Source organism: Streptomyces sp. NRRL F-4489, from assembly GCF_001509485.1.
Taxonomy (GTDB): domain Bacteria; phylum Actinomycetota; class Actinomycetes; order Streptomycetales; family Streptomycetaceae; genus Streptomyces.
The window spans coordinates 1-57,422 of record NZ_LLZI01000202.1 but is presented as its reverse complement, the minus strand read 5'-3'; the positions used below and the strand labels follow the sequence as shown (position 1 = coordinate 57,422).

Genomic DNA, 57,422 nt, shown 5'->3' with positions numbered 1-57,422 from the left:
CATGCCGACGGAAGTCCGTGAAGGTCGAGTCCGTTGCGGCACAAGGGTGATTAGCCCGTTTCGTGTTTGATTTGCGGTATATATCTGCCTAACGTGCGAAAAAGCTTGGAAACTTTCGTTCCAGCAATGTCTCCGAAGGGGAAGACGTGAACAAGGCGCAGCTCGTAGAAGCCATTGCCGACAAGCTCGGCGGCCGCCAGAACGCCGCGGACGCGGTGGACGCCGTACTGGACGCAATCGTCCGTGCAGTTGTCGGCGGGGACCGGGTTTCGGTCACCGGATTCGGCTCGTTCGAGAAGGTGGACCGCCCGGCCCGCTACGCCCGCAACCCGCAGACGGGTGAGCGGGTGCGGGTCAAGAAGACCTCGGTGCCCCGTTTCCGCGCCGGTCAGGGCTTCAAGGACCTGGTGAGCGGTTCGAAGAAGCTCCCCAAGGGCGGCGAGGTCGCCGTCAAGAAGGCCCCCAAGGGCAGCCTGACCGGCGGCACCGCCATCAAGAAGGCCGCCGCGAAGAAGGCCACCGCCAAGAAGGCCGCCGCCAAGAAGGCCGCGCCCGCCAAGAAGACCACCGCGGCGAAGAAGGCCGCACCGGCGAAGAAGACCACGGCGGCGGCGAAGAAGGCCGCGCCCGCGAAGAAGACCACGGCCAAGGCCACCGCCAAGAAGGCCGCGCCCGCGAAGAAGACCACCACCGCGAAGAAGGCCACGGCGAAGAAGACCGCCCCCGCCAAGAAGACCACGGCGAAGAAGGCTCCCGCCAAGAAGGCCACGGCGCGCAAGACCACCGCCAAGAAGACCACCGCCCGCAAGCGGTAGGTCCACAGGCGGCGACGCCAGCCACGCGCCGGGCCGGTCTCCCTCCGGGGAGCCCGGCCCGCGGTGCGTCCCGCCCCGGGGCGCCGTCTAGGCTGGCCCCATGCAGGCCACCGCGTACACCTACGACGAGACCACCCGCGCCGGCAGCGTGCTGCTGGACGACGGGACTCCGCTGCCGTTCGACGCGGCGGCCTTCGACGCCGGCGGCCTGCTCCTGCTGCGGCCCGGCCAGCGGGTCCGCATCGAGGTGGCCGGCGAGGGCGAGGCCCGCCGGATCACCCTCGTCACGCTCCAGACGCTCTGACCCGCGGCGCGAGCGCGCCGCCCCGTACACCGCCCGGCGCACCGGGCTCCGGCCCGAGATCCGCCCACCCGGGCAGCCGGCCGGCCTCCCGCGCGGTGTGCGGGCCCACCCCCAGCGCCAGCGCCGCCCGCAGATCCGCGCCGGTGTCCACGTCCCGCCGCACCGACGGCACCTCGGGCACCGTGATCTCGTATGCCCCGGACGCCAGGTGCCGGGCCCGTGAGGCGCCGCCGAAAGCCGGGTCCAATTCCGCACCGGAAGTCGCGGACAGAAGTGTTGTCCCGATATACGCCGCATCCGCGAGAAATGCGCGGGGAAATAGCGACGCGGAATGGAGCACCGCGGCCAGCTCGGCCGGGCGCAGCGCCGGCAGATCGGCGTTCAGCGCGGCCACCGGAGCACCGGGGCGATCCGCCCTTACCACGGCCGCGCCATGGGCCAGCGCCGCATTCAGCCCGTTGGCCGGAGCGTCCGGCACAATGCGCGCCCCCAGCGCCGCGACATGCTCCCCGGCCACCGGATCGTCCGTGACAACCGCCACATCCCGCACGTCATCGCAGGCCAGCGCGGCCGCCACGGTGTCCAGCGCGAATGCCAGCGCCAACCGCGGCCGGAACTCCTCACCGGCCGCCGGGGAGAGCCTGCTCTTGGCCCGCACCAGCGGTTTCAGCGGCACCACCAGGCTCCAGCCCACATCCCCTCCGTCTCTTCGCGTCGGCACCATTCTCACCCGCCGCCGGAGTCTTTCCGGAGTGGCGGGGTTACGGTGTTCTCGACATAGCGGGTACCCGGGGCGACACTTGTGCGGCTGCCGGCTCGCAGCAGCTTCGCAGGTCCCACAAGGAGGGTGTCCCAGTGTCCCGCCGCAGAATCGGCTTCTGGTACCGCTTGGCCGCGGTCATCTGCAAACCGCCGCTCCTGGTTCTGTTCAAGCGGGACTGGCAGGGAATGGAGCACATTCCGGCCGGCGGCGGTTTTATCACCGCGGTCAACCACAACTCGTATCTCGATCCGCTCGCCTATGCGCACTATCAGTACAACACCGGGCGGGTCCCCCGATTCCTCGCCAAGGCCGGACTCTTCAAGAGCGGCTTTGTCGGCATGGTGATGCGCGGAACGGGACAGATCCCGGTGTACCGCGAAACCACCGACGCCGCCACCGCGTTCCGCGCCGCCGTCACCGCCATCGAGAAGGGCGAATGCGTCGCCTTCTACCCCGAGGGCACCCTGACCCGCGACCCCGAGCTGTGGCCCATGCAGGGCAAGACCGGCGCCGCCCGCGTCGCGCTGCTCACCAAGGCGCCGGTCATCCCCGTCGCGCAGTGGGGCGCCCACGAGGCGATGCCGCCGTACGCCAAGGAGAAGAAGCTCCGGCTGCTGCCGCGCAAGACGCTGCGGGTGAAGGCCGGACCGCCGGTCGACCTCAGCGAGTTCTACGGGCAGGAGCCCACGGCCGAGGTGCTGCGCGCCGTCACCGAGAAGATCATGGCGGCCATCACCGCCGAGCTGGCCGGCCTGCGCGGCGAGACCGCGCCGGCCGAACCGTTCGACTACCGCAAGGAAATCGCCCGGGAGCGCCGCGCCGCCCGCGAGGCCGCCCGCGCCGCCGCGGCCGCGCGGACCGCCGGACCGGCCCGGGAAGCGGCCGGATCCGCCGCCCCGGCCGCGCCCGCGCCGCAGGCCCGGAGCACCCCGCAGGCACAGGAGGATGAAGGCAAGTGACGCGCTGCGCCGTCTTCGGCACGGGGTCCTGGGGCACCGCATTCGCGATGGTGCTCGCCGACGCGGGCTGCGAGGTGACCCTGTGGGGGCGCAGAGCCGCCCTCGTCGAGGCCGTCAACACCGGCCGCACCAACCCCGACTACCTCCCGGGCGTCGAGCTGCCCGAGGGCGTACGCGCCACCACCGACCCGGCCGAGGCCGCCCGCGGCGCCGACTTCACCGTCCTCGCCGTACCGTCCCAGACGCTCCGCGCCAACCTCGCCGAATGGGCGCCGCTGCTGCCCGCCGACACCGTCCTGGTCTCCCTGATGAAGGGCGTCGAACTGGGCACGGCCAAGCGGATGAGCGAGGTCATCGAGGAGGTCGCCAAGGTCCCCGCGGAGCGCGTCGCGGTGCTGACCGGCCCCAACCTCGCCAAGGAGGTCGCCGCCCGGCAGCCCGCCGCCGCCGTCGTGGCCTGCGTGGACGAGGACGTCGCCCGGCGCCTCCAGACCGCCTGCCACACCGCGTACTTCCGCCCGTACACCAACACCGACGTGGTCGGCTGCGAACTGGGCGGCGCGGTCAAGAACGTCATCGCGCTCGCGGTCGGCATCGCCACCGGCATGGGCCTGGGCGACAACGCCAAGGCGTCGCTGATCACCCGCGGACTGGCCGAGACCACCCGGCTCGGCCTGGCCATGGGCGCCGACGCGCACACCTTCGCGGGCCTGGCCGGCATGGGCGACCTCGTCGCCACCTGCTCCTCGCCGCTGTCCCGCAACAACACCTTCGGCACCAACCTCGGCCGGGGCATGTCGCTGGCCGAGACCATCGCCGTCACCAAGCAGACCGCCGAGGGCGTCAAGTCCTGCGAGTCCGTGCTGGATCTGGCCCGCCGGCACGGTGTCGACATGCCGCTCACCGAGACCGTGGTGGAGATCGTCCACGAGGGCAAGCCGCCGCTGGTGGCCCTCAAGGAGCTGATGTCGCGCACCGCCAAGCCCGAACGGCACTGACCCGCCGGGCGCGCCGCCACGCCGCCAACGGCCGCGGCGGCGCTGACGCGGCCCCTACCAGCAGGTACCCTCGACCCGATATGAGCAGCGAGACCTCCTCCCACAAGCCCCGCGTCGCCGTCGTGTTCGGCGGCCGCAGCTCCGAGCACGCCATCTCCGTGGTCACCGCCGGAGCCGTGCTGGCCGCCATCGACCGCGACAAGTACGACGTGCTGCCCATCGGCATCACGACCGACGGCCGCTGGGCGCTGACCGCCGACGATCCCGCGCGGATGGCGATCGCGGACCGGAAGCTGCCCAGCGTCGCCGAGCTGACCGAGGGCGGGGAGGGCGCGGTGGTGCTCTCCGCGGACCCCACCAGCCGCGAGGTCGTCTACAGCGAGCCGGGTTCCGTCCCGAAGGTGCTCGGCGAGGTGGACGTCGTCTTCCCCGTCCTGCACGGCCCGTACGGCGAGGACGGCACCCTCCAGGGGCTGCTGGAGCTGGCCGGCGTCCCCTACGTCGGCTCCGGCGTGCTCGCCTCGGCCGTCGGCCAGGACAAGGACTACATGAAGCGGGTGTTCGCCTCCTTCGGGCTGCCGGTCGGCCCGTACGAGGTCATCCGCCCCCGCGAGTGGGAGAAGGACCCCGCCGCGGCCCGCAAGAAGATCGTGGACTTCGCCGGCGAGCACGGCTGGCCGCTGTTCGTGAAGCCCGCCCGGGCCGGCTCGTCCATGGGCATCAGCAAGGTCGACGACCTGGCCGGGCTGGACGCGGCGATCGAGGAGGCCCGGCGCCACGACCCGAAGATCATCGTGGAGTCGCTGCTGCGCGGCCGCGAGATCGAGTGCGGGGTGCTGGAGTTCGAGGACGGCCCGCGGGCCAGCGTGCCGGCCGAGATCCCGCCGGTCACCGCGCACGACTTCTACGACTTCGAGGCCAAGTACATCGACTCGGCCGCCGGCATCGTGCCCGCGCCGCTGACCCCGGAGCAGACCGCGAAGGTCCAGGAACTGGCGGTCGCGGCCTTCGAGGCGGCGTCCTGCGAGGGCCTGGTGCGCGCGGACTTCTTCCTCCAGGACAACGGCGAGTTCGTGATCAACGAGATCAACACGCTGCCCGGCTTCACGCCGATCTCCATGTACCCGCGGATGTGGCAGGAGAGCGGCGTCAGCTACGCGGAACTGGTCGACCGCCTCCTCCAGGCGGCGCTGCGCCGCTCCACGGGGCTGCGGTAGCGGCTGTTGGGGGCGCGGGCTGAGCGGGCCCCTTGGGGGGTGCGCTGAGCGGCCCTTGGGGGGTGGGCGAACGGATCCCCTAGGGGGTCGGCGCCCCCCTTGCGGGCCTCAACGCCGGTGGGGGGGAGCGGTATTCCGGCGGCGGGACGGGGGACCGGGCGGCGGGACTTGGGGCGCGTAAGGGCGTTCCAAGGCGGCGTCCGGGGCGGCGTTGGCTGAGGGCCGGGGTGACGTTCCCGTGGCGGCAGTCGGGGCGGCGTTCCGGGACGGCAGCCGGTACGGCGTTCCGGGACGGCAGTCGGTACGGCGTTCGCGACCGAGCGTCGGTACGGCGTTCGCGACCGAGCGTCGGTACGGCGTTCGCGACCGAGCGGGAGTCGGCCCCGGGGCGGTGCTTCGCAGCCGGTGGAAAGTCGGCCGGCCGTACCGCCGCTCAGCCCGCCCCGCCCGTACGAGCCCGGGCCGGCCCGCGAGGTCCGTTGGGTCAGATCCCCGCCGGGATCGTCGCCCGGATCGACGGGGCGAGGTCGGGGAGGACGTTGACCTCCGGGGCGTACTTCGCGGGGACGGTGACCTCGACGTAGACCTTCCGCAGGACCGTCGTGAAGCGGTAGCCGTCGTCCTGCTTCTCGAAGAGCCACTGGACGCCGTTGACTTCCGCCGAGTCGGGGTTGGGGTTGTAATGTTCACTCCCGTGCCTGAGCACCTCCGGCTTCGGCACCCCGCAGCGCAGCTCCACGGCAGGATCGCCCCATATGGCAGTGAAGTCCGAGACCGGCTCGGCGGTACCCCGCCCGAGCCCGTCCACGGCCCTCGGCAGATCCCGGTGGAGCGCCCGGCACTGGCGCGCGGCCTCCCCCGTGGGCGAGGGCACCGCCACCCGCGGGGCCGAGGAGCAGCCCGCCGCCGCCGACACCGCGGCGAGCAGGGTCAGGGCGGCCGGGAACCGGCGTCGTACGCGTCTCACCCGGCCGAGCATACGGGGGAGCTAGAGATGGACCACCGGGCAGGTGAGCGTCCGCGTGATGCCTTCCACTTGCTGGACCTTGGCGACCACCATGCGGCCCAGCTCGTCGACGGTGTCGGCCTGCGCGCGCACGATCACGTCGTAGGGACCGGTCACGTCCTCGGCCGTCAGGACACCGGGGATCTTGGAGATCACATCGGCCACCGCCGAGGCCCTGCCGACCTCGGTCTGGATCAGGATGTAAGCCTGTACCACGGAACCTCCAGGCGGCTACGAGGATCATGTGGGAAGAAGGGACGCCACGGTACCGCGTCACCGAGCGGAGCGGGGAGACCCGCGCGGTGAACGCGGCGAGTGCGGCCCAGTCGTCAGCCACGTACGGACCGTCCGTACACATGGGAAGGGCAACAGCATGAAGGGCACCGTGGGCGAGCTGGGGGAGTTCGGGCTTATCAGAGAGCTCACCGCCCGGCTCACCTCCACTCCCGCCGTCCGGATCGGACCGGGGGACGACGCCGCGGTGGTCACCGCGCCGGACCGCAGGGTCGTCGCCAGTACGGACATTCTCCTCGAAGGGCGGCATTTCCGCCGCGACTGGTCCACCGCGTACGACGTGGGCCGCAAGGCCGCCGCGCAGAACCTCGCCGATATCGCGGCGATGGGCGCGGTCCCCACCGCGATCCTGCTCGGCCTGGTCGTCCCCGCCGACCTCCCCGCGACCTGGGCGACCGAGCTGATGGACGGGCTGCGCGACGAGTGCCAGGTGGCCGGCGCCGCGGTGGTCGGCGGCGACGTCGTCCGCGGCGACACCATCACCGTCGCCATCACCGCCCTCGGCGACCTGCGCAACCAGGAGCCGGTCACCCGGGCCGGCGCGCAGCCCGGCGACGTGGTCGCGGTGACCGGCTGGCTCGGCTGGTCCGCGGCCGGCCACGCGGTGCTCTCCCGCGGTTTCCGCTCCCCGCGCGCCTTCGTGGAGGCGCACCGCCGGCCCGAACCGCCGTACCACGCGGGACCGGCCGCCGCGGGCCTCGGCGCCACCGCGATGACCGACGTCAGCGACGGCCTGGTCGCCGACCTCGGGCACATCGCCGAGGCCAGCAAGGTCCGTATCGACCTGCGGTCGGCGAGTATCGACATCCCCTCGCAGATGTCCGACATCGGCACCGCGGTCGGCGTGGACCCGATGCAGTGGGTGCTCAACGGCGGTGAGGACCACGCCATCGTGGCCACCTTCCCGCCCGACGTGAAGCTGCCGGCCCGCTGGAAGGTGATCGGCGAGGTCCTCAACCCCTCGGCGCTGCCCCAGGTCACGGTGGACGGCGCCCCGTGGGCGAAGGCCGGCTGGGACCACTTCGGCGACAACGGGGACGCGGAATAGGGGCGGAGAAGGGGACGCCGCGGTTCGTACGCCGGGGACGCCGAACGGGCACCGGTGGTACGCCGAGTAGATTCGCGGCATGCAGATACCTCCCCGCGTGCTGACCGTCGCCGGCTCCGACTCCGGCGGCGGCGCCGGCATCCAGGCCGATCTGAAGACGATGCTGGCGCTGGGCACCCACGGCATGAGCGTGCTCACCGCGGTCACCGCGCAGAACTCCCTGGGCGTGCAGGGCGCCTGGGAACTGCCCGCCGAGGCGGTCCGTGCCCAGTTCCGCAGCGTCGCCGACGACATCGGCGTCCAGGCCGTGAAGACCGGCATGCTGGCCTCGCCGGAGCTGGTCCGGGCCGTCGCGGAACTCCTCGCCGGCCTCGGCCCCGGCACCCCGGTCGTGGTCGACCCGGTCGGCGTCTCCAAGCACGGGGACACCCTGCTCGCTGCCTCCGCCCTGGACGCGGTACGCGCCGAGCTGCTGCCCACCGCGACGGTCGCCACCCCCAACCTCGACGAAGTGGCCCAGCTCACGGGCGTACGGGTGGCGGCGGCGGACGAGATGCCGAAGGCGGCCGAGGCGATCCTGGCGTTCGGGCCGCGCTGGGTGCTGGTCAAGGGCGGCCATCTGCCCGCCGGCGACGCGGTGGACCTGCTCACCGACGGCAGCGAGCGGCACTGGCTGCGCGCCCCCCGCCACGACAACCGGCACACCCACGGCACCGGCTGCACGCTCGCCGCCGCGCTCGCCGCCCGCCTCGCGCACGGGGACACCGTCCCGCAGGCCGCGGCGGCCGCGAAGGAGTACGTCACCGGTGCGATCGCGGCGGGCTTCCGGCTGGGGGCGGGCATCGGCCCGGTGGATCACGGGTGGCGGCTGCGCGGCGGGCGCTGAGCACGAGCGGCCGGGTCCGGCCCCGGGGCGCCCGCTGCCCACGGGCCGGCCCCGACCCCCGGCCCTTCCTGGACAACGGCAGAAGCCGGTCCACCCAATGAGGGTGGACCGGCTTCCCAAGCAACCGGCGGGGCGGCGCTACGGCTAAGGCGTCAGCGCGAAACCTTGCCGGCCTTGATGCACGAGGTGCAGGCGTTCAGCTTCTTCGGCGTGCGCCCGACCACTGCACGCACCGTCTGGATGTTGGGGTTCCAACGACGGTTGGTACGGCGGTGCGAGTGCGAGACACTCTTGCCGAAGCCCGGCCCCTTGCCGCAGACGTCGCAGTTGGCAGCCACGGGTCACTCCAAAGACTTCAGATGCACTTACGGTGAGAACCTGTTCGGGCCGAGTGCATAGCCGTGCCGGCGCCGACAGGAGAGGAATGGCCCGATTCTCATCGGGCAACCGGAGCAGCATACAACGGCCACTCCCGCAGGACGAAACTACCACGCACCTCCCGGCCCCCGCCCCGCCCACCCCCGCCGGCCGCGGCTACTGTGCGGTGCACCCCCGCGACCCAGGAGGACGATGTGCCCCACCCGCTCGACGCCACCGCCGTCCGCACCTGGTGCGGCCTGGCCCTGGAGGCGCTCGGACGGGAACGGGAGCGGATCGACGCGATCAACGTCTACCCGGTCGCCGACGGGGACACCGGCACCAATCTCTACCTGACCCTGGAATCGGCCGCCCGCGCCGTCGAGGCGGCCTTCGACGGGCACGCCTCGGCCGGTACCGCGCCCGCCCTCGCCGACGCCGTGGGCGCCATGGCGCACGGCGCCCTCATCGGGGCGCGCGGCAACTCCGGCACCATCCTGGCCCAGCTGCTGCGCGGGATGTCCCAGGTGCTGGCGGCCGCCCCGCCCGGCGGCAGCGGCGCCGCGGACGCGCTCCGCACCGCCCTGCGGCGGGCCGCCACCGCGGCGTACGAGGCGGTCGCGCACCCGGTGGAGGGCACCGTGCTCACCGTGGCGGCCGCCGCGGCCGGCGCCGCCGAGACCGCGGACGCGAAGGAGGCCGCCGGCGTCGCCCGGGCCGCCCACGACGGCGCGCGCCGGGCGCTGGCGGCGACGCCCGGGCAACTGGCCGTGCTGCGGCGGGCCGGGGTGGTGGACGCCGGGGGCTGCGGGCTGGTCGCGCTGCTGGGGGCGCTCGCCGACGCGCTGTCCGGGGAGACCGCCACCGCCGCCCCCGTCGCCGTACGGGCCGGCGGGGCGCTCCCGGAGGAGGCGGCGGGCTGCCCGGCGGCGGTGTACGAGGCGGTGGACGCCGGCGGCCCGGCGTTCGAGGTGATCTACCTGCTGGAGGCCGGGGACGAGGCGGTGGCCCGGCTGCGGGACCGGCTCGACCGGCTCGGGGACTCGCTGGTGGTGGTCGGCGGCGACGGGCTGTGGCACGTCCACGTCCACGCCGATGACGCCGGGGCCGCGGTGGAGGCCGGGATCGAGGCCGGCCGGCCGTACCGGATCCGGATCACCCACTTCGGCGCCGGGCCGCGCGCCAAGGAGCCCGCGCCGGCCGCCCGGGCCGTGGTCGCGGTGGTCCCCGGCGCCGGGCTCGCCGGACTGTGCGCCCGGGCCGGCGCGGTCCCGGTGACCGTGCGCCCCGGGGAGCCGCCCGCCAGCGGCGAACTGGTCCAGGCGGTCCGGCAGGCCCGCGCCCGCGAGGTGATGCTGCTGCCCAACGATCCGGAGCTGCGGCACACCGCGGCGGCCGCCGCCGAACAGGCCCGTGCCGAGGGCGTACGGGTCGCCCTGATCCCCACCCGCTCCGCCGTCCAGGGCCTGGCGGCGCTCGCCGTGCACGAGCCGGGCCGCAGCTTCGACGAGGACGTGGTGGCCATGACCGCCGCGGCCGGCGCCACCCGCTACGCCGAACTCGCCGTCGCCGAGCACCGGTCGTGGACGATGGCCGGGGTCTGCCAGGCCGGCGACGTGCTCGGCCTGATCGAGGGCGATGTCGCGGTGATCGCCCCGGACCTGGCCGGCGCCGCGACCGCGGTCCTGGACCGGATGCTCTCCGCGGGCGGCGAACTGGTCACCCTCGTCCTCGGCGCCGGCGCCCCCGCCGCCCTCGGCGAACGGCTCACCGCCCACGTCCGCGAGCGCCACCTCGCGGTGGACACCGTCGTCTACGAGGGCGGCGGCCACGCGGCGCCGCTGCTGATCGGCGTGGAATAGCGCGTTCCGGCACGCGGGCGCGGCGGCGGTGGCCCGTTGTCAGTGGCGTGGTGTGCAATGGAACGCGTGGCAGCGCTCGACGAACCCCTGAAGAAGATCCTCGGCGGCACCACCGCGAAGGTGCTCGCCGAGCACCTCGGCCTGGAGACGGCCGGCGATCTGCTGCACCACTACCCGCGGCGCTACGCCGAGCGCGGTGAGCTGACCCGCCTCGCCGACCTGCCGCTGGACGAGCACGTCACGGTCGTCGCGCGGGTCGCCGACGCCCGCGTGCTGAAGTTCAACCAAGGCCGCGGGCAGCGGCTGGAGGTGACCCTCACCGACGGCAGCGGCCGGCTCCAGCTGGTCTTCTTCGGCAAGGGCATCCACAAGCCGCACAAGGACCTGCTGCCCGGCCGCAGCGCGATGTTCGCGGGCAAGGTCTCGGTCTTCAACCGCAAGCTCCAGCTCGCCCACCCCGAATACCAGCTCCTCGACGAGGACGCCGACAGCGGCGTGGTGGACGCCTTCGCCGGCAGGCTCCTGCCGATCTACCCGGCCTGCCAGCAGATGCCGTCCTGGAAGATCGCCAAGGCCGTCGACGCGGTGCTGCCGCGCGCCCAGGACGCCGCGGACCCGCTGCCGCCGGCGCTGCGCGAGGGCCGCGGCCTGGTCCCGCTCACCGAGGCGCTGCTGAAGGTCCACCGCCCCGCCACCAAGGCCGATATCGCCGACGCCCGCGCCCGGCTGAAGTGGGACGAGGCGTTCGTCCTCCAGGTCGCGCTGGCCCGCCGCCGCTTCGCCGAGGCCCAACTCCCCGCCGTCCCGCGCCAGTTGGTCAAGGACGGGATCCTCGACGCGTTCGACGCCCGGCTGCCGTTCACCCTCACCGAGGGCCAGCGCAAGGTCAGCCAGGAGATCTTCGACGACCTGGCGACCGAGCACCCCATGCACCGCCTCCTCCAGGGCGAGGTCGGCTCCGGCAAGGCCCAGCCGCTGGACGCCCTGGTGCTCACCCCGCGCGGCTTCCGCCCGATGGGGGAGATGGCGGTGGGCACCGAGGTGGTGGTCCCCGGCGGCACCACGGCCCCGGTGGACGGCGTCTTCCCGCAGGGCGAGCGGGAGGTGTGGCGGCTGGTCCTCTCCGACGGCAGCACCGTCGAGGCCGACGACGAGCACCTGTGGATCGCCACCTCCCGCGCCACGGGGGAGCGGGTGCTGACCACCCGGGAGCTGCGGGCCGGGCTGCTGGACGAGGATGGCCTGCCCCGCTGGTCGATCGCCCCGGCCGTCCCCGCGGACCTCGACGACGGCGGCCCGCGCCCGGTGGACGCCGCCGCGCTGGGCCGCGCGCTCGGCGCGGGCGGCAGCGGCCCGGCCGGCCGCACCGTGCCCGCCGCCTACCGCAACGCCCCGGTCAAGGACCGCCGGGCGCTGCTGCTGGGCCTGCTGGCGGCCGGCGGCGCATTCACGCCCGGCGACGGGTCGGAGGGTGACGGCGACGGGTCCGCCGGCGGGCGCGGTGTGCTGCGCACCGATCACGCCCCGCTGGCAGCCGACGCCGCCTGGCTGGCCCGCTCCCTGGGCGGCACGGCCCGTACGGCCCCCGCGCCCGGCGGCGGCCAGGAGGTCGCCGTCGCGCTCCCCGGCGCGGACACCACCGGAGACGCCGCCTTCCACCGCGCCGTCACGGCCATCGAGCCCGCCGGCCGCCGCCCCGTCCAGTGCATCAGCGTCGCGCACCCCTCCCGCGCCTACGTCACCGACCACTTCACCGTCACCCACAACACCATGGTCGCGCTGCGCGCCATGCTCGGCGTGGTCGACACCGGCGGCCAGGCCGCGATGCTCGCGCCCACCGAGGTGCTGGCCCAGCAGCACCACCGCTCGATCACCGAGATGATGGGCGAGCTGGCCGAGGGCGGCATGCTCGGCGGCGCCGAGCAGGGCACCAAAGTCGTGCTGCTCACGGGCTCGATGGGCGCCGCCGCCCGCCGCCGGGCGCTGCTGGACCTGGCCACCGGCGAGGCCGGCATCGTCATCGGCACCCACGCCCTGATCGAGGACGTGGTGCAGTTCCACGACCTCGGCCTGGTCGTCGTCGACGAACAGCACCGCTTCGGCGTCGAGCAGCGCGACGCCCTGCGCTCCAAGGGCAAGCAGCCCCCGCACCTCCTCGTCATGACCGCCACCCCGATCCCGCGCACGGTCGCCATGACCGTCTTCGGCGATCTGGAGACCTCCGTCCTGGACCAGCTCCCGGCCGGCCGCTCCCCGATCGCCAGCCATGTGGTGCCCGCCAAGGACAAACCGCACTTCCTCGCCCGCGCCTGGGAGCGGGTCCGCGAGGAGGTCGGCGCCGGCCACCAGGCGTACGTGGTCTGCCCGCGGATCGGCGACGACGAGGACGCCCCGGCCGCCAAGGGCAAGAAGGCCAAGGGCGCGGAGGCGGCGGCCGATTCACCGGAGGACGCCGCCGAGAAGCGCCCGCCGCTGGCGGTGCTGGAGGTCGCCGAGCAGCTGCGCACCGGCCCGCTCGCCGGCCTGCGGGTGGCGGTGCTGCACGGCCGGATGGCGCCCGACGACAAGGACGACACCATGCGCCGGTTCGCCGCCGGCGAGCTGGACGTCCTGGTCGCCACCACCGTCATCGAGGTCGGGGTCAACGTCCCCAACGCCACCGTCATGGTGATCATGGACGCGGACCGCTTCGGCGTCTCCCAGCTGCACCAGCTCCGCGGCCGGGTCGGCCGCGGCTCCGCGCCCGGCCTGTGCCTGCTGGTCAGCGAGATGCCCGAGGCCAGCCCGGCCCGCGCCCGGCTCGCCGCGGTCGCCGCCACCCTCGACGGCTTCGAACTCTCCCGTATCGACCTCGAACAGCGCCGCGAGGGCGACGTCCTGGGCCAGGCCCAGTCCGGCGTCCGCTCCTCGCTGCGGATGCTCGCGGTCATCGAGGACGAGGAGGTCATCGCGGCGGCCCGCGAGGAGGCCACCGCCCTGGTGGCCGCCGATCCGGCCCTGGAGGGCTGCCCCGAGCTGCGCACCGCGCTCTCCGCCCTGCTCGACGACGAACGGGAGCAGTATCTGGACAAGGGCTGACGGCGGGCGCGGGCCCGGCCGCCCGGCCCGCGCAGTGAGAACGATCACGGCCGGCCGGGCCCGCGGCCGGGCGCCCGCCCCCGGGGCCGGACATATCGTGGGAGGGCGGAGCCCGCCGGGGCGGCCGCCCCTCCCCGACCCCGATCGACGTAAGGACGGGCCCATGACCCGCGTGATCGCCGGCACGGCCGGCGGCCGCCGCCTCGCCGTACCCCCGGGCACCGGCACCCGCCCCACCTCCGACCGGGCGCGCGAGGGCATGTTCTCCACCTGGGAGGCGCTGGACGGCCCGCTCACCGGCGCCCGCGTCCTGGACCTCTACGGCGGTTCCGGCGCGGTCGGCCTGGAAGCGCTCTCCCGCGGCGCCGCGCACGTCCTGCTGGTCGAGGCCGACACCCGCGCCGTCCGCACCATCCGGGAGAACGTCCGCACGGTCGGCCTGCCCGGCGCCGAGGTCCGCCCCGGCAAGGCCGAGCAGACCGCCGCCGGCCCGCCCCCCGGCGACCCCTACGACATCGTCTTCCTGGATCCCCCGTACGCCGTCGGCGACGACGAGCTGCGCGAGATCCTGCTCACACTCCGTGGTCAGGGCTGGTTTGCCGACGGGGCACTCGTCACCGTGGAGCGGAGCACCCGGGGCGGCGCCTTCGCCTGGCCGGACGGTTTCGAAGCGATCAAGGCCCGTCGCTACGGCGAGGGGACGCTTTGGTACGGTCGCGCCGCTTCGGCGTCCGCCGAACCGACGTCAGCGACCGTGTCATGAACGGACCGGAGAGCGAGGAGACGAAGTTGCGCCGCGCCGTCTGTCCGGGGTCCTTCGACCCCATCACCAACGGGCATCTGGACATCATCGCCCGGGCCTCCAAGCTGTACGACGTCGTCCATGTCGCCGTCATGATCAACAAGTCCAAGCAGGGCCTGTTCACCGTCGAGGAGCGGATCGACCTGATCCGCCGCGCCACCGCCGAGTACGGCAACGTCGAGGTCGAGTCCTTCCACGGCCTGCTCGTCGACTTCTGCAAGCAGCGCGACATCCCCGCCATCGTCAAGGGCCTGCGCGCGGTCAGCGACTTCGACTACGAACTCCAGATGGCCCAGATGAACAACGGCCTCTCCGGCGTGGAGACCCTCTTCGTCCCCACCAACCCCACCTACAGCTTCCTCTCCTCCAGCCTGGTCAAGGAGGTCGCGGCCTGGGGCGGCGACGTCTCCCACCTCGTCCCGCCGTTCGTCCTGGACGCGCTGACCGAACGGCTCCGCAAGCAGCCCTGACCGGGCCCGCGGTGCGGTGGGACCGGCACCTGCCTGACGGTCCGTCAGCAGGTGTCGGGGCGGGGGCTCCTGGCCGTACAGTCGTCCCGTTCCCTCCCTCCAACCCCAGAGAGTGGCGAGTCCAAGGTGGACGTCCAGAAGAAGCTCGACGAGATCGTCGCAGCCGTCGGCAGCGCCCGGTCCGTGCCCATGTCGGCCTCGTGCGTGGTCAACCGCGCCGAGCTGCTCGCCATGCTGGAGGACGTGCGCACCGCCCTGCCCGGATCGCTGGCCCAGGCCCAGGAACTCCTCGGCGGCCGCGAGCAGATGGTGGAGGAGGCCCGCGCCGAGGCCGAGCGGATCATCGAGTCCGCGCACAGCCGGCGCGGCTCGCTGATCTCCGACACCGAGGTGGTCCGGCAGGCCCAGGAGGAGGCGGACCGCATCCTGGCCGAGGCCCGCCAGGAGGCCGAGGAGATCCGCGCCCAGGCCGACGACTACGTCGACAGCAAACTCGCCAACTTCGAGGTGGTCCTCACCAAGACCATCGGCTCCGTCGACCGCGGCCGCGAGAAGCTGCTCGGCCGAGGCCCCGGCCTGGACGAGCAGGGCTACGAGGACACCGAGGCCCCCGAGCGCAGCGCCGACCCCGAGACCCTGCGCCGCCGCGCGGACGCGTACGTGGACGCCAAGTTCGGCGCCTTCCAGGCCGTCCTCACCAAGACCCTGGAGGCGGTCGGCCGCGGCCGCGACAAGCTCCAGGGCGCCCGCCCGATCGACGAGCTCGCCGAGCACCTCGCCACCCAGGCCGACCCGCTGACCGGCGCCCCGCCGCAGGCCGACGCCGACTACCTCGCCGGCCTGGCGGGCGCCACCGCCGGCCACCCCGCCGCGCCGGCCCCGGTCCCGGCCCCCGAGCCGCAGCCGGAGTACGACCCGCAGCCGGGCTACGAGCCGCAGCAGGACTACTACGCCGGCCAGGCCGCCGCCTACCAGCAGCCCGGGGACGGCTACTCCTACCAGCAGCCCGAGCAGGTCCCGTACACCCCGCACCAGGACGCCTACGGCTACGGCTGGCAGCAGCCCCAGCAGCAGCCGGCCGCCGGGCTCCCGCAGCAGGGCTACGACCCGGCCGGCTACCCCGCCGCGCCCCCGCAGCCCGCCCACGCCCCGGCCGCGCAGCCCGGCGCCCTGGACGAGACCAGCCTCTTCGACACCAGCCTGATCAACCTCGACCAGCTCCGCCAGTACGAGGAGGGCCGCCACTGACGGCGGCCGCCCGGCCCGTGCCGGACGGGGGCGGATTGGGCCTATCGGGGCCCGTCCAGTATTCTGGCTGTTCGGTCGCGTGTATGACCGCGATCACCGCTGCCCGTACGCCGGACTCCCGGCGGTGGACGGCCGCAACCGCAGTACAGAAAGCAGGAAAGCCTTGGGCGCCCGCCTCGACCACCGTTCCCCGCTCGTGTTCGACACACGCGAGCTGGGCCGTCGTCCCGGCACGCTCAAGCGGCTCTCCCGCACCGTCGAGGCCCCCGCGGACCTCGGCAACGAGGTCATCGGAGCGCCCGAGGGCGAGCCGGTCGAGCTCGACCTCCGCCTCGAAGCGGTCATGGACGGGGTGCTGGTCACCGGTACCGCCCGTGCGGCCGTCAAGGGCGAGTGCGTAAGGTGTCTGGAGCCGCTGGAGCGACAGCTCGCAGCGGACTTCCAGGAGATGTTCGCCTACCCCGACGCCGACGCCCGGACCGAGTCCGGCGACGACGCCGAGGACGAGGAGGACACCTACTACCTCGAGGACGATCTGATCGACCTCGAACCCGTGCTGCGCGACGCGGTGGTGCTCGCACTGCCGCTGCAGCCGGTGTGCCGGGAGGACTGCCCGGGCCTGTGCCCCGATTGCGGGGCGCGGCTGGCGGACGACCCGGACCACCACCACGACGCCGTCGACATGCGCTGGGCGGCACTGCAGGAACTCGCCGGGTCCAACCAGGACCGCGAGAAGGACAACGAACCCCGCCCCGCCGGGGATGAACCTCAGGAGAAGTAGCCGTGGCTGTTCCGAAGCGGAAGATGTCGCGCAGCAACACGCGCCACCGCCGGTCGCAGTGGAAGGCTGCGGTCCCCACCCTGGTTGCGTGCGAGCGCTGCCAGGAGCCGAAGCAGCAGCACATCGCGTGCCCGAGCTGCGGCACCTACAACAAGCGCCAGGTCATCGCGGTCTGAGCGGCTGGTGACAGGCACTGTGTCTAGCCCCAAGAAGGCAGAAGACGGCCCCTCGTCACCGCGCAGGCGGGCAGACGGAGCGGCACCGGCGGACACGGCCTCGTCCCTCTCGCTTCTGGAAGGGCGGCTCGGGTACACACTTGAGTCCGCCCTTCTGGTGCGTGCGCTGACGCATCGCTCGTACGCCTACGAGAACGGCGGTCTGCCCACCAACGAGCGGCTCGAATTCCTCGGGGATTCGGTGCTCGGCCTGGTGGTCACCGACACGCTGTACCGCATCCACCCCGACCTGCCGGAAGGCCAGCTGGCCAAGCTGCGGGCCGCGGTGGTCAACTCGCGGGCGCTCGCCGAGGTGGGCCGCGGCCTCGACCTCGGCGCTTTCATCCGCCTCGGACGGGGCGAAGAGGGCACGGGCGGCCGGGACAAGGCCAGCATCCTCGCCGACACCCTGGAAGCGGTGATCGGCGCGGTCTATCTCGACCAGGGCCTCGACGCGGCTGGCGAGCTGGTGCACCGGCTCTTCGACCCGCTCATCGAGAAGTCCTCCAGCCTGGGCGCCGGCCTGGACTGGAAGACCAGCCTCCAGGAGCTCACCGCGACCGAGGGCCTCGGCGTCCCGGAATACCTGGTCACCGAGACCGGCCCGGACCACGAGAAGACCTTTACTGCTGCCGCCCGCGTCGGTGGTGTCTCGTACGGCACCGGCACCGGCCGCAGCAAGAAGGAAGCCGAGCAGCAGGCGGCCGAATCCGCGTGGCGCGCGATCCGCGCCGCGGCGGACGAGGCGGCCGGGACGGCGCCCGAGGGCGGCGATCCGGCTCAGGCTTCCGGCGGCGCCCCGTCGCCGGCCCACTGATCCACCGCCACTGACCCCCTCCGGACGGCTCGTGCCGCTCCGGGCGGGGTCAGCGGCGTATTCCCCACCGTTCCCCAGGACGTACAGGAGCGCCCGTGCCCGAGCTGCCCGAGGTCGAGGTCGTCCGCCGCGGGCTCGCGCGCTGGGTCAGCGGCCGGACCGTCGACACCGTCGAGGTCCGCCATCCGCGCGCCATCCGCCGCCACACCGCGGGCGCCGCGGACTTCGCCGACCGGCTCACCGGGCTGCGGATCGGCCCGGCCCGCCGGCGCGGCAAGTACCTCTGGCTCCCGGTGACCGGCGGCGGCCCGGCCGCGCAGAGCGCCGCCGAGGGCATCGCCCCCGTCGTCACCCCCGACGTCACCCACGGCCTGGCGGTCCTGGCCCACCTCGGCATGAGCGGCCAGCTCCTCGTCCAGCCGCACGACGCGCCCGACGAGAAGCACCTGCGCATCCGGATCCGCTTCGCCGACACCGACGGCACCGAACTCCGCTTCGTCGACCAGCGCACCTTCGGCGGCCTCTCGCTGCACGACACCGTGCCCGGCGACCCCGACCTGCTGCCCGACGTGATCGCGCACATCGCCCGCGACCCCCTCGACCCGGCCTTCGACGACGCCGCCTTCCACGACGCGCTGCGCCGCCGCCGCACCACGATCAAGCGGGCCCTGCTGGACCAGACGCTGATCAGCGGCGTCGGCAACATCTACGCCGACGAGGCGCTGTGGCGCTCCCGGCTCCACTACGACCGGCCGACCGCCACCCTCACCCGCCCCCGCACCGCCGAACTCCTCGGCCACGTCCGGGACGTGATGACCGCCGCGCTGGCCGTCGGCGGCACCAGCTTCGACAGCCTCTACGTCAACGTCAACGGCGAATCCGGCTACTTCGAACGCTCCCTGGACGCCTACGGCCGCGAGGACGAACCCTGCCGCCGCTGCGGCACCCCCATCCGCCGCCGCCCCTGGATGAACCGCTCCAGCTACTTCTGCCCCCGCTGCCAGCGCCCGCCGCGGTCCGGCTGACCGGGGCCGGGGGCCTCGTCAGAAGCCGAAGTCCTGCGTCCACCACGGCCCGCCCGGGCCGAAGTGGGCGCCGACGCCGAGGGTGCGGTACTCGCAGTTGAGGATGTTGGCGCGGTGGCCGGGGCTGTTCATCCAGGAGTCCATCACCGAGCGGGCGTCGGCCTGGCCGCGGGCGATGTTCTCGCCGCCGAGGTCCGGTATGCCCGCGGCGCGGGCGCGGTCCCAGGGGGTGCGGCCGTCCGGGTCGGTATGGCTGAAAAAGCCGCGGCGCGCCATGTCGTCGCTGAAGTGCTGGGCCAGACCGGCCAGTTCACCGCTCGCGGTCACCGGCGAGCAGCCCGCGCGGGCGCGTTCCTGGTTGACCAGCGTGACCACCTCGGCCTCGGCCGCGGACTCGGCGCCGCCGCCGGTGACGGGGCCGGCGGTCGGGGTCGCGGAGGGGCGGGGCGCGGTGGTGGCCGTTCCGCCGGTGGGCGGTGCGGAGGGCCGGCCGCCGGGCGTACGGGTCGGGGACGCGGACGGGTGGGGCGACGACGGGGAGGCGGCGGGGGAGGCGGGCGCGGTGGTGCGGTCCGCGCCCCGGGAGGGGGCGCGCCCGGCGTCCCGGCCGGCCGGGGCCGTCGTCCCGGGTTCCGGCGCGGTGAAGCTCTCCTGCGGTTCGGCGTCCGGCAGCGTCCCGGCGCGGACCCGGCCGGCGCCGTCGCCGCCGGCCACCTCGAACCGGCCGCCGCCGGGCACGAGTCCGGAGACCACCGCCACCGCGCCCATCGCCACCGCGGCGGACGCGCCGAGCAGTCCGGTGCGCACCGGCGCGGCCCGCCGCGTGGCCCGGTGGCCGCGGTGCCCGGCGGGCGCGGGAATTCCCGCCGGTCCGTCAGCAGGCCCCGTCCGCACGGGTTCCGGGGCGTGGGAAGCAGAGCGTCGATGGCGGCCCATCCGCGGTCGTTCCTTCCGTCCAGCGTCACGATGCTTCACCCGAAAGGGTGATCCTTCGCTGTCGGGGGACTGTACGGCATGACGGATGGGGCGGATGTGCTTGCCGGGCAATTGGCCGGTTACCGTGCCCCCATGGAAGACGAGGTGCGGATGACCGCCTGGGTGCGCGGCCGGGTCCAGGGTGTCGGTTTCCGCTGGTTCACCCGTGCGAACGCGCTGCGGATCGGCGGGCTCGCCGGATTCGCGGTCAATCTCGGCGACGGCCGCGTCCAGGTCGTCGCCGAGGGCCCCAAGGACCGCTGCGAGGCGCTGCTGGAGTGGCTGCGGACCGGGGACACGCCCGGGAACGTCGAGGGTGTCACTGAGATTTGGGCCACGCCGCGGGGCGGCTACGACGGCTTCGCGATCCGCTGACCGGGCCGGGCGGAGCCGCCCGGACGGCCCTGTCCGGCCACCGCGGCGGTGCGGGTTCGTGAGCTGCTTACGGGAGATAAGCCCAGGTGGTTGCCAACTCGGCCGACCCGTGCAAGGCTGCCGCTGTACGGATGATCTCCACGCCCGGCGGGCCCTTTCTGGAGAGTTGGCGCCATGCCCTGGCGGCCGCGCACTCTCAGGCGCCCGAGGATACGGGCTGTGATCGTGTTGACCCTCCATCCGTTTGGTGAGACGCTGGAATCCCCGCGCACCCTAGGTGTTTGGCATTGAATACACCGGGATAATGGCAAGCACCGCGGGTGCGAATCCCTCACGACCCAACCGCTTCGGTCGGTCACTCATTGTGGAGGACCATCCATCATGGCAAAGGCGCTTCTCGGTTACGTCGGCGGCTCCGACCCCCGAGTCCTCGCCGAGATGCGACGGCTTCAGCAGCGCGTCCAGGACCTCGAATCCGAACTCATTCGGATGCAGGCCGAGAACGACATGCTCTCCGCTGCCGCGCGTCGCGACGACTCGGTGCTCGACATCGACGTATCCCAGGCGGAGCCCGCGCTCACCTGACCCCTTCCGGGGCCGGACGGGCTGTCCGCCAGCCGTATGAGGCACCGCACGCTTCACGGTCAGCACCGCAAGATCTGCAAGGGACGCTTCGGCGTCCCTTCGTCGTTCTCCCCGTCCCCGGCAATTCCGTGCGGATCTTCCCCGCTTTGAGGATCTTCCCCGCCTTTGCCGTCGCGTGCGGTCTTTCCCGTCGTGGTCTCTTTCGCCGGCCGGGCACCTGGATGCTCTCCGGTCACTTCCGTACCAGGCGATTCCCCAGCCCCTCGGTGACGCCCTTACCGCATGATGTGCCCCTCCCTTTCCCCGGCGAAACCGGAAAGGGAAACGGCGGCGGATACCCGGCGGGCGCACGCCCGCGCCCCGGCCGCCGGAATGGCGCGGAAGGGGCCGCCGGGGCGGCCGGTAGAGTCCAATGGCGTGCACCTGAAGAGTCTGACCCTGCGAGGCTTCAAGTCCTTCGCCTCCGCCACGACGCTCCGCTTCGAACCGGGCATCACCTGCGTCGTCGGCCCCAATGGTTCCGGCAAGTCCAACGTCGTGGACGCGCTGTCCTGGGTGATGGGGGAGCAGGGCGCGAAATCGCTGCGCGGCGGGAAGATGGAGGACGTCATCTTCGCCGGGACCACCGGGCGGCCGCCGCTCGGCCGGGCCGAGGTCTCGCTGACGATCGACAATTCCGACGGTGCGCTGCCCATCGAATACGCCGAAGTCACCCTGACCCGGACCATGTTCCGCAACGGCGGCAGCGAGTACCAGATCAATGGCGACACCTGCCGGCTGCTGGATATCCAGGAACTGCTCTCCGATTCCGGTATCGGCCGGGAGATGCATGTGATCGTCGGCCAGGGCCAGCTCGATTCCGTCCTGCACGCCGATCCGATGGGCCGCCGGGCGTTCATCGAGGAGGCGGCCGGGGTGCTCAAGCACCGCAAGCGCAAGGAGAAGGCGCTGCGGAAGCTGGACGCGATGAAGGCCAATCTCGCCCGCGTCCAGGACCTCACCGACGAACTGCGGCGGCAGCTCAAACCGCTCGGGCGGCAGGCCGCGGTCGCCCGGCGGGCCGCCGTCATCCAGGCCGATCTGCGCGACGCCCGGCTGCGGCTGCTCGCCGACGACCTCGTCGCGCTGCGCCGGGCGCTGGCCGCCGAGATCGCCGACGAGGCGGCGCTGAAGGAGCGCAAGGAGGCCGTGGAGGCGCGGCTGCGCGGCGCCCGGCAGCGCGAGGCGGCGCTCGAGGAGGAGGTGCGCGCCCTCGCCCCGCGGCTGGAGCGGGCCCAGCGGACCTGGTACGAACTCTCCCGGCTGGCCGAGCGGGTGCGCGGCACGGTGTCGCTGGCCGAGGCCCGGGTGCGCAGCGCCACCGCGGCGCCGCCGGAGGAGCGGCGCGGCCGGGACCCGGAGGACCTGGAGCGGGAGGCGGCCCGGATCCGCGAGCAGGAGGCGGAGTTGACCGCCGCGCTGGAGGCGGCGAGCCGGGCGCTGTCCGACACCGTCGAGCACCGGGCCGAGCTGGAGCGGCAGTTGGCCGACGAGGAGCGGCGGCTGCGGGACGCGGCCCGGGCGCTGGCCGACCGGCGCGAGGGGCTGGCCCGGCTCAGCGGCCGGGTGACCGCCGCGCGCGGCCGGGCCGCCTCGGCGCGGGCGGAGATCGAGCGGCTGGCCGAGGCCCGGGACGCGGCGCGGAGCCGGGCGGCCGAGGCCCAGGAGGCGTACGAGCGGCGCAGCGCCGAGGTCGGCGGGCTGGACGTGGACGACGCGGAGCTGACCGGGCGGTACGAGGCGGCGCGGGCGGAGCTGGCGGCGGCGGAGTCCGCGCTGACCGCGGCGCGGGAGGCGCTGGCCGCCGCCGAGCGGGAGCGCGCGGCGACCGCCGCCCGGCACGACGCGCTCGCCCTCGGGCTGCGCCGCAAGGACGGCACCGGCGCGCTGCTGGCCGCCGGGGACCGGCTCGGCGGGCTGCTCGGGCCGGCCGCCGAGCTGCTGACCGTGGCGCCGGGGTACGAGGTGCCGGTGGCGGCCGCGCTGGGGGCGGCGGCGGACGCGGTGGCGGTCACCGGACCGGCCGCCGCGGCCGAGGCGCTACGGCTGCTGCGGAAGGAGGACGCGGGGCGGGCGGCGATGGTGCTGGGCGGCGGCCGGCCGGCCCGGGTGCCGGCGCCGGCGGGGCCGGTGCAGGCCGGGCCGGCGCAGGTGGGGACCGGGCAGGCCGGGCCGGTGGTGCCGGCACCGGCGGGGGCGGAGGTCCGGGAGGCGGTGGCCTCCTCGGCGGGCGCGGAGGCCCGGGAGGCGGTGGCCTCGCCGGTGGCGGCGGAGGTCGCCGGGCGGCCCGCGGCGGAGGCGGTGGCCGGGGGCGGGGGTGCCTGTGGGGCCGGTGGTTCCGGTGAGTTCGGTGGGGCTGGTGAAGGCGGTGAGGCAGCCGGGCCCGGTGGGGCCGGGGAAGCCACCGGTGCGTACGGGACCGGTCCGGGCCGGGCGCCCGGGGCCGCCGGGAGGCTTGTACCGGCGGGTGAACTGGTCGGCGGGCCGCGGGAGTTGACCGCGTCGGTGGCCCGGCTGCTGCGCGATGTGGTGGTGGTCGGCACGCTGGAGGAGGCCGAGGAGCTGGTGGCCGCGCGGCCGGAGCTGACCGCCGTCACCGCGGACGGCGATCTGCTCGGGGCGCATTTCGCGCAGGGCGGTTCGGCGGGGGCGCCGAGCCTGCTGGAGGTCCAGGCGTCGGTCGACGAGGCGGCGGCCGAGCTGACCGCGCTGGCCGCCCGCTGCGAAGAGCTGGCCGGGGCCCGCCGGGACGCGGAGCGGCGCCGTACCGAGTGCGCCGCGCTGGTCGAGGAGCTGGACGGGCGGCGGCGCGCGGCCGACCGGAAGAAGTCCGAGGTCGCCGGGGACCTGGGGCGGCTGGCCGGGCAGGCGCGGGCCGCCGCCGGGGAGGCCGAGCGGGCCGCCGCGGCCGCCGCCCGCGCCGAGGAGGCGCTCGCAGCGGCCACCGAGGAGGCCGAGGAGCTGGCCGCCCGGCTCGCCGCGGCGCAGGAGGACCCGGCCGCGTCCGACGAGGAGCCCGACACCTCCGTCCGCGACCGGCTGGCCGCCGACGGGGCCAACGCCCGGCAGACCGAGATGGAGGCCCGGCTCCAGGCGCGTACGCACGAGGAGCGGGTCAAGGCGCTGGCCGGGCGGGCCGACGCGCTGGACCGGGCCGCACGCGCCGAACGGGAGGCCCGGGCGCGGGCCGAGCGGCGGCGGGCCCGGCTGCGCCACGAGGCGGCGGTGGCCCAGGCGGTGGCCTCCGGCGCGGCGCAGCTGCTGGCGCATATCGAGGTGTCGCTGGTCCGGGCCGAGGAGGAGCGGGCCGCCGCCGAGGCGGCCAAGGCGGAGCGCGAACGGGCGCTGGCGGCCGAGCGCGAGCAGGGCCGGGAGCTGGCGGCCGAGCTGGACAAGCTGACCGACTCGGTGCACCGCGGGGAGGTGCTCGGTGCCGAGAAGCGGCTGCGGATCGAGCAGCTGGAGGCCCGGGCGCTGGAGGAGCTGGGCACCGAACCGGATGTGCTGGTGGCCGAGTACGGGCCCGACCAGCCGGTGCCGCCGTCCCCGCCGGCCGAGGGCGAGGAGCTGCCCGACGACCCGGACCACCCCCGCAACCAGCCGGTGCCGTTCGTCCGGGCCGAGCAGGAGAAGCGACTGCGGGCCGCCGAGCGGGCGTACCAGCAGCTCGGGAAGGTGAACCCGCTCGCGCTGGAGGAGTTCGCGGCGCTGGAGGAGCGCCACCGCTTCCTCAGCGAGCAGCTTGAAGACTTGAAGAAGACCCGGTCGGATCTGCTGCGGGTGGTCAAGGAGGTCGACGAACGGGTCGAGCAGGTCTTCACCGAGGCGTACCGCGACACCGCCCGGGAGTTCGAGGGCGTCTTCGCCCGGCTCTTCCCGGGCGGCGAGGGGCGGCTGGTGCTGACGAACCCGGACGACATGCTGGCCACCGGGGTGGACGTGGAGGCGCGCCCGCCGGGGAAGAAGGTCAAGCGGCTCTCGCTGCTCTCCGGCGGCGAGCGGTCGCTGACCGCGGTGGCGCTGCTGGTGTCGATCTTCAAGGCGCGGCCGAGCCCGTTCTATGTGATGGACGAGGTCGAGGCGGCGCTGGACGACACCAACCTCCAGCGGCTGATCGGGATCATGGCGGAGCTCCAGGAGAGCTCCCAGCTGATCGTGATCACGCACCAGAAGCGGACGATGGAGGTCGCCGACGCGCTCTACGGCGTCTCGATGCAGGGCGACGGCGTCTCGAAGGTGATCAGTCAGCGGCTGCGCTGAGGGGCGCGGGGCGGGACCGTCCGCACCCGGTCCGGAACGGTGTGTCGTCGGGCCGTGAAGCCATCCAAGATCAATTCAGGACTTGAATGAAGGCTGCGTTAGGCGGGTGAGAAATCCGTCAGGTTCGGCCTATTGACTTCGAAACTTAAAGGCATAGTCTCTGCAACGTTGCTTTTACCTTCAAGTGGTGGGTGCCCCCACCGTGTGCCCCACTTGTAAGGGCCAGCCCCCTACGCCCGGCAGCGCAGCCGGGCCACTGGAGTTCACGTTGACCAGCACCGCGCAGCCGACGGTCCCGGAAGGCCACAAGGCCCAGCCCGACCACCTCGGCCATGTCATCTTCATCACCGCGGCTGCCGCGATGGGCGGCTTTCTCTTCGGCTACGACAGCTCCGTGATCAACGGCGCCGTCGAGGCGATCCGCAGCCGCTACGACGTCGGGTCCGCCGTCCTCGCGCAGGTGATCGCCATCGCCCTGATCGGCTGCGCCATCGGCGCCGCCACCGCCGGCCGGATCGCCGACCGGATCGGCCGCATCCGGGTCATGCAGATCGCCGCGGCGCTCTTCACCATCAGCGCCATCGGCTCCGCGCTGCCGTTCGCCCTCTGGGACCTGGCCGTGTGGCGCGTCCTGGGCGGTATCGCCATCGGTATGGCCTCGGTCATCGGCCCGGCCTACATCGCCGAGGTCTCGCCGCCCGCCTACCGCGGCCGGCTCGGCTCCTTCCAGCAGGCGGCCATCGTCGTCGGCATCGCCGTCTCCCAGCTCGTCAACTGGGGCATCCTCAACCTCGCCGACGGCCAGCAGCGCGGCAAGATCGCCGGCCTGGAAGCCTGGCAGTGGATGCTCGGCGTGATGGTCGTCCCGGCCATCCTCTACGGGCTGCTCTCCTTCGCGATCCCCGAGTCGCCGCGCTTCCTGATCTCGGCCGGCCGGACCGACCGCGCCAAGGAGGTGCTCGCCGAGGTCGAGGGCAGCGCGGTGGACCTCGACGCCCGGGTCACCGAGATCCAGGACGCGATGCGCCGTGAGCACAAGTCCACCTTCAAGGACCTGCTCGGCGGCAGGGGCGGCTTCCTGCCGATCGTCTGGGTCGGTATCGGCCTGTCGGTCTTCCAGCAGCTCGTCGGCATCAACGTCGCCTTCTACTACTCCTCGACGCTGTGGCAGTCGGTCGGCATCAACCCGGAGAGCTCGTTCTTCTACAGCTTCACCACCTCGATCATCAACATCGTCGGCACCGTGATCGCGATGCTGCTCGTCGACCGGATCGGCCGCCGCCCGCTGGCCCTCATCGGCTCGGCCGGCATGGCCGTCGCGCTCGCCCTGGAGGCGTGGGCCTTCTCCGCCAAGACCGCGGCCGGCACCCTGCCGGCCACCGAGGGCACCGTGGCCCTGATCGCCGCGCACTGCTTCGTGCTCTTCTTCGCCCTCTCCTGGGGTGTCGTGGTCTGGGTCTTCCTGGGCGAGATGTTCCCGAACAAGATCCGGGCCGCCGCGCTGGGCGTCGCCGCCTGCGCGCAGTGGATCGCCAACTGGGCGATCACGGCGAGCTTCCCGAGCCTGTCCGACTGGAACCTCTCCGGCACCTACGTGATCTACATGATCTTCGCCGTGCTTTCGATCCCCTTCGTGCTCAAGTTCGTGAAGGAGACCAAGGGCAAGGCGTTGGAGGAGATGGGCTAACCCCCCCGCCAGCCCTCTCCTCAGTCCTCACCGCTGCCCCGGCTCACCCGAGCCGGGGCAGCGGTGCTGTGCGGGGACGGACGGGACCGGCTGTCCTACAGGAGCGGGCTGTCCTCGGGTATGAGCAGCCAGCGGCGCGGCGCACCGGCCACCGGCTCGGCGTCCGCCAGGCGCAGGCCGGCCTCCGCCGAGGCGTACGCCAGCTCGTGCGCGCCGTACATGGCGGCCGGCAGGGACCAGCTCCAGAAGCGGTACAGCCAGTGGCCCTCGGGCTCGTCGCCGTACGGCGGGAGGCCGATCTCCTCCATCCGCTCGGTGCGGCCGTCCCGGGAGAGCGTGCCGAAGGTGCCGCCCTTGGGGTTGAAGTACAGCCCGTACGCGGTGGTGCCGGGGGAGAGGGCGTCCAGCGGCGGCTCGGTGCTCAGCAGATACGACAGCGGCTGGACCAGTACGCAGCCGCCGGGCACGCCGGTGACGCCGACCCAGCGGTGCGCCTCCTCGACATCGCACTCATCGGGGCCGTACGAGGCGGCGCGGTCCGGATCCGCCGCGGCCTCCGGCGGGAGCACCGGGACGTCCCGGGGGTCCAGGCCCAGCCGGCGGATCGCCTCCTCCTCGCCGACGCCCGCCACGAACGCCACCGAGAGGCCGTCGGTGTCCACCCCCTCGAACACCGCCGCCCGCTCGTCCGCCTCCCGCTGGGCGGCGCGCTCCCCGGGAGTGAGCGGCACCGCGCCCGGCAGCCCGGCGAACAGCGGGGCCAGCTCCGTGGTCAGCGCCAGCCGGCCGGGGGAGCGGCCGGCGACCCGCGGGCGCCAGGCGTCGGCGCCGGCCCGCAGCAGCAGCGCGGCGGTCTCCCGCGCGCCGTGGCAGACGGCGTGCCACAGGGGGGAGCAGCCCTGGTCGTCCGGCTCGTCCACGGGCGCGCCGGCCTCCAGCAGGGCGGCGACCGCCTCCGGCGAGCCGTACGCGGCGGCGCGGTGCAGCGGCGCCTCCCGGGAGCCGGGCGCGCGGCCGGCCGGATCGGCGCCGCGGGCCAGCCGGGCCCGCACCACGGCGGCGTCCTGCCAGTGCGCGTTGACCATCCCCTCCCAGTCGGCGCGGGCCGGATCGGGGGCGGGCGGGCGCCACACCGCGGCCTCCGGCTCGGCCGGCCGGGCCAGGATCTCGGCCGGCCCGGCGCTGACGGCGAGGAACCCCCGCGATTCCCCGCCGTCCGCCGGAGCGTCCGGAGCCGCGGCGTCCGGCACCGGGGTGTCAAGCCCGGCGGCGTCCGGCCCCGCCGCGCCCGGCGCCACGGCCTCCGTCACCGCCGCGTCCGGCCAGATCTCCCGCGCCTCCCGGGCCGCCGCCCGCAGCGGTCCGGCGTCGAAGACCGTGACCGTCTCGGGCACCTGCTCGTCCGGCCACTCCACCACCAGCTGGGTGGGCCCGGCCGGCGGCAGCTGCGAGAGGTGGAGTTCGAGCGCGTAGTGGAACGCGCCGCCGGTGCCGCCGCTCAGCCGCAGCGTCGGGCCGGACCGCCCGGACGCCGGCCAGGAGGCGCCGTCCAGGGTGGTGACCTTCCGCCCGTCGGCCAGCAGCAGCCCGCAGCGCAGAGCCCCGCCGCCCGGGTGCCCGAACGGCGACGTCCGGCCGCCGGGGCGGATCCGGCGCAGGAAGACCGACAGCCGCATCGTCACCGACCGCGGCCAGACGTCCCAGCCGGTCAGCAGGATCCGCGCCGCCGGGCCCGCGCCGGCCTCGGCGAGCTGCGGGAGCTGGGCCGGGACGAACCAGTGGGAGGGCGCGAACTCCTCGTCCCCGGCGGGGACGTAGGAACCCAACTCCAGGGTCTCGTCGGGGACTTCGGGCGGTGGTTCGGCCGCGGTCAGACCGTCGAAGAAGCTCATGCACCGATCGTGGCACCCACCACTGACAATCGGCCGCGCGCCGCCGCTCGCGGGGGCCGCGGACATGGCGGGTCCCCTCCGCCAGAGCAGGTGGCGAAGGGGACCGTAGCTGACGATACGTCAGTTATGCCGTGGAGGGGAGGGCAACCCGTCGGGATCAGACGGTCTCGACGGCCTTCGGCTCGGCCTCGGCCGCCGGCGCCGGGGCCGCGTTCTCCGGGGCGGCCGGCAGGACCGCGAAGACCACCGCGGCGATCAGGACGGTGGCCGCCCAGCCCAGGCCGTTCTCGCCGATCCAGGTGCCGGCCAGCGGGCCGGAGAACCACTGCACCTTGGTGAAGGACAGCCCGGCCAGCAGCGCCACGCCCCAGGCGGTCAGCGCCTGCCAGCAGAAGCCGCCGCGGTACCAGTACCGGCTGGTGCGGCCGATGGTCATCAGGCTCTCCGCGTGGTAGCGCACGGCCATCTTGCGGCGGCGGAACATGTCCACCCCGTAGACGCCGATCCAGGCGGAGAACGAGACCGCGAGCAGGGTCAGGAAGGCGATGAACTGGCCCACGAAGTCCTTGGCCACCAGCATCATGAACAGGCCGCCGATGAGGCTGATGGCGGCGTTGATGCTGACCGCCAGGGCGCGCGGCAGCTTGACGCCCATGGTCTGCGCGGTGAAGCCGGCGGAGTACATCGACAGGCTGTTGATCAGCATCATGCCGATCAGCGCGGTGATCAGGTACGGGATCGCGATGGCGGACGGCAGCACCTGGCCGAGGAAGGACATCGGGTCGGTGTTCTGGTTGGCCAGCTCCGGGTTGGACACGGCCATCACACCGCCCATGACCACCATCGGGACGAGCACCAGCGCGGCGCCGGAGACGGTGGTGCCGACGATCTTCTTGCCGGACGCGGAGTGCGGGAGGTAGCGCGCGAAGTCCGGGCCGGTGGGCACCCAGCTGAGGCCGCCGGCCGCGATGGTGCCGATGCCCGCGATCATCATCGCGCCGCTGCCCGGCGCCTTGGCGAAGATGGCGCCCCACGGCATCTCGACGATCAGGTAGACCAGCACCACGACGCTGATGAGGCTGAAGAGGTACGTGGAGTACTTGTTGCAGACGTTGAGCGCCTTGCGGCCCAGGCCGCTGACCAGGAAGGTGCAGGCGACGAAGCCCAGCAGCGTCACCACGACCAGCACGTTGTTGGTCTTGATGCCGAAGACGAGGCGGAGCACGGTCAGGATCGCGTACGCGCCGCTGACCGCGTTGATGGTCTCCCAGCCGAAGCGGGCGACCCACAGGATCGCGCCCGGGAAGTAGTTGCCGCGCACGCCGAAGGCGGCCCGGGAGAGCATCGCGCCCGGCGCGCCGCCCCACTTACCGGAGACCGACAGCAGGCCGACGATGCCGAACGAGATCGTCGAGGCGATCGCGGCGACGACCAGCACCTGCCAGAAGTTCAGCGCGTTGTTGATCACCAGGGACGCGCCCATGGTGAGCAGCAGCACGCTGATGTTCGCCGCCACCCAGGTGGGGAAGAGCTCGCGGACCCGTCCCCGGCGCTCGTGATCCGGGACCGGCTCGATGCCCCGGGTCTCGACGGCGCCTTCGGCCGCGGGGGCGGATATGGATGAGGACGTAGTGCTGGTGCCCATGGGTGCAGCTGTCTCCGTGCGGGGGTCTGGGGCACCTCCGGGAGGGAGGTGCAGGCAGCGGCAGTGATGCCCGGCCAGATTGCGATTGCCAGGACTCTACGCGCGTTGCGCGGCCGACCACCATCGTACTTAGGTCCAACTTCTACCGGTCCGCCCCCTTGGACCCCCTGACGATGACACAGGTCAGGCCATCTTGTCGATGAATCCAGTCACACCCCCGTGATCAGGACATACATGGGCGCAGTGGACGGCCGAAAGAGGAATCGGAGGCCCCTCTTCCGGGTTTCCGGCGGTTCCCTGGAGCCCTTCGGAGAGACGCATCTCTCGTCTGAGCGCGGTGCGCGTGAGACCGCCGGCGGCGGGAAAACGCCCCCCTGGGCATGGCGGAGCGTCCTTGGTGCAAGGTGACCGGATGAACGACAGCGCGGACCCGTGGGAGGCCGATGTGCCGGACAAGACGTGCCAGTGGTGCCAGGGCACCGGATATGTGTCCCAGGCCCTCGCCTACGGACCCGGCGCCGATCCGTTCCGAGGGCCCTGCGAGACCGTCCAGCGGGCCGGCGAGTGCCGCCACTGCCAGGGCACCGGGACGTACGACGCGGACCGCGACCCCACTCTGGAGCGCTGGCGTACCCAGGAGCGCCGCGAGTCGTAGACCGGGCCGGGCCGGGGTCGTACGCCCTCCGGCACCCGGGGCGGATCCCCGGGCGCGTGCCGCGGCCGGCGGCGGGGTGTGGCTGATACTGGAGGGGTTATGGAAACCGTCATCCTTGCCGTAGTCATCGCCGTGGTCGTGCTCGGCGCGATCAGCGGGCTCGTCGTCACCGGCCGCAGGAAGAAGCAGCTGCCGCCGCCCCCGCCGCCCACCCCCTCCGTCACCGCGCCCCCCGCCGAACCGCAGGTCGGCGAGGAGGCCGAGACCCCGCGCGACGAAGAACGCCGCACGATCGAAGAGGTCGAGCTGCCCGCGGCCGAGGCCCCCGTGGCCGAGCCCGAGGCACCGGCCGCCGAGCCGGAGGCGCCCGCCGCGCCCGCCGTCGAGGTCCCCGAGCCGACCGCCGGCCGCCTGGTGCGGCTGCGCGCCCGGCTCGCCCGCTCCCAGAACACCCTCGGCAAGGGTCTGCTGACCCTGCTCTCCCGCGAGCACCTCGACGAGGAGACCTGGGAGGAGATCGAGGACACCCTGCTGACCGCCGACGTCGGCGTCGCCCCCACCCAGGAGCTGGTCGAGCGGCTGCGCGAGCGGGTCAGGGTGCTCGGCACCCGCACCCCCGAGGACCTGCGCACGCTGCTCCGCGAGGAGCTGCTCGCCCTCATCGGCACCGACGCCGACCGCACCGTGCACACCGCCAACGGCATCGGCAACGGCGGCGGCGAGATCCCCGGCGTGGTGATGGTCGTCGGCGTCAACGGCACCGGCAAGACCACCACCACCGGCAAGCTCGCCCGCGTCCTGGTCGCCGACGGCAAGTCCGTCGTCCTCGGCGCCGCCGACACCTTCCGCGCCGCCGCCGCCGACCAGCTCCAGACCTGGGGCGAGCGGGTCGGCGCCCGTACGGTCCGCGGCCCGGAGGCCGGCGACCCGGCGTCGGTCGCCTACGACGCGGTGAAGGAGGGCATCGCCGAGTCCGCCGATGTCGTGCTGATCGACACCGCGGGCCGGCTGCACACCAAGACCGGCCTGATGGACGAGCTGGGCAAGGTCAAGCGGGTCGTGGAGAAGCACGGCCCGGTGGGCGAGGTGCTGCTCGTCCTGGACGCCACCACCGGCCAGAACGGCCTGGTCCAGGCGCGGGTCTTCGCCGAGGTCGTGGACATCACCGGCGTGGTGCTCACCAAGCTCGACGGCACCGCCAAGGGCGGCATCATCATCGCCGTCCAGCGCGAACTGGGCGTCCCGGTCAAGCTGGTCGGCCTGGGCGAGGGCCCGGACGACCTGGCGCCGTTCGAGCCCGAGGCGTTCGTGGACGCGCTGATCAGCTGACCCGGCGCCACGGTCTGACGGCGGCGGCCCCCGCCACCCGCGTACGACGGGTGGCGGGGGCCGCCGCCGTCCGGGGCACAGGGATCCGGCCAACACGGGCCGCGATCACCACCCGGGGCCCGCGCCCCGTTCAGAAACCCCGCGGCCCGTCCGGCGCGGCCCGCCCGCCCGCCGCGCGGTTGCACGCGTACGCCAGCGTGCCCAGCAGCAGCCGGGCCTGCGGCGGCCGGCCGGCGGTCTCCAGGGACGGCGGGCGGAGCCAGCGCACCGGGCCGCGCCCGCCGAGGTCGGACGGCGGCGCGGTGACGTACGCGCCCGGGCCCAGCGGCCGCAGGTCCAGCTCCGCGTCGTCCCAGCCCATGCGGTAGAGGAGGTCGGGGAGCGCGGCGGCCGCCCCGGGGGCGACGAGGAAGAGCGCGCGCCCGGTGGGCGTGACCGCCACCGGCCCCAGCGGCACCCCCATCCGCTCCAGCCGCGCCAGCGCGCCCCGCCCGGCCTCCTCCGGGACGTCCAGGACGTCGAAGGAGCGGCCCACCGGGAGCAGCACCGCCGCGCCCGGCGTCTCCGCCCAGGCGGCCAGCGCCTCCTCCAGCGTCGCGCCGGCCGCCAGCTCGCGGCCGAAGGACAGCGGATGCGCGCCCGGCGCGGGGCAGTCCGCCGCGCCGCACGAGCACTCCGTGCGGCCGCCGGTCCGCACCGCGCGGGCCCCGGGGACCACGTCCCAGCCCCACAGTCCGGTGTACTCCGCGACCGCGGTGCCCTCGGCCGAGCGGAGGCGGCGGCCAGGACCCGTACGCCGGTCCCGGATGCCGCCGATCGTGAAACCCATGCCCCCTCCAACGGGTGGTGCGTGTGAGTGGTTACGAGTCGGCGCATTGACGAGGAGACGGTTCTTCACGCTGGTGTTCACGCTCCGTCGGCGGTCCGCGATGCCGTTGGTGTGCGGTCGTGCACCGGGTGGTGCGGCGGCGGGCGCGCGCCCTGGCGTGCTTCGCTCCGCCCGGCCCCGGATGACCTGTGTCAAGTCAATCGCGGGAGAAGCCCGGGTAGTTCACGCGGAGGGGTGGCGAATGGTGGCGTTTCCGCGATCGGCGTCGCGCCGGGAGTGATCGTAGGATTACTTTCGGTGCACCCACCGCGGAGGGGCACCTCGCGCCCGGGTATGCCGGTGGCAAGGCGCCCGATCGCACCGGCGGAGGTGTGGCCGGATTCCGCGGTCGGGTAGAGGTACGGCGGCACGGGCGCCGCAACAGGCGGCATCCTGTGGGTGTTTCGCGGACAAGCGCGATCGGAATGGGGGCATTCCTGTGGGCGGCACTGGCGGCACCGCCGGCGCGGGCGGCACGGGCGGCAGCGAGGCCGCCAAGCGGCCCAACGCGCAGCTGGGCTCGTGGTTCCTGCGCAGCGGCTGGTCCAAGGGCGAGCTGGCGCGGCAGGTCAACCGCCGCGCCCGCCAGATGGGCGCCCACCACATCAGCACCGACACCTCCCGGGTGCGCCGCTGGCTGGACGGCGAGCAGCCCCGGGAGCCGATCCCCCGGATCCTCTCCGAGCTGTTCTCCGAGCGCTTCGGCTGCGTGGTCGGCGTCGAGGAGCTGGGCCTGCGCACGGCCCACCGCTCCCCGTCCGTCTCCGGCGTCGACCTCCCCTGGGCCGGACCCCAGACGGTCGGCCTGATCAGCGAGTTCACCCGCAGCGACCTGATGCTGGCGCGCCGCGGCTTCCTCGGCACCTCGCTCGCCCTGGCCGCCGGACCGAGCCTCATCGAGCCGATGCAGCGCTGGCTGGTGCCGGTGCCGGCCGCCCCCGCCGACCCCGGGGCGCGGCCCGACCGCACCCGCCCGGCCCGCCTCTCCCGCCCCGAGCTGGAGCTGCTGGAGGCGACCACCGCGATGTTCCGGATGTGGGACGCGCAGTGCGGCGGCGGGCTGCGGCGCAAGGCGGTGGTCGGCCAGCTCCACGAGGTCACCGACCTCCTCCAGGAGCCGCAGCCGCCGGAGGTCGCCACCCGGCTGTTCAAGGTCGCCGCCGAACTCGCCGAGCTGGCGGGCTGGATGAGCTACGACATCGGCCTCCAGCCCACCGCCCAGAAGTACTTCGTGCTCGCCCTGCACGCCGCCAAGGAGGCCGGCGACCGCCCGCTCGGCTCGTACATCCTCTCCAGCATGAGCCGGCAGATGATCCACCTCGGCCGGCCCGACGACGCGCTGGAGCTGATCCACCTCGCCCAGTACGGCAGCCGGGAGACCGCCACCCCCCGCACTCAGGCGATGCTGTACGCGATGGAGGCCCGCGCGTACGCCGGCATGGGGCAGCCCAGCAAGGTCAAGCGGGCGGTGCGGATGGCCGAGGACACCTTCTCCGACATCACCCCCGGCGAGCCGGAGCCGGACTGGATCCGCTTCTTCTCCGAGGCCGAGCTGAACGCCGAGAACGCCCACTCCTACCGCGACCTCGCCTACGTGGCCGGCCGCAGCCCCACGTACACCTCGCTCGCCGAGCCGGCCATGCGGCGCGCCGTCGAGCTGTTCCGCGAGGACCCCGAGCACCAGCGCTCCTACGCCCTCAACCTCATCGGGATGGCCACCGTCCACCTCCTGCAGAAGCAGCCCGAGGCGTGCGCGGTGATGGCCCGGCAGGCGATCCCGTTCGCCCGCCAGGTCCGCTCCGAACGGGTCCACAACCGCCTGCGGAAGACGGTGGACACCGCGGTCCGGGAGTACGGGACGGTCAGTGAGGTGATCGAGCTCGGGGACGAGCTGTCCCGCCAGCTCCCGGAGACCGTGGCGGCGGGCTGAGCCCCCCGGGGGCGGCGCTCGCCCCGGGGCGCGCAGTTCACCCGGGTGTAACAGGGGCGACCGCTTCGTCACCCCCGTGAAACACCCGCAAGGTTTGGCCGAAACGGCGCCGCGACACCCTCTTCGCGTAGCCGGCCCACCCCGCACCCGCACGGGCCGCATCGACGACGAGGAGACGCCGATGCCCCCAGGCATCCTTCCGCTCGCAGACGGCCTCGCGGCGAAAGCCACCCTCAGCCCCGCCAACACCGGGTTCATGCTGATCTGCTCCGCCCTGGTGATGCTCATGACGCCCGGCCTGGCGTTCTTCTACGGCGGTATGGTCCGGGTCAAGAGCGTCCTGAACATGCTGATGATGAGCTTCATCAGCCTGGGCATCGTCACCGTCCTGTGGGTGCTCTACGGCTTCGGGCTCGCCTTCGGCACCGACAACGGCGGCGTCATCGGCTGGAACGGCGACTTCGCCGGCCTCGGCCACATCGGCCTGACCCAGCTGTGGGGCACCTCCACCGTCCCGGTCTACGTCTTCGCCGTCTTCCAGCTGATGTTCGCGGTGATCACCCCCGCGCTGATCAGCGGCGCCCTCGCCGACCGGGTGAAATTCACCGCCTGGGCGCTCTTCACCGCCCTGTGGGTCAGCGTCGTCTACTTCCCGGTCGCGCACTGGGTGTGGGCCGACGGCGGCTGGCTCTACCGGCTCGGCGTGATCGACTTCGCCGGCGGCACCGCCGTCCACATCAACGCCGGCGCCGCGGCGCTCGGCGTGCTCCTCGTCGCCGGCAAGCGGATCGGCTTCAAGAAGGACCCGATGCGGCCGCACAGCCTGCCGCTGGTGATGCTCGGCGCCGGACTGCTGTGGTTCGGCTGGTTCGGCTTCAACGCCGGCTCCTGGCTGAACAACGACGACGGCGTCGCCGCGGTCGCCTTCGTCAACACCCAGGTCGCCACCGCCGCCGCGATGCTCGGCTGGCTCGCCTACGAGAAGCTCCGGCACGGCTCGTTCACCACCCTCGGCGCGGCCTCCGGCGCGGTCGCCGGACTGGTCGCCATCACCCCCGCCTGCGGCGCGGTCAGCCCGCTCGGCGCGCTCGCCATCGGCGCGATCGCCGGCGTGCTGTGCGCCATGGCGGTCGGCCTGAAGTACCGCTTCGGCTACGACGACTCCCTCGACGTCATCGGCGTCCACCTGGTCGGCGGGATCGCCGGATCGCTGCTGGTCGGCCTGTTCGCCACCGGCGGCGTGCAGAGCGGCGCCAAGGGCCTGCTCTACGGGGGCGGCTTCGCCCAGCTCGGCAAACAGGCCGTCGGCGTGGTCTGCGTCCTGCTCTACTCGCTGGTCGTCTCCTACGTCCTTGCCAAGGCCATCGACCTGGTGATGGGCTTCCGGATCGGCGAGGACGAGGAGATCACCGGCGTCGACCAGGCCGCGCACGCCGAGACCGCGTACGACTTCGCCGGCGCGGGCGGCGGCACCGCGGCCCGCCGCACCCCCGCCCCCGGCGAGACCCTGACCAGGAAGGTGGACGCGTGAAGCTCATCACGGCAGTCATCAAGCCGCACCGGCTCGACGAGGTGAAGGAGGCCCTCCAGGCGTTCGGCGTGCACGGCCTGACCGTCACCGAGGCCAGCGGCTACGGCCGGCAGCGCGGCCACACCGAGGTCTACCGGGGCGCCGAGTACACCGTCGACCTGGTACCCAAGATCCGCATCGAGGTCCTCGTCGAGGACGCCGACGCCGCCGAACTGCTGGACGTCGTCGTCAACGCCGCCCGCACCGGCAAGATCGGCGACGGGAAGGTGTGGAGCGTCCCCGTGGAGGAGGCCGTACGGGTGCGCACCGGGGAACGCGGCCCGGACGCGCTGTGAGCGGCGGGCCGGGGCGGGGGAGCGCGGGGGGTCCGGAGGGGCATCCCGCTGCGGGGAAGGGCCCCTCCGCTTCCCCGGACGGCTTCGCCGCCGCCCGGGTACGCCTCCTCGAATCCGCGCACCCCACCGGCAGTGACCGCCGGACGGCCCTCGCCCGGCTCACCGACGACTGGCTCGCCGCCCTGCTGGCCGGGGCGGCCGGGCCGGCCGGCGGCGTCGCGCTGGCCGCGGTCGGCGGCTACGGCCGCGGTGAACTCTCCCCCCGCAGCGACCTCGACCTCCTCCTGCTCCACGACGGCCGGGCCGCCCCCGCCGAACTGGCCGCGCTCGCCGACCGCCTCTGGTACCCGGTCTGGGACCTCGGCCTGGACCTCGACCACGCCGTCCGCACCCCCGCCGAGGCCCGCCGCGCCGCCCGCGGCGACCTCCGGGTCCAGCTCGGCCTGCTCGACGCCCGCCACCTGGCCGGCGACCCCGCGCTGACCGAACAGGTCCGCACCGCCGCGTACGCCGACTGGCGCGAGAGCGCCCCCCGGCGGCTGCCCGAACTCCGCGAGCTGTGCCGGGAGCGCGCCGAACGCCACGGCGAACTCCGCCACCTCCTCGAACCCGACCTCAAGGAGGCGCACGGCGGTCTGCGCGACGCCACCGCCCTGCGCGCCGTCGCCGCCTCCTGGCTCGCCGACGCCCCCCGCGGCGGACTGGAGGCCGCCCGCACCGCCCTCCTGGACACCCGGGACGCCCTGCACCTCACCACCGGGCGCGCCACCGACCGGCTCTCCCTCCAGGAGCAGGACCAGGTCGCCGCCGCCCTCGGCCTGCCCGACGCGGACGCCCTGCTCCGCCGCACCTACGAAGCCGCCCGCACCCTCGCCTACGCCGCCGACGTCACCTGGCGCGAGGTCGGCCGGGTGCTGCGGGCCCGCTCCGTCCGGCCGGTGCTGCGCGGCCTGCTGCCCGGCCGCACCGCCGGCCGCGCCGAACGCTCCCCGCTGGCCGACGGCGTCGTCGAACTCGACGGCGAGGCGGTGCTGGCCCGCACCGCCCGCCCCGAACGCGACCCCGCCCTGCTGCTGCGCGCCGCGGCCGCCGCCGCCCAGGCCGGACTGCCGCTGGCCCCCGCCGCCGTCCGCCGCTGCGCCGCCGCGCTCACCGCCCACCCGCTGCCGGTGCCCTGGCCGGCCGAGGCCCGCGACCAGCTGATCACCCTGCTCGGCGCGGGCCCGTCCACCGTGCCCGTATGGGAGGCCCTGGAGGCCGAGGGCGTCCTGACCCGGCTGCTGCCCGAGTGGGAACGGGTCCGCTGCCGCCCGCAGCGCAACCCCGTCCACACCTGGACCGTCGACCGGCACCTGGTCGAGACCGCCGTCCGGGCCGCCGCGCTGGCCCGCCGCGTCCACCGGCCCGACCTGCTGCTGACCGCCGCGCTGCTGCACGACCTCGGCAAGGGCGGCCCCGGCGACCACTGCGCGACCGGCGCGGCCCTGGCCCGCGAGACCGCCGCCCGGCTCGGCTTCGGCCCCGCCGACACCGAGGTGATCGCCACCCTCGTCCGGCACCACCTGCTGCTCGTGGAGACCGCCACCCGCCGCGACCTGGACGACCCGGAGACCACCGGCGCGGTCGCCGCCGCCGTCCGCGACACCGGCACCCTGGAACTCCTGCACGCGCTCACCGAGGCCGACGCGCTCGCCACCGGGCCGGCCGCCTGGAGCGCCTGGCGCGCCGGGCTGGTGGCCGGCCTGGTCCGGCGGGTCGCCGACCGCCTCGCCGGCGCGCCGGCGCCCGACCCGCGCGAGACCGCCGAGCCCACCCCCGAGGAGCGGCGCCTGGCGGAGGAGGCCGCCCGCACCGGCGGCCCGGCCCTGGCCCTGCGCGCCCGCCCCGAGAGCGCCCCGCCCGGCGCCGCCCACCCGCACGGCACCGCCCCGGACGCCGCCGACCCCACCGCCCCCGAACCGGTCGGCGTGGAACTCCTCCTCGCCGTCCCCGACCGCCCCGGCGTCCTGCCCGCCACCGCCGGCGTACTCGCCCTGCACCGCCTCACCGTCCGCTCCGCCGACCTGCGCACCCTCGACGCGCCCGGCCGCGGCCCGGTGCTGCTGCTCAGCTGGCGGGTGGCGGCCCAGTACGGGTCGCTGCCCGAGGCCGCGCGGCTCCGCGCCGACCTGGTCCGCACCCTCGACGGCACCCTGGACGTCCCGGCCCGCCTCGCCGAACGGGAACGCGCCTACGCCCACCGCTCCCGGGCCGCGCCGCCCCCGCCGCCCCGCGTCACCGTGGCCCCCGGCGGCTCCCGCACCGCCACCGTCATCGAGGTCCGCGCCCAGGACGCGCACGGCCTGCTGCACCGGATCGGACGCGCCCTGGAGGCCGCCGGGGTCCGGGTCCGCAGCGCCCACATCAGCACCCTGGGCGCCAGCGCGGTGGACGCCTTCTACGTCACCGGCGCGGACGGCGCGCCGCTCCCCGAACCGGTGGCCCGCAAGACCGCCGCGATGGTCGAAGCCGCGCTGGCGTAGCGGCCCACGGCGGGTCCGCTTGCGTGGCCGGATACCCTAGAAGCCGACTGGACCGTAAGCCCCCGACCCCGAGGATCGACGACCGCCGTGTTCGATACGCTTTCCGACCGCTTGGCGAGTACTTTCAAAAACCTCCGGGGCAAGGGCCGCCTGAGCGAGGCGGACATCGACGCCACCGCGCGCGAGATCCGCATCGCCCTGCTGGAAGCCGATGTCGCGCTGCCGGTCGTCCGGGCCTTCATCAAGCAGGTCAAGGAGCGCGCCCTGGGCTCGGAGGTCAGCCAGGCGCTGAACCCCGCCCAGCAGGTCATCAAGATCGTCAACGACGAGCTGATCGGCATCCTCGGCGGTGAGACCCGCCGCCTCCGCTTCGCCAAGCAGCCGCCGACGGTGATCATGCTCGCCGGCCTCCAGGGCGCCGGCAAGACCACCCTCGCCGGCAAGCTCGGCCGCTGGCTCAAGAGCCAGGGCCACGCCCCGCTGCTGGTCGCCTGCGACCTCCAGCGCCCGAACGCCGTCAACCAGCTCCAGGTCGTCTCTGAGCGCGCCGGCGTCGCCTTCTACGGCCCCGAGCCCGGCAACGGCGTCGGCGACCCCGTCCAGGTCGCCAAGGACTCCGTCGAGTACGCCCGCACCAAGCAGTACGACGTCGTGATCGTCGACACCGCCGGCCGCCTCGGCATCGACGCCGAGATGATGCAGCAGGCCGCCGACATCCGCGACGCGGTCGGCCCGGACGAGGTCCTCTTCGTCGTCGACGCGATGATCGGCCAGGACGCGGTCAACACCGCCGAGGCGTTCCGCGACGGCGTCGGCTTCGACGGCGTGGTCCTCTCCAAGCTGGACGGCGACGCCCGCGGCGGCGCCGCGCTCTCCGTCGCGCACGTCACCGGCAAGCAGATCATGTTCGCCTCCAACGGCGAGAAGCTGGACGACTTCGACGCGTTCCACCCGGACCGCATGGCGTCCCGCATCCTCGGCATGGGCGACATGCTCTCGCTCATCGAGAAGGCCGAGCAGACCTTCAGCCAGCAAGAGGCCGAGAAGATGGCCGCCAAGCTGGCGAAGGGGCCGAAGGAGTTCACCCTCGACGACTTCCTGGCTCAGATGGAGCAGGTCCGGAAGATGGGCTCGATCTCCAAGCTCCTCGGCATGCTGCCCGGTATGGCGCAGATGAAGGACCAGATCAACAACCTCGACGAGCGCGAGGTCGACCGCACCGCCGCCATCATCAAGTCGATGACCCCGGCCGAGCGCCAGGACCCCACGATCATCAACGGCTCCCGCCGGGCCCGTATCGCCCGCGGTTCCGGTGTCGACGTCAGCATGGTCAAGAATCTGGTCGAGCGGTTCTTCGACGCCCGCAAGATGATGTCGCGGATGGCCCAGGGCGGCGGCCTGCCCGGGATGCCCGGCATCCCCGGGATGGGCGGCGGCCCCGGCCGGAAGAAGAAGCAGATCAAGCAGGCCAAGGGCAAGCGCAAGAGCGGCAACCCCATGAAGCGCAAGGCCGAGGAGGAGGCCGCCGCGGCGCGCCGCGAGGCCGCGGCCGGCAGCGCCTTCGGCCTCCCGCAGGGCGGCCAGGACCCGCAGAACTTCGAACTCCCCGACGAGTTCAAGAAGTTCATGGGCTGACCCGTACCCGCAACGACGGACGAGCCCCCGGCCACCTCCCCGTGGCCGGGGGCTCGTCCGTTGCGCGAGGGGTCGCGCTACCGGGTCGCCGCTGCCGGACCCCGCTACCGGGTCCGCGCGATCAGATACCGGAACACATTCGGCATCCACACCGTCCCGTCCGGCCGCCGGTACGGATGCAGCGCCTCCGTCAGCTCCTTCTCCACGAGCCGCGCCCCGGCCACCTCCAGCGCCGCGTCGAACAGGCCGGTCGACAGCATCCCGCGCACCGCGCTCGCCAGGTCCGCGTAGCCGAACGGGCAGGACACCCGCCCCGACCCGTCGGGCCGCAGCCCCGCCCGGTCCGCCAGCTCCTCCAGATCGTCCCGGCCGGCCAGCCGCCAGCCGGCGCCGAAGGCGGCCGCGGGCTCGGCCAGCCGCTGCGCCACCCGGAGCACGCCGGTCGTCGCGCACCGCTCCACCGGGCCCCAGCCGCCCAGCACCACCGCGCTGCCGCGCTCGGCCAGCGCCGCCGCCGCGGTCAGCGACCCGGCCAGCTCCTCGGGGCCGCCGCCGCAGCCCACCGGATGGAACGCGGTCACCACCGTGAACGCGGTGTCCTCGGGGGCCGCGTCCGCCAGCCCGCCGCTGACCAGCCGGGTGGCGTCCGGCATCCCTTCCGGGGTGAGCCGCTCGCGCGCCAGCTCCAGCCGGCACTCGTCCGCGTCCACCCCGCTGACCTGCGCCCCGCGCGCCGCCGCGAGCAGCAGCGCCAGCCCGGACCCGCAGCCCAGCGCCAGCAGCCGGGTGCCGGGCCCGACGCCCAGCCGGTCGTAGGCGGCCTCGTAGAGGGGGACCAGCATCCGCTCCTGGATCTCCGCCCAGTCGCGGGCGCGCTCGCGCGCGCCGGCCGGTGCCGCCGGCCCGTCACCGCGCATGGCCCCGGTGTTCGGAAGCTGGTGCCGCACGAGCGTGGGTGACATCGATAGCGCCCCTATTCGCCGAGAACCCGAAGCTGATCAGTACCGTCCGCCCCCGTGTTTCCGAGCGTTGTGCGCCCCCGCGAACCAGACAACTCCGCATCCGACCGGCCGTCCAGAGGGTGCGCCGGGGTTGGCTCCCGCGCGCCCCTGTGTGCGCCGGTCCGTGCGGTCCCCGAGCGCCGTTCCAGGGTGCCCCGGCCCGGCGCGTCCCGCCACGGCAGCGCCGGCCGCCCGCCCCCGGGTCCGCCGGACCGGCGCGGCTCCGGCCGGGGCCGTTCCCCTACGGTGGAGGGGCGGGACCCGCTGTCCGCACGCTTTCCTACCGCCGGTAACATCGCCCGGACCCCGCTCCCGGCCGTCCGGTCCGGTTACGCCATGCGGCGTACGCGGGGGTACGCGGCGGTCCGTACGGACTTGCCGTCCGCGGGCGCCTTCTGTGCAGATCGGCCCACCGCGCCCGGCGCACGCCCCCTGCCCGGAAACTGACCGGTACGTGCAAATTATTTGGGATGCCCCGGAATCGGAACACCGGGCGACTCCGGCTCGTTGTCACGACGTGAGCACGACACCGCCTGTTCTCGCCGCCGAGCTGGCGCTCGCGTGGGCCGACATTCAACGGCACCACCCCGAGCTGCCGGATCTGGCCGCGCCCGAATCCCTGATCGGGGAGTCCTCGTCCGCCTGTGGCGCGGAGCTCTCCTTCGAACGGCTGCTCCACGAGGCAGTCCACGGCATCGCCGCCGCCCGCGGCATCCGCGACACCTCCCGGGCAGGCCGCTACCACAACCGCCGGTTCCTGGCGATCGCCGAGGAGCTGGGCCTGGACCACACCGAGGAGCCGCACCCCAGCAGCGGCTTCTCGCTGGTCACGCTCAACCCCGAGGCCAGACGGCGCTACCGCCCCACCATCGAGCGGCTCACCCGGGCCCTCAAGGCCCACAGCGCCGCCACCGCCACCGACACCGCCCGCAGCTTCCGCGGACCGGCCGCCCGGCACGGCTCCTCCGGAGGCGGCGTCCGCGTCAAGGCCGTCTGTGACTGCGGGCGCAATGTCCGGGTCGTTCCGTCCGTCCTCGCGCAGGCGCCGATCGTCTGCGGCGGGTGCGGGAAGCCCTTCCGCATCCCCGAGGTGGCCGCGGTCGGCTGACCCCCGAGCGTGTGGCACAATTGCCAGCTGTACTCGACAGTCGCACAGGACCCCTCTCTCCTCCGACTGACGCGTCCATCGGGGCCCCGAGTACCGCAACCCCACGTGGCATCTCGTTGTGCCCCACCACGTCAAGACCAGGAGACACCACTCCAGTGGCAGTCAAGATCAAGCTGAAGCGTCTGGGCAAGATCCGCTCGCCTCACTACCGCATCGTCGTCGCCGACTCCCGCACCCGCCGGGACGGCCGCGCCATCGAGGAGATCGGCCTGTACCACCCGGTGCAGAACCCCTCCCGCATCGAGGTCGACGCCGAGCGCGTCGCCTACTGGCTCGGTGTCGGCGCCCAGCCGACCGAGCCGGTGCTGGCCATCCTCAAGGTCACCGGCGACTGGCAGAAGTTCAAGGGTCTGCCCGCCCCGGCGCCGATGAAGGTCGCCGAGCCGAAGGCCGACAAGCGCGCCCTCTTCGAGGCCGCCGCCAAGGCTTCCGGCGACGAGCCGAAGGGTGAGGCCATCACCCCGAAGGCGAAGAAGGCCGACAAGAAGGCGGACGAGGCCGCGGCCGACAAGCCGGCCTCTGAGCCCTCCGAGGACTGAGCGTGCTTGAGGAGGCCCTTGAGCACCTCGTCAAGGGCATCGTCGACAACCCCGACGACGTGCAGGTAGCCTCGCGCACCCTGCGCCGCGGGCGCGTGCTGGAGGTCCGGGTCCACCCCGAAGACCTCGGCAAGGTGATCGGCCGCAACGGCCGCACCGCCCGCGCCCTGCGGACCGTCGTCGGCGCGATCGGCGGCCGGGGGATCCGCGTCGACCTCGTCGACGTCGACCAAGTGCGCTGATCCACGTTGAACACCGGCTCGGGCCGGGGAGGGCCTTCGGGCCGTCCCCGGCCCGAGCTCGTATGTGAGCCTGGAAGCAGCACACCACCACCCGGCCCGGGTCCCACCCTCACCGTCCATGGGACCCACCACCACCCGACCCACCACCCACCGCCACCATCAATTGAGGAACCCCCGCGTTCCGCAACCACCTCCGCGAAAGCGGCGGCGGCTTAGCCGCAAAAAGGGGAGCACAACGTGCAGCTGGTAGTCGCCCGGATCGGCCGCGCCCACGGCATCAAGGGCGAGGTCACCGTCGAGGTGCGCACCGACGAACCGGAACTCCGGCTCGCCCCGGGCGCCGTCCTCGCCACCGACCCGCCGTCCGCCGGCCCGCTGACCATCGCCACCGGCCGGGTCCACAGCGGCCGGCTGCTGCTGCGCTTCGACGGCGTCACGGACCGCACCGCCGCCGAGGCGCTGCGCAACACCCTCCTGATCGCCGAGGTCGACCCCGAGGAACTCCCCGAGGACCCCGAGGAGTTCTACGACCACCAGCTGATCGACCTCGAGGTGGTCACCCGCGACGGCACGGCCGTGGGCCGCGTCACCGAGATCTCCCACCTGCCCTACCAGGACCTCCTGGTCGTCGCCCGGCCCGGCGGCGGCGAGGTGCTGATCCCGTTCGTCAGCGAGATCGTCCCGGAGATCGACCTGGCCGAGCAGCGCGCGATCATCGTGCCGCCGCCCGGCCTCCTGGACGACAGCGAGGCCGAGATCGCCTCCGGCCGCGAGGACAGCTGATGCGGCTCGACATCGTCACGATCTTCCCCGAGTACCTCGAACCGCTCAACGTCTCCCTCGTCGGCAAGGCCCGGGCCCGCGGACAGCTCGACGTACGCGTCCACGACCTGCGGGAATGGACCCACGACAAGCACCACACGGTCGACGACACCCCCTACGGCGGCGGCCCCGGCATGGTCATGAAGCCCGAGCCGTGGGGCGAGGCGCTGGACGACGTCCTGGCGTCCGGCGAGGGCGCGCCGGTCCTCGTCGTCCCCACCCCCAGCGGCGTCCCGTTCACCCAGCAGCTCGCCGTGGAACTCTCCGCCAAGCCCTGGCTGGTCTTCACCCCGGCCCGCTACGAGGGCATCGACCGCCGCGTCATCGAGGAGTACGGCGACCGCCTGGACGTCCGCGAGGTCTCCATCGGCGACTACGTCCTGGCCGGCGGCGAGGCCCCGGTCCTCGTCATGGTCGAGGCGATCGCCCGGCTCCTGCCCGGCGTCCTCGGCAACGCCGCCTCCCACCAGGACGACTCCTTCGCCCCCGGCCCGATGGCGGACCTCCTGGAGGGCCCCGTCTACACCAAGCCCCCGGAGTGGCGCGGCCGCACCATCCCCGAGGTGCTGCTCAGCGGCCACCACGGCAAAATCGCCCGCTGGCGCCGCGACCAGGCGTTCGCCCGCACCGCCCGCAACCGCCCCGACCTGCTCGAACGCGCCAACCCCGCGGCCTTCGACAAGAAGGACCGGGAGACGCTGTCCATCCTGGGCTGGGCACCGGGCGAGGACGGCCGATTTGGGCGGACGAGCGGGGACGTGGAAGAATAGGCCGCTGCTGTCCGCGCCCCCGCGTGCGCCCCTGCCACAGGGGGAACGACGCCCGCCCGGCGGAGCGGCAGCCGGACCATCCTCTTCCCGATGATTCCGCTGATGACCTGTGGCATCAGCGAAGAAAGCAGTAGGTCATGCACCTTCTCGACACCGTCGACTCCGCGTCGCTGCGCAGCGACATCCCGGCCTTCCGCCCCGGTGACACCATCAACGTCCACGTGCGCGTCATCGAGGGCAACCGCTCCCGTGTGCAGCAGTTCAAGGGCGTGGTGATCCGCCGCCAGGGTTCCGGCGTCCGCGAGACCTTCACGGTCCGCAAGGTCAGCTTCTCGGTCGGCGTCGAGCGCACCTTCCCGGTGCACACCCCGATCGTCGAGAAGATCGAGGTCGTCACCCGCGGTGACGTCCGCCGCGCCAAGCTGTACTACCTCCGCGAGCTGCGCGGCAAGGCCGCCAAGATCAAGGAGAAGCGCGAGCGCTGAGCCGCGCCGCACCGGGCCGGGCCGTCCCGCCCCGGTGCACCGCGAGGCCACGCTCGCGCCAGGCGTCCGGGCCCGGCCGGATAGGCTCTGGGCCCGATGGACACCGACGCAACTCTCACGGAGCGCGACCCCACTCCCGACCCCGACCGGGGACCGGAGCGGCGGTCGCGCTCCGCGCGTTTCCGGACCCTGGCCGGGCGGCTGCGCCACCGGCCGGTCGCTCTCCTCGCCCTGTGCCTGGCGTTCCTCTTCCTGCTCAGCACCTTCGTCGCGCAGCCGTTCCTGATCCCCAGCACCTCCATGGAGAACACCCTGCGGGTCGGCGACCGGATCCTGGTGAACAAGCTCGCGTACCGCTTCGGCGGCACCCCGCACCGCGGTGACGTCATCGTCTTCGACGGCACCGGGTCGTTCGTTCACAGGGAGCAGGGGGAGAATCCCGTCACGGGACTGCTGCGCAAGGCCGGCGCGGCGCTGGGCCTGGCCCGGTCCGACGACACCGACTACGTCAAGCGCGTCATCGGCGTCGGCGGGGACCATGTGACCTGCTGCGACAAACGGGGGCGGATCGACGTGAACGGTGAGCCGGTGACCGAGGGCTATCTCCATCCGGGCGACGCCCCCTCCGACGTGCCCTTCGACATCGTGGTGCCGCCGGACCGCCTGTGGGTCATGGGCGACCACCGGGCCCGGTCCAGCGACTCCCGCGACCACCTCGGCGAACCGGGCGGCGGCACCGTCCCCGTGGACAAGGTCATCGGCCGCGCGGACCTGATCACCTGGCCGTTCAGCCGCTGGAGCACCGTTCCCACCCCCGGGGCCTTCGCCCGTATACCGGCCCCGGCAGGCCCCCATGGGTAGCCGCGGACGTCCCCGGCACGGGTACGAGAACACCCCGGAACCGGCCCCGGCGGGAGACGGGAGCTACCACGGCGGTACGCACCACGGCGGCGGGACGGGCGGAACGGCCGGCTCCGAGGGCCCGCCGGAGCCCGGCGCGGCGACCGGCGGCCGGGCCGAGCGGCGCCGCCAGGCCAAGCGCGTCAAGAGCCGCAGACGCCGCTCCTACCTCAAGGAGATCCCGATCCTCATCGGGGTGGCGCTGGCCATCGCGCTGGTCCTGAAGACGTTCCTGGTGCAGGCGTTCGTCATCCCGTCCGGCTCCATGGAGCAGACGATCAGGATCGGCGACCGCGTGCTGGTCGACAAGCTCACCCCGTGGTTCGGCGCCACCCCGCACCGCGGCGACGTGGTCGTCTTCAAGGACCCCGGCGGCTGGCTCAAGGGAGAGCAGAAGCAGTCCACCGGCGACCCCGGGCCGTTCAAGGACTTCATGACCTTCATCGGGCTGCTGCCGTCCGCCGACGAGCAGGACCTGATCAAGCGCGTGGTCGCGGTCGGCGGCGACACCGTCCGCTGCTGCGACAAGCAGGGCCGGATCACCGTCAACGGCACCCCGCTCACCGAGCCGTACGTCCACCCCGGCAACCCGCCCTCGCAGCTGGCGTTCACGGTGAACGTGCCCACCGGGCGGCTCTTCGTGATGGGCGACCACCGGTCCAACTCGGCGGACTCGCGCTACCACCTCGACCAGCCGTACCGTGGCACGGTCTCGGAGGACAGCGTCGTCGGCCGGGCCGTGGTCATCGCCTGGCCGCTGGGCCACTGGCGCTTCCTGGAGGAGCCCGACACCTTCGCCGCGGTGCACGACGCGCCGGGCGCCAGGGCGTCGGCGGCGGGGGCAGCGCATAGGGTGTCACCCGAGAGTTTGGCCGTACTCCCGACCCCTGCGGAACTCCCGCTCGTTATGGGAGTGGTGGGCCTGCACCGGTTGACGGGCGGGCGAGAGCGCGGAGTGAGGAGCAGATGTGGGGGACTTGGCGGTCGGCGCACGGTCCGGAACCGAAGAGCCCGAAGAGCCGGCGGGAAGCGGTGAGTCCGCGCCGCGGGCGGCGAACTCCGCGCATCAGCCACAGGCACAGCCAGGCCGGTCCGCCGCGGACCGGCCGCGCACCGGTCCATCGGAGCAGTCGGACGCAGCGGCCGACGAGGAGGCGAGCGGCAGCGTGACCAAAGGCAAGAAGCCGCGCGCCTTCTGGAAGGAGCTGCCGATCCTCATCGGCATCGCCCTGCTCCTCGCCCTGCTGATCAAGACGTTCCTGGTGCAGGCGTTCTCCATCCCGTCCGACTCCATGCAGGACACCCTCCAGCGTGGGGACCGCGTCCTGGTGGACAAGCTCACGCCGTGGTTCGGCGCCAAGCCGGAGCGCGGCGAGGTCGTCGTCTTCCACGACCCGGGCGGCTGGCTCAACGAAACGCCCACCCCGCAGCCCAACCCCGTCCAGAAGGTCCTCAGCTTCATCGGCCTGATGCCCTCGGCGGAGGAGAAGGACCTGATCAAGCGGGTCATCGCGGTCGGCGGGGACACCGTCGAATGCCAGGGCACCGGCCCGGTCAAGGTCAACGGCAAGGCCCTGAAGGAAGACTCCTACGTCTACCCGGGCGCCACCCCGTGCGGCGACCGCCCGTTCGGCCCGATCCACGTCCCCAAGGGCCGGATCTGGGTGATGGGCGACCACCGCGACGACTCCCTGGACTCCCGCTACCACCAGAACCTCCCCGGCAACGGCACGGTCTCCGAGGACGAGGTTGTCGGCCGCGCCTTCACCATCGCCTGGCCCATCAACCGCTGGTCGACGCTGCCCGTACCGGACACCTTCGACCAGCCCGGGATCAACAAGGCAATGGGCGTGGCTCCGGCCGCACTGGGCCTGGTCGGCGCGGTGCCGCTGGTGATCTGGCGCCGGAGGCTGACCGGGAAGCGTAACCCCAGGTAAGGTGCCGTCCCGGATCTTCGACGCGGGCCCGTCCCGCGGGGCGGGAGCGCTGGGATGAGCAGCAGGGGCACCGGAACGCACAGCGGTGCGCAAGGTATGACGGACGGCCGCGGCCGGACCACGGGCGGTGTGCTGTCCGGTCTGGCCGTGGCCGTCGGCTGTGTGCTCTTCCTCGGCGGCTTCGTCTGGGGAGCGCTGATCTACCGCCCGTACACCGTGCCGACCGACTCCATGTCACCCACCATCGCCCCCGGCGCCCGGGTCCTGGCCGAGAAGGTGAACGGTTCCGAGATACACCGCGGCGACATCGTCGTCTTCAAGGACAGCACCTGGGGCGACCTCCCGATGGTCAAGCGGGTCGTCGGCGTCGGCGGCGACCACGTCGCCTGCTGCACCAAGAAGGGGCTGCTGACCGTCAACGGCACCCCGGTCGAGGAACCGTATCTCCAGGGTGGCGGCCCCGCCTCGCCCATCGGCTTCCGGGCCGTTGTCCCCACCGGCCAGCTCTTCCTCCTCGGCGACCACCGCAACGACTCCATGGACTCCCGCGTCCACCTCACCGACGGCGACCACGGCGCGGTGCCGCGCAGCGCCGTCGACGCCCGGGTCGACGCCCGCGCCTGGCCGCTCGGCAGCGCCGGCATGATGGAGCGCCCGCAGAGCTTCGCGGCCTTCCCCGGCGGCGTCTCGCGGCCCGGACCGCTCCAGCCGATCGTCCTGGCCATCGTGGCCGGGGCGGTGCTCATCCTGGGGGGAGCGGCGTACGGGCCGCTGGCGCGGAGGAAGGGGCGCGGGCGTGGGTGACGGGGAGCGGGGGGCCGGGGCGCGGCCGGCTTCCGGTGCGGCCGGCCAGGAGGGGCAGGCGGGGCTGGTTTCCGGCGCGGATCCGGCTTCGGCTCCGGTGCGGCAGGTGTCCCGGGTGGTGCTGCTCGATCCGGACGACCGGATTCTGCTGCTGCACGGCTACGAACCGGCCCGCCCGTCCGAGACCTGGTGGTTCACCCCCGGTGGCGGCCTGGAGGGCAGCGAGACCCGCGAGCAGGCGGCCCTGCGCGAGCTCGCCGAGGAGACCGGGATCACCGGGGCCACCCTCGGCCCCGTCCTGTGGAAACGCCGGTGCGCCTTCCCGTTCGACGGGCGACGCTGGGAACAGGACGAGTGGTACTTCCTGGCCCGGACCGACCGGACCACCACCGACACCGCCGGCCACACCGACCTGGAACGACGCAGCGTCTCGGGACTGAGGTGGTGGACATCGGAGGAACTGTCGGCGGCGCATGAGACGGTGTATCCGACCAGACTCGCCGAGCTGCTGCGCACACTGCTCGACGAAGGGCCCCCGAGTGCGCCGGTGCTCCTGGAGACCGAGCGGGTCTGACGCACAATGGGGAGACGCACGGCTGAAGGGGATCTGCCATGAGCGCCGAGGACCTCGAAAAGTACGAGACCGAGATGGAGCTGAAGCTCTACCGGGAGTACCGCGACGTCGTCGGGCTGTTCAAATATGTGATCGAGACCGAGCGTCGCTTCTACCTCACCAACGACTACGAAATGCAGGTGCACTCCGTCCAGGGTGAGGTCTTCTTCGAGGTCTCGATGGCCGACGCCTGGGTCTGGGACATGTACCGGCCGGCCCGGTTCGTCAAGCAGGTGCGCGTCCTGACGTTCAAGGACGTGAACATCGAAGAGCTCAACAAGAGCGATCTGGATCTCCCGGGGAGCTGAGACCGGGACGGCTGAGGGCGGGCCGGCTGGGGAGGGATCGTTTCTCCCCGGCTGCGCGCCGCCGTGGCGGGGGTGTTTCGCCCCGGTTGGCGTGCTTTGTCTTGCGAGTGAGCGGGGCGTGTCACCCGGGCGGGTGACGGAGTTATCCACAGCCCCGGAGTTATCCACCAAGATCCAATAGTTCTGCGCGGAGGCGTCACAGTCGGTGCCGGAGGTGGTACCGCATGAACGCCACGCACACCGGCCGCCAGGCCGCGCACACGAGCACGCACGCGTCAGCAGGGAAGTTCAAGGAGACCTCGACAGGGGCCGCGGCGCTGGTCGCGGCACAGGCCGTGGGTACAGGGGCTGCGGCCGGGTCGGTCGGGGCCGGGTTGGCCGGGACCGGATCGGCTGGGCACGGATCGGCAGGGACCGGGTCGGATGGGACCGGGTCGGTCGGGACCGGATCGGCCGGGACCGGGTCGGCTGGAACCGGGTCGGTCGGGAAGACCGGGCGCCGGGCAGCGCCGGACCGACTGACCCCGGCCCGTCCCACGCCCGCCCGTCGCACCACGGCTCGTCCCGCCCCCGCCCGTCCCGCCCCGCCCCGTACCTCCCGCAGCGCCCTCGGCCGCTACGGCGAGGACCTCGCGGCCCGGTGCCTCACCGACGCCGGGATGCGGATCCTCGACCGCAACTGGCGCTGCCGCTACGGAGAGATCGACATCGTCGCCGCGGACGGAGACGCCCTGGTCGTCTGCGAGGTCAAGACCCGGCGCGCCGGCTGGTACGAACACCCCATGTCCGCCGTCCGGCCCGGGAAGACCGCCCGGCTGCGGCTGCTCGCCGAGCGCTGGCTGGAACGGCACGGCGGCCCACCGCCCGGCGGCGTCCGCATCGACGTGATCGGCGTCCTGCTCCCGGCCCGCGGCGCCCCCGTGGTCGAACACGTCCGGGGGGTGGCGTGATGGGATTCGCCCGCACCTGCTCCGTCGCCCTGGTAGGCGTCGAAGGCGTCGTCGTCGAGGTCCAGGCCGACCTCGAACCAGGCGTCGCCGCCTTCACCCTCGTCGGACTGCCCGACAAGAGCCTGGTCGAATCCAGGGACCGGGTCCGCGCCGCCGTGGTCAACTCAGGCGCCGAATGGCCGCAGAAGAAGCTCACCGTCGGCCTCAGCCCCGCCTCCGTCCCCAAGAGCGGCAGCGGATTCGACCTCGCCGTGGCCTGCGCGGTCCTCGGCGCCGCCGAACGGCTCGACCCCCGAGAACTCACCGACCTGATGATGATCGGCGAGCTGGGTCTCGACGGCCGCGTCCGGCCCGTCCGCGGTGTGCTCCCCGCCGTCCTCGCCGCCGCGGACGCCGGATACCGCCAGGTCGTCGTGCCGGAACAGACCGTCGCCGAAGCCTCCCTCGTCCCCGGCGTCTCCGTCCTCGGCGTCCGCAGCCTGCGGCAGCTCATCGCCGTCCTCGCCGACGAACCGGTCCCCGATGAAGAGGTCCCGGGCGAAGAAGGCCGCCCCGACCCGCTGCTCTCCGGACTCGCCATGCCCGGCACCGGCGTCACCGCGGGCCTCCCACCCGGCGACCACGTCCCCGACCTCGCCGACGTCGCGGGCCAGTACACCGCCCGCCGCGCCCTTGAAGTGGCCGCCGCCGGCCGCCACCACATCTTCTTCAAGGGCCCGCCCGGCGCCGGCAAGACCATGCTCGCCGAACGCCTCCCCGGACTGCTGCCACCGCTCACACCGAAGGAATCCCTGGAGGTCACCGCCGTCCACTCGGTCGCCGGCACCCTCCCACCGGGACAGCCGCTCGTCCACCGCCCGCCCTACTGCGCACCGCACCACTCCGCGACCATGGCCTCCCTCGTCGGCGGCGGCACCGGACTGCCGCGGCCCGGAGCCGTGTCCCTGGCGCACCACGGCGTCCTTTTCGTCGACGAGGCCGCCGAATGCAGCCCGCGTGTCCTGGACGCCCTCCGCCAGCCGCTCGAATCCGGCCATGTCGTCGTCGCCCGCGCCGGCGGCATGCTGCGGATGCCCGCCCGCTTCCTGCTCGCCCTCGCGGCCAACCCCTGCCCCTGCGGACGCCACGGCACCACCGCCGGCGGCTGCGAATGCCGGCCCTCCTCGATCCGCCGCTACCGCGCCCGCCTCTCCGGACCCCTGATGGACCGGGTCGACCTGCGGATCGCCGTCGAACCGGTCGCCCGCTCCGAACTCCTCGCCCACGGCCACGGTGCCGAATCCACCGCCACCGTCGCCGAACGGGTCCGCGCCGCCCGCGAACGCGCCGCGGCACGCTTCGCCGGCACCCCCTGGCAGACCAACAGCGAAGTACCGGGCCACGAACTCCGCACCCGCTGGCCCGTCCACCCCGGCGCCCTGGACCGGGCCGAACGCGACCTGGAATGCGGCCTGCTCACCGCCCGCGGCCTGGACCGCGTCCTCCGCGTCGCCTGGACCGCCGCCGACCTCGCCGGCCGCGACCGCCCGACCCGGGAGGACGTCAACTGGGCCCTCGAACTCCGCACCGGAGTACGGCGCGGAACGGTGACGTCCGCGACTGGGACGGGAGCCGGGGCCGGAACGGGATCGGCGCTTGCGCCTGGGACCGGCGCCGGACCGGGGCCCGGGGCCGGGGCCGACACCGGAGCTGCGACCGGAGCGCGCCTGATCGCGCTCCCCGGGGCCCGAAGCCGCCGCCCGAAGTCCGGCACCCCGTCCACGGCACCTACGGAACGCACCCGCACGACCGAAGGCGGAGCGCCGACACGGCCGGGAGCCGAACCGGGACTACCGCCCGCCGACGACGGTACGCACGGAGTACCGGCCCCGGGCGACCGCCTCCACAAGCCACCGGGACCACTGAAATCCCCGGAACCCCACCCGCCCACGCCCCCCGCCCACCCCGCAGACCACCGAGGCGACCGATGAACACCCTCGACGAATGGGGCTTCCTCACCGAACCGACGCCCGACCCGCCACCGGGTACGACACCGCAATCCACGCCGGAAGACGCACCTGCGCCCCGGACGGCCGGAACCGGAGGCCCTTCCGCCGCCCGCGGCACACCTGCCGCCCAACCGGACGGAACTGCCCCGCCTCCCCGCCTGTCACGCCTGCCCCGCCCGTCACCCACGACGCCCGGACCCTACGACCCCCAGCGCGCCGCCCGCGCCGCCCTCACCCGCATCCTGGAACCAGGAGACGAAACGGCGGGCCGCTGGCTCCGCGAGATGGGCCCGGTAGCCCTGTGGCACGCCCTCGCCGACGACGAGGCACCGCCACCTCCCGGCGCCGGCTTGGCCAAAGTCGCCGGGCTCCGGCTGCGCGCCGGACGGGCTCGCCCCGGCGCCGACCTCGCCGCCGTCGCCGCACTCGGTGGCCGCTTCATCTGCCCCGGCGACGAGGAATGGCCGGGCCAACTGGACGACCTCGGCGACGCGCGCCCCATCGGCCTGTGGGTACGCGGCGCGGCCAACCTGCGGATCTGGGCACTCCGCTCGGTCGCGGTGGTCGGCGCCCGCGCCTGCACCGACTACGGCGCCCACCTCGCCACCACCCTCGGCGCCGGCCTCGCCGAACGCGGCTGGACGGTCGTCTCCGGCGCCGCCTACGGCGTCGACGGCGCGGCCCACAGAGGAGCGCTCGCCGCGCACGGCCCGACCATCGCGGTGCTCGCCTCCGGCGTCAACCACCCCTACCCGCGCGGCCACACCGAGTTGATCGACCGCATCGCCGAACAGGGCCTGGTCGTGGCCGAGTTGCCCCCGGACGACCACCCCACCCGGAGCCGCTTCATCCAGCGCAACCGCGTCATCGCCGCCCTCACCCGGGGCACCGTCGTCGTGGAGGCCGAACTCCGCAGCGGCTCCCTCGTCACCGCCCGCCGCGCACTGACCCTCGGGCGCTTCACCATGGGCACCCCCGGACCCGTCACCAGCGGACTCTCCGCCGGAGTGCACCAACTCCTGCGCGGCGAGGCCACGGTGGTCACCGACGCCGACGAGGTCATCGAACTCGTCGGCAGTATCGGCGACCTCGCCCCCGAGCGCCGCGGCCCCACCCTCGCCCGCGATCTGCTCGACCCGGTCGCCCTGCGCGTACTCGAAGCGCTGCCCGCCCGCGGCGGCGCGGACACCGCCCAACTGGCCAGGGAGTCGGGCACGCCCCGCGACCTCACCCAGAGCAAACTCATCGAGCTGCAGACCCTCGGATTCGTTCAAAGGTGCGGTGAGCGCTGGGAGTTGGTGCGACGTGTCCACTCGACCGAAGGTTCCCGGCGAGGCGGTACTTGACCTGGCGCGAACGGGTGAAAGGGTGAGGGGAATGACCGCAGAATCCAGGTTTGCCGTGCTTCGGTGCGGGCGGCCGGCCCACGGGGCACCGGAGGCGCGGCGCGGCGTCCGCACCGCTTGCCGCCCGCCGCGTCACGGCGTCCGCCCGCACAGCCCCCCGGGGGCGCACGCGCGGCGCACGCGCCCCCGGCGCCACCCGTTCCAGGTGCTGGTGTGTCGCGCCGGATAACCCTGGGGTGCGGGCAGCGGAACGTATCTGCGTACCATCAACCCCCCTTTCCTCGCACACCGCGACGCCCCGGTCACGCTACGCTCACGACAGTTCACACCTCCCCGTCCACCCACCCCCGTCTCGGCAGAACGGCTCAAGGCGACGAATGCCCCAGCACACCTCCGGGTCTGACCGCGCGGCAGTACCACCCGCCGCGCGCGGCAGCGTGCGCCCCGCCCCGCCCACCTCGCTCGACGAGCTGTGGCGCTCCTACAAGGCGTCAGGCGACGGACGCCTGCGGGAACAGCTGATCCTGCACTACTCACCGCTGGTCAAATACGTCGCCGGCCGCGTCAGCGTCGGACTGCCGCCCAACGTGGAGCAGGCCGACTTCGTCTCCTCCGGAGTCTTCGGACTGATCGACGCCATCGAGAAGTTCGAACCCGAACGCTCCATCAAATTCGAGACCTACGCCATCACCCGTATCCGGGGCGCGATGATCGACGAACTGCGCGCCCTGGACTGGATCCCGCGCTCCGTACGCCAGAAGGCCCGCGCCGTGGAACGCGCCTACGCCACCCTCGAAGCGCAACTCCGCCGCACCCCGACCGAGGCCGAGGTCGCCGGCGAAATGGGCATCCCGCTGGAAGAACTCCACGGCGTCTTCAGCCAGCTGTCCCTGGCGAATGTCGTCGCCCTGGAGGAACTCCTGCACGTCGGCGGCGAGGGCGGTGAACGCCTCAGCCTGATGGACACCCTGGAGGACACCGCCGCGGAGAACCCCGTCGAGATCGCCGAGGACCGCGAGCTGCGGCGCCTGCTGGCCCGCGCCATCAACACCCTGCCCGACCGCGAGAAGACCGTGGTCACCCTCTACTACTACGAGGGCCTCACCCTCGCCGAGATCGGCAACGTACTCGGCGTCACCGAGAGCCGGGTCAGCCAGATCCACACCAAGTCGGTCCTCCAGCTCCGCGCCAAGCTGGCAGACGTCGGACGGTGAGGTGGGCGGCTTGCGGGGGCGGTGCCGCGGTCGGGGCTACGGGGCCCTGGGCGGTGCTTGGGGTGCGGCCGTCGCGGGGGAGGGGAGCGGTGGATGGGCGTCTGAGGGGATCGGCGCCGCTGACCGGGCCGGCGCGGATGCGGCCGGCCCGGACCGAAGTCTCCTTCCGGGCGAGCGGCGACATCCGCGGCAGCCCCGCTGCCCGGCCCCGCTGAGTGACCCAACGCCCCACTCATGTCGCGATGCGGAGTGCCGCGGCGAGGACGCCATCCGTAAAGTGGTGACGTGCCCAGGATTCGAGCGGCCTCGGTGGCCGAGCACCGGACGATGCAACGCGGCGCCCTTTTGGACGCCGCCCGCTCCTTGCTGTCCGAGGGCGGAACGGAGGCCCTGACCTTCCCTGCCCTCGCCGAGCGCACGGGACTCGCGCGCTCCTCCGTGTACGAGTACTTCCGCTCCCGCGCGGCCGTCGTCGAAGAACTGTGTGCCGTTGACTTCCCCGTCTGGGCCGCGGAGGTCGAGGCGGCGATGGAGGGCGCCGAAACGCCGGAGGCCAAGATCGAGGCGTATGTGCGCCGCCAGCTCGCCCTGGTCGGCGACCGTAGGCACCGCGCCGTCGTGGCCATCTCCGCGGGCGAACTGGACGCCGGCGCCAGGGAGAAGATCCGCGCGGCCCACGGCGGCCTGATCGCCATGATCGTCGAGGCGCTGGCCGACCTCGGCCACGCGCAGCCCCGGCTCGCCGCGATGCTCCTCCAGGGCGTTGTCGACGCGGCCGTCCGCCGCATCGAACTGGGCGCCGCCGAAAACCCGGAAGAAATCACCGAAGCAGCGGTGGCCATGGCCCTCAGGGGCGTACGGGGCTGACGCCGGGGCGCGAGAGGCAAGCCGGCGTGGCGCCGCGAGGGCGCCGTACGGATGCGCCGCGGCACCAGGCGGTACGAATGCGCAGGCGGTGCCGATACGGCAGGGCGGCATGGGGGCGGTGGCGGCACGAGAGGGGACGGTCGCGGCACGAGACGGTCAGCTGCGCGCCTTCCGTGCTCTTGCTGCGCACCTAGGCTCCCGTCCTCTCGCTGCGCCGTCCAGGTCCCCCGCCCCTCCCTCCCCCGCCGCACCGGCGTGGC

At 73.7% G+C, this 57,422-nt stretch carries 53 protein-coding genes and 1 pseudogene (1 of these 54 running past the window's edge); 45 read left to right on the top strand and 9 right to left on the bottom strand.

Going from position 1 to position 57,422, the window contains the following annotated elements; genetic code table 11:
• The 3 genes from ADL22_RS33970 to ADL22_RS15480 all read left to right on the top strand — a co-directional run.
• Nucleotides 1-21, top strand: partial view of a hypothetical protein gene (locus tag ADL22_RS33970; RefSeq protein ID WP_079064151.1) — the 3' portion only. Its footprint begins 225 nt before the window's first position; the window shows 21 of its 246 coding nt (coding positions 226-246); its start codon lies beyond the left edge, outside the window; its stop codon occupies nt 19-21.
• Nucleotides 22-146: 125 nt separating this feature from the next.
• Nucleotides 147-815, top strand: coding sequence for an HU family DNA-binding protein (locus ADL22_RS15485; protein WP_066978845.1), 669 nt, complete (start codon nt 147-149; stop codon nt 813-815).
• A gap of 100 nt (nt 816-915) precedes the next feature.
• The gene (locus ADL22_RS15480; protein ID WP_066978842.1) at nt 916-1,119 is read left to right on the top strand and encodes a hypothetical protein; all 204 of its coding nucleotides are present in this window, start codon (nt 916-918) and stop codon (nt 1,117-1,119) included.
• Here ADL22_RS15480 and cofC read toward each other — a convergent pair.
• The gene (gene cofC / locus ADL22_RS15475) at nt 1,100-1,843 is read right to left on the bottom strand and encodes a 2-phospho-L-lactate guanylyltransferase (protein WP_066978839.1); all 744 of its coding nucleotides are present in this window, start codon (nt 1,841-1,843) and stop codon (nt 1,100-1,102) included. The genes ADL22_RS15480 and cofC overlap by 20 nt on opposite strands.
• Nucleotides 1,844-1,974: 131 nt before the next feature.
• Here cofC and ADL22_RS15470 point away from each other — a divergent pair, with 131 nt between their 5' ends.
• From ADL22_RS15470 to ADL22_RS15460, 3 genes are all read left to right on the top strand, one after another.
• Nucleotides 1,975-2,841: a lysophospholipid acyltransferase family protein gene (locus tag ADL22_RS15470; RefSeq protein ID WP_066978835.1), complete on the top strand. Its 867-nt coding sequence runs from the start codon at nt 1,975-1,977 to the stop codon at nt 2,839-2,841.
• Nucleotides 2,838-3,839 (top strand): NAD(P)H-dependent glycerol-3-phosphate dehydrogenase, encoded by a 1,002-nt coding sequence (locus ADL22_RS15465; protein ID WP_079064150.1) that lies wholly within the window; start codon nt 2,838-2,840, stop codon nt 3,837-3,839. The genes ADL22_RS15470 and ADL22_RS15465 overlap by 4 nt, the downstream gene beginning before the upstream one ends.
• A gap of 80 nt (nt 3,840-3,919) precedes the next feature.
• Nucleotides 3,920-5,056, top strand: a complete 1,137-nt coding sequence (locus tag ADL22_RS15460; protein WP_066978832.1) for a D-alanine--D-alanine ligase family protein — start codon at nt 3,920-3,922, stop codon at nt 5,054-5,056.
• 484 nt (nt 5,057-5,540) lie between these two features.
• Here the strand turns inward: ADL22_RS15460 and ADL22_RS15455 are convergent, their stop codons facing one another.
• Nucleotides 5,541-6,035 carry a DUF3515 domain-containing protein gene (locus ADL22_RS15455; protein WP_066978829.1) on the bottom strand — a complete coding sequence of 165 codons (495 nt, stop codon included), beginning with the start codon at nt 6,033-6,035 and terminating at the stop codon, nt 5,541-5,543.
• A 9-nt stretch (nt 6,036-6,044) separates the two neighbouring features.
• Entirely contained in the window at nt 6,045-6,278 is a 234-nt protein-coding gene (locus ADL22_RS15450) for an Lrp/AsnC family transcriptional regulator (protein WP_066978827.1), read from the bottom strand.
• A gap of 157 nt (nt 6,279-6,435) precedes the next feature.
• Here ADL22_RS15450 and ADL22_RS15445 point away from each other — a divergent pair, with 157 nt between their 5' ends.
• Nucleotides 6,436-7,404, top strand: a complete 969-nt coding sequence (locus ADL22_RS15445) for a thiamine-phosphate kinase (RefSeq protein ID WP_066978825.1) — start codon at nt 6,436-6,438, stop codon at nt 7,402-7,404.
• Between the two features lie 79 nt (nt 7,405-7,483).
• Nucleotides 7,484-8,290 (top strand): bifunctional hydroxymethylpyrimidine kinase/phosphomethylpyrimidine kinase, encoded by an 807-nt coding sequence (gene thiD / locus ADL22_RS15440; RefSeq protein ID WP_066978820.1) that lies wholly within the window; start codon nt 7,484-7,486, stop codon nt 8,288-8,290.
• A gap of 152 nt (nt 8,291-8,442) precedes the next feature.
• Here thiD and rpmB read toward each other — a convergent pair whose 3' ends face one another.
• On the bottom strand, nt 8,443-8,628 hold the full coding sequence (gene rpmB / locus ADL22_RS33965; protein WP_043266286.1) for a 50S ribosomal protein L28: 186 nt from the start codon (nt 8,626-8,628) through the stop codon (nt 8,443-8,445).
• Between the two features lie 234 nt (nt 8,629-8,862).
• Between rpmB and ADL22_RS15435 the strand changes: the two genes are divergently transcribed.
• The 9 genes from ADL22_RS15435 (at nt 8,863) to mutM (ending at nt 18,945) form a co-directional block, all read left to right on the top strand.
• Nucleotides 8,863-10,509: a DAK2 domain-containing protein gene (locus tag ADL22_RS15435; RefSeq protein ID WP_066978816.1), complete on the top strand. Its 1,647-nt coding sequence runs from the start codon at nt 8,863-8,865 to the stop codon at nt 10,507-10,509.
• A gap of 57 nt (nt 10,510-10,566) precedes the next feature.
• Nucleotides 10,567-13,587 (top strand): helicase-related protein, encoded by a 3,021-nt coding sequence (locus ADL22_RS15430; RefSeq protein WP_066978813.1) that lies wholly within the window; start codon nt 10,567-10,569, stop codon nt 13,585-13,587.
• Nucleotides 13,588-13,750: 163 nt separating this feature from the next.
• The gene (gene rsmD, locus ADL22_RS15425; protein WP_066978809.1) at nt 13,751-14,350 is read left to right on the top strand and encodes a 16S rRNA (guanine(966)-N(2))-methyltransferase RsmD; all 600 of its coding nucleotides are present in this window, start codon (nt 13,751-13,753) and stop codon (nt 14,348-14,350) included.
• Nucleotides 14,347-14,859: a pantetheine-phosphate adenylyltransferase gene (coaD, locus tag ADL22_RS15420; RefSeq protein ID WP_066978805.1), complete on the top strand. Its 513-nt coding sequence runs from the start codon at nt 14,347-14,349 to the stop codon at nt 14,857-14,859. The genes rsmD and coaD overlap by 4 nt, the downstream gene beginning before the upstream one ends.
• A gap of 126 nt (nt 14,860-14,985) precedes the next feature.
• A complete protein-coding gene (locus ADL22_RS15415; RefSeq protein ID WP_066978802.1) occupies nt 14,986-16,107 on the top strand; it encodes an ATP synthase F0 subunit B in 1,122 nt (373 codons plus the stop codon).
• A 196-nt stretch (nt 16,108-16,303) separates the two neighbouring features.
• On the top strand, nt 16,304-16,888 hold the full coding sequence (locus ADL22_RS15410; protein ID WP_234430714.1) for a YceD family protein: 585 nt from the start codon (nt 16,304-16,306) through the stop codon (nt 16,886-16,888).
• 2 nt (nt 16,889-16,890) lie between these two features.
• The gene (rpmF, locus tag ADL22_RS15405; RefSeq protein ID WP_016578620.1) at nt 16,891-17,064 is read left to right on the top strand and encodes a 50S ribosomal protein L32; all 174 of its coding nucleotides are present in this window, start codon (nt 16,891-16,893) and stop codon (nt 17,062-17,064) included.
• Nucleotides 17,065-17,071: 7 nt separating this feature from the next.
• Nucleotides 17,072-17,920, top strand: coding sequence for a ribonuclease III (gene rnc, locus ADL22_RS15400; RefSeq protein ID WP_234430713.1), 849 nt, complete (start codon nt 17,072-17,074; stop codon nt 17,918-17,920).
• A 95-nt stretch (nt 17,921-18,015) separates the two neighbouring features.
• Nucleotides 18,016-18,945, top strand: a complete 930-nt coding sequence (mutM, locus tag ADL22_RS15395) for a bifunctional DNA-formamidopyrimidine glycosylase/DNA-(apurinic or apyrimidinic site) lyase (RefSeq protein ID WP_066978797.1) — start codon at nt 18,016-18,018, stop codon at nt 18,943-18,945.
• Between the two features lie 18 nt (nt 18,946-18,963).
• Here mutM and ADL22_RS15390 read toward each other — a convergent pair whose 3' ends face one another.
• Nucleotides 18,964-19,881 carry a CAP domain-containing protein gene (locus tag ADL22_RS15390; protein WP_066978794.1) on the bottom strand — a complete coding sequence of 306 codons (918 nt, stop codon included), beginning with the start codon at nt 19,879-19,881 and terminating at the stop codon, nt 18,964-18,966.
• Between the two features lie 132 nt (nt 19,882-20,013).
• Here ADL22_RS15390 and ADL22_RS15385 point away from each other — a divergent pair, with 132 nt between their 5' ends.
• The 4 genes from ADL22_RS15385 to ADL22_RS15370 all read left to right on the top strand — a co-directional run bounded on the left by ADL22_RS15385 (nt 20,014) and on the right by ADL22_RS15370 (nt 26,866).
• Nucleotides 20,014-20,295 carry an acylphosphatase gene (locus tag ADL22_RS15385; protein ID WP_066978791.1) on the top strand — a complete coding sequence of 94 codons (282 nt, stop codon included), beginning with the start codon at nt 20,014-20,016 and terminating at the stop codon, nt 20,293-20,295.
• Between the two features lie 381 nt (nt 20,296-20,676).
• Entirely contained in the window at nt 20,677-20,880 is a 204-nt protein-coding gene (locus tag ADL22_RS15380; RefSeq protein WP_066978788.1) for a hypothetical protein, read from the top strand.
• Between the two features lie 417 nt (nt 20,881-21,297).
• Nucleotides 21,298-25,179, top strand: coding sequence for a chromosome segregation SMC family protein (locus tag ADL22_RS15375; RefSeq protein WP_079064149.1), 3,882 nt, complete (start codon nt 21,298-21,300; stop codon nt 25,177-25,179).
• 268 nt (nt 25,180-25,447) lie between these two features.
• The gene (locus ADL22_RS15370; RefSeq protein ID WP_066978781.1) at nt 25,448-26,866 is read left to right on the top strand and encodes a sugar porter family MFS transporter; all 1,419 of its coding nucleotides are present in this window, start codon (nt 25,448-25,450) and stop codon (nt 26,864-26,866) included.
• A 95-nt stretch (nt 26,867-26,961) separates the two neighbouring features.
• On the opposite strand, the gene ADL22_RS15365 is transcribed toward ADL22_RS15370, so the two are convergent.
• Together ADL22_RS15365 and ADL22_RS15360 are read right to left on the bottom strand one after the other, a co-directional pair.
• Nucleotides 26,962-28,758: an ankyrin repeat domain-containing protein gene (locus ADL22_RS15365; protein WP_066978778.1), complete on the bottom strand. Its 1,797-nt coding sequence runs from the start codon at nt 28,756-28,758 to the stop codon at nt 26,962-26,964.
• Between the two features lie 157 nt (nt 28,759-28,915).
• Nucleotides 28,916-30,403 (bottom strand): purine-cytosine permease family protein, encoded by a 1,488-nt coding sequence (locus ADL22_RS15360; RefSeq protein WP_066978775.1) that lies wholly within the window; start codon nt 30,401-30,403, stop codon nt 28,916-28,918.
• A gap of 412 nt (nt 30,404-30,815) precedes the next feature.
• Here ADL22_RS15360 and ADL22_RS15355 point away from each other — a divergent pair, with 412 nt between their 5' ends.
• Both ADL22_RS15355 and ftsY read left to right on the top strand, forming a co-directional pair.
• A complete protein-coding gene (locus tag ADL22_RS15355; protein ID WP_066978771.1) occupies nt 30,816-31,058 on the top strand; it encodes a hypothetical protein in 243 nt (80 codons plus the stop codon).
• A gap of 99 nt (nt 31,059-31,157) precedes the next feature.
• Nucleotides 31,158-32,387: a signal recognition particle-docking protein FtsY gene (ftsY, locus tag ADL22_RS15350; protein ID WP_066978768.1), complete on the top strand. Its 1,230-nt coding sequence runs from the start codon at nt 31,158-31,160 to the stop codon at nt 32,385-32,387.
• 130 nt (nt 32,388-32,517) lie between these two features.
• On the opposite strand, the gene ADL22_RS15345 is transcribed toward ftsY, so the two are convergent.
• Nucleotides 32,518-33,216, bottom strand: a complete 699-nt coding sequence (locus ADL22_RS15345) for a bifunctional DNA primase/polymerase (RefSeq protein WP_066978765.1) — start codon at nt 33,214-33,216, stop codon at nt 32,518-32,520.
• 478 nt (nt 33,217-33,694) lie between these two features.
• On the opposite strand from ADL22_RS15345, the gene ADL22_RS15340 reads away from it, so the two are divergent.
• The 5 genes from ADL22_RS15340 (at nt 33,695) to ffh (ending at nt 41,208) form a co-directional block, all read left to right on the top strand.
• Nucleotides 33,695-35,185, top strand: a complete 1,491-nt coding sequence (locus tag ADL22_RS15340) for a hypothetical protein (RefSeq protein WP_066978762.1) — start codon at nt 33,695-33,697, stop codon at nt 35,183-35,185.
• Nucleotides 35,186-35,366: 181 nt separating this feature from the next.
• On the top strand, nt 35,367-36,716 hold the full coding sequence (locus ADL22_RS15335; RefSeq protein WP_066978759.1) for an ammonium transporter: 1,350 nt from the start codon (nt 35,367-35,369) through the stop codon (nt 36,714-36,716).
• Nucleotides 36,713-37,051, top strand: coding sequence for a P-II family nitrogen regulator (locus tag ADL22_RS15330; protein WP_066978757.1), 339 nt, complete (start codon nt 36,713-36,715; stop codon nt 37,049-37,051). The genes ADL22_RS15335 and ADL22_RS15330 overlap by 4 nt, the downstream gene beginning before the upstream one ends.
• On the top strand, nt 37,048-39,573 hold the full coding sequence (locus tag ADL22_RS15325) for a [protein-PII] uridylyltransferase (protein WP_066978754.1): 2,526 nt from the start codon (nt 37,048-37,050) through the stop codon (nt 39,571-39,573). Before ADL22_RS15330 ends, ADL22_RS15325 begins: the two co-directional genes overlap by 4 nt.
• 87 nt (nt 39,574-39,660) lie before the next feature.
• A complete protein-coding gene (gene ffh, locus ADL22_RS15320) occupies nt 39,661-41,208 on the top strand; it encodes a signal recognition particle protein (RefSeq protein ID WP_066978752.1) in 1,548 nt (515 codons plus the stop codon).
• A 104-nt stretch (nt 41,209-41,312) separates the two neighbouring features.
• On the opposite strand, the gene ADL22_RS15315 is transcribed toward ffh, so the two are convergent.
• Nucleotides 41,313-42,170, bottom strand: coding sequence for a methyltransferase domain-containing protein (locus ADL22_RS15315; RefSeq protein WP_066978749.1), 858 nt, complete (start codon nt 42,168-42,170; stop codon nt 41,313-41,315).
• A 556-nt stretch (nt 42,171-42,726) separates the two neighbouring features.
• Between ADL22_RS15315 and ADL22_RS15310 the strand changes: the two genes are divergently transcribed.
• The 17 genes and pseudogenes from ADL22_RS15310 to ADL22_RS15230 all read left to right on the top strand — a co-directional run bounded on the left by ADL22_RS15310 (nt 42,727) and on the right by ADL22_RS15230 (nt 57,162).
• Nucleotides 42,727-43,317 (top strand): hypothetical protein, encoded by a 591-nt coding sequence (locus ADL22_RS15310; RefSeq protein WP_066978746.1) that lies wholly within the window; start codon nt 42,727-42,729, stop codon nt 43,315-43,317.
• A gap of 155 nt (nt 43,318-43,472) precedes the next feature.
• Nucleotides 43,473-43,916, top strand: coding sequence for a 30S ribosomal protein S16 (rpsP, locus tag ADL22_RS15305; protein ID WP_066978743.1), 444 nt, complete (start codon nt 43,473-43,475; stop codon nt 43,914-43,916).
• 2 nt (nt 43,917-43,918) lie between these two features.
• Entirely contained in the window at nt 43,919-44,158 is a 240-nt protein-coding gene (locus tag ADL22_RS15300; protein WP_066978740.1) for an RNA-binding protein, read from the top strand.
• Nucleotides 44,159-44,395: 237 nt separating this feature from the next.
• Nucleotides 44,396-44,941 (top strand): ribosome maturation factor RimM, encoded by a 546-nt coding sequence (gene rimM / locus ADL22_RS15295; protein ID WP_066978737.1) that lies wholly within the window; start codon nt 44,396-44,398, stop codon nt 44,939-44,941.
• Nucleotides 44,941-45,750 carry a tRNA (guanosine(37)-N1)-methyltransferase TrmD gene (gene trmD, locus ADL22_RS15290; protein ID WP_066978735.1) on the top strand — a complete coding sequence of 270 codons (810 nt, stop codon included), beginning with the start codon at nt 44,941-44,943 and terminating at the stop codon, nt 45,748-45,750. The genes rimM and trmD overlap by 1 nt, the downstream gene beginning before the upstream one ends.
• A gap of 137 nt (nt 45,751-45,887) precedes the next feature.
• The gene (gene rplS / locus ADL22_RS15285; protein ID WP_066978731.1) at nt 45,888-46,235 is read left to right on the top strand and encodes a 50S ribosomal protein L19; all 348 of its coding nucleotides are present in this window, start codon (nt 45,888-45,890) and stop codon (nt 46,233-46,235) included.
• Between the two features lie 96 nt (nt 46,236-46,331).
• Entirely contained in the window at nt 46,332-47,096 is a 765-nt protein-coding gene (gene lepB, locus ADL22_RS15280; RefSeq protein WP_066978729.1) for a signal peptidase I, read from the top strand.
• Nucleotides 47,089-48,171: a signal peptidase I gene (lepB, locus tag ADL22_RS15275; protein WP_066978726.1), complete on the top strand. Its 1,083-nt coding sequence runs from the start codon at nt 47,089-47,091 to the stop codon at nt 48,169-48,171. The genes lepB (ADL22_RS15280) and lepB (ADL22_RS15275) overlap by 8 nt, the downstream gene beginning before the upstream one ends.
• On the top strand, nt 48,104-49,072 hold the full coding sequence (gene lepB / locus ADL22_RS15270) for a signal peptidase I (protein ID WP_420711568.1): 969 nt from the start codon (nt 48,104-48,106) through the stop codon (nt 49,070-49,072). Before lepB (ADL22_RS15275) ends, lepB (ADL22_RS15270) begins: the two co-directional genes overlap by 68 nt.
• A gap of 96 nt (nt 49,073-49,168) precedes the next feature.
• Entirely contained in the window at nt 49,169-49,876 is a 708-nt protein-coding gene (gene lepB / locus ADL22_RS15265; protein WP_066978723.1) for a signal peptidase I, read from the top strand.
• 64 nt (nt 49,877-49,940) lie between these two features.
• Nucleotides 49,941-50,450 carry an NUDIX hydrolase gene (locus ADL22_RS15260; RefSeq protein ID WP_066978976.1) on the top strand — a complete coding sequence of 170 codons (510 nt, stop codon included), beginning with the start codon at nt 49,941-49,943 and terminating at the stop codon, nt 50,448-50,450.
• Between the two features lie 38 nt (nt 50,451-50,488).
• Nucleotides 50,489-50,797 (top strand): DUF2469 domain-containing protein, encoded by a 309-nt coding sequence (locus ADL22_RS15255; RefSeq protein ID WP_003980220.1) that lies wholly within the window; start codon nt 50,489-50,491, stop codon nt 50,795-50,797.
• Nucleotides 50,798-51,315: 518 nt separating this feature from the next.
• A complete protein-coding gene (locus tag ADL22_RS36815; RefSeq protein WP_066978974.1) occupies nt 51,316-51,747 on the top strand; it encodes a YraN family protein in 432 nt (143 codons plus the stop codon).
• Nucleotides 51,747-53,351, top strand: a pseudogene (locus ADL22_RS15245) (YifB family Mg chelatase-like AAA ATPase); the annotation flags it as partial. The gene ADL22_RS36815 and the pseudogene ADL22_RS15245, both read left to right, overlap by 1 nt.
• A 362-nt stretch (nt 53,352-53,713) precedes the next feature.
• Nucleotides 53,714-55,081: a DNA-processing protein DprA gene (gene dprA / locus ADL22_RS15240; protein ID WP_234430711.1), complete on the top strand. Its 1,368-nt coding sequence runs from the start codon at nt 53,714-53,716 to the stop codon at nt 55,079-55,081.
• 377 nt (nt 55,082-55,458) lie between these two features.
• Complete coding sequence (gene whiG / locus ADL22_RS15235) at nt 55,459-56,295, top strand: RNA polymerase sigma factor WhiG (protein WP_066978719.1); 837 nt, start codon at nt 55,459-55,461, stop codon at nt 56,293-56,295.
• Between the two features lie 327 nt (nt 56,296-56,622).
• Complete coding sequence (locus ADL22_RS15230) at nt 56,623-57,162, top strand: TetR/AcrR family transcriptional regulator (protein ID WP_066978968.1); 540 nt, start codon at nt 56,623-56,625, stop codon at nt 57,160-57,162.
• Nucleotides 57,163-57,422 lie beyond the last annotated feature (260 nt).

Bases quoted from the DNA above. Each gene is read 5' to 3' on its own strand.
- ADL22_RS15480 (WP_066978842.1), top strand. From the start codon at position 916: ATGCAGGCCACCGCGTACACCTACGACGAGACCACCCGCGCCGGCAGC.
- cofC (WP_066978839.1), bottom strand. From the start codon at position 1,843: ATGGTGCCGACGCGAAGAGACGGAGGGGATGTGGGCTGGAGCCTGGTG.
- ADL22_RS15460 (WP_066978832.1), top strand. From the start codon at position 3,920: ATGAGCAGCGAGACCTCCTCCCACAAGCCCCGCGTCGCCGTCGTGTTC.
- ADL22_RS15455 (WP_066978829.1), bottom strand. From the start codon at position 6,035: ATGCTCGGCCGGGTGAGACGCGTACGACGCCGGTTCCCGGCCGCCCTG.
- ADL22_RS15445 (WP_066978825.1), top strand. From the start codon at position 6,436: ATGAAGGGCACCGTGGGCGAGCTGGGGGAGTTCGGGCTTATCAGAGAG.
- thiD (WP_066978820.1), top strand. From the start codon at position 7,484: ATGCAGATACCTCCCCGCGTGCTGACCGTCGCCGGCTCCGACTCCGGC.
- ADL22_RS15430 (WP_066978813.1), top strand. From the start codon at position 10,567: ATGGAACGCGTGGCAGCGCTCGACGAACCCCTGAAGAAGATCCTCGGC.
- rsmD (WP_066978809.1), top strand. From the start codon at position 13,751: ATGACCCGCGTGATCGCCGGCACGGCCGGCGGCCGCCGCCTCGCCGTA.
- coaD (WP_066978805.1), top strand. From the start codon at position 14,347: ATGAACGGACCGGAGAGCGAGGAGACGAAGTTGCGCCGCGCCGTCTGT.
- ADL22_RS15390 (WP_066978794.1), bottom strand. From the start codon at position 19,881: ATGGGCCGCCATCGACGCTCTGCTTCCCACGCCCCGGAACCCGTGCGG.
- ADL22_RS15385 (WP_066978791.1), top strand. From the start codon at position 20,014: ATGGAAGACGAGGTGCGGATGACCGCCTGGGTGCGCGGCCGGGTCCAG.
- ADL22_RS15380 (WP_066978788.1), top strand. From the start codon at position 20,677: ATGGCAAAGGCGCTTCTCGGTTACGTCGGCGGCTCCGACCCCCGAGTC.
- ADL22_RS15365 (WP_066978778.1), bottom strand. From the start codon at position 28,758: ATGAGCTTCTTCGACGGTCTGACCGCGGCCGAACCACCGCCCGAAGTC.
- ADL22_RS15360 (WP_066978775.1), bottom strand. From the start codon at position 30,403: ATGGGCACCAGCACTACGTCCTCATCCATATCCGCCCCCGCGGCCGAA.
- ADL22_RS15355 (WP_066978771.1), top strand. From the start codon at position 30,816: ATGAACGACAGCGCGGACCCGTGGGAGGCCGATGTGCCGGACAAGACG.
- ftsY (WP_066978768.1), top strand. From the start codon at position 31,158: ATGGAAACCGTCATCCTTGCCGTAGTCATCGCCGTGGTCGTGCTCGGC.
- ADL22_RS15345 (WP_066978765.1), bottom strand. From the start codon at position 33,216: ATGGGTTTCACGATCGGCGGCATCCGGGACCGGCGTACGGGTCCTGGC.
- ADL22_RS15335 (WP_066978759.1), top strand. From the start codon at position 35,367: ATGCCCCCAGGCATCCTTCCGCTCGCAGACGGCCTCGCGGCGAAAGCC.
- ADL22_RS15315 (WP_066978749.1), bottom strand. From the start codon at position 42,170: ATGTCACCCACGCTCGTGCGGCACCAGCTTCCGAACACCGGGGCCATG.
- trmD (WP_066978735.1), top strand. From the start codon at position 44,941: ATGCGGCTCGACATCGTCACGATCTTCCCCGAGTACCTCGAACCGCTC.
- rplS (WP_066978731.1), top strand. From the start codon at position 45,888: ATGCACCTTCTCGACACCGTCGACTCCGCGTCGCTGCGCAGCGACATC.
- lepB (WP_066978729.1), top strand. From the start codon at position 46,332: ATGGACACCGACGCAACTCTCACGGAGCGCGACCCCACTCCCGACCCC.
- lepB (WP_066978726.1), top strand. From the start codon at position 47,089: ATGGGTAGCCGCGGACGTCCCCGGCACGGGTACGAGAACACCCCGGAA.
- lepB (WP_066978723.1), top strand. From the start codon at position 49,169: ATGACGGACGGCCGCGGCCGGACCACGGGCGGTGTGCTGTCCGGTCTG.
- ADL22_RS15255 (WP_003980220.1), top strand. From the start codon at position 50,489: ATGAGCGCCGAGGACCTCGAAAAGTACGAGACCGAGATGGAGCTGAAG.
- dprA (WP_234430711.1), top strand. From the start codon at position 53,714: ATGAACACCCTCGACGAATGGGGCTTCCTCACCGAACCGACGCCCGAC.
- whiG (WP_066978719.1), top strand. From the start codon at position 55,459: ATGCCCCAGCACACCTCCGGGTCTGACCGCGCGGCAGTACCACCCGCC.
- ADL22_RS15230 (WP_066978968.1), top strand. From the start codon at position 56,623: ATGCAACGCGGCGCCCTTTTGGACGCCGCCCGCTCCTTGCTGTCCGAG.